At 71.9% G+C, this 55,505-nt stretch carries 55 protein-coding genes and 1 tRNA gene (1 of these 56 running past the window's edge); 32 read left to right on the forward strand and 24 right to left on the reverse strand.

What is annotated here, in order from left to right:
* Both ACFYZF_RS25440 and ACFYZF_RS25445 read left to right on the forward strand, forming a co-directional pair.
* On the forward strand, positions 1-544 hold a 544-nt coding region (locus ACFYZF_RS25440; RefSeq protein ID WP_387024825.1), incomplete at its 5' end, for a hypothetical protein.
* A gap of 152 nt (positions 545-696) precedes the next feature.
* Positions 697-873 (forward strand): hypothetical protein, encoded by a 177-nt coding sequence (locus tag ACFYZF_RS25445; protein ID WP_387024827.1) that lies wholly within the window; start codon positions 697-699, stop codon positions 871-873.
* A 254-nt stretch (positions 874-1,127) separates the two neighbouring features.
* Here ACFYZF_RS25445 and ACFYZF_RS25450 read toward each other — a convergent pair whose 3' ends face one another.
* Positions 1,128-1,967, reverse strand: coding sequence for an AAA family ATPase (locus ACFYZF_RS25450; protein WP_387024829.1), 840 nt, complete (start codon positions 1,965-1,967; stop codon positions 1,128-1,130).
* A 253-nt stretch (positions 1,968-2,220) separates the two neighbouring features.
* On the opposite strand from ACFYZF_RS25450, the gene ACFYZF_RS25455 reads away from it, so the two are divergent.
* The 10 genes from ACFYZF_RS25455 (at position 2,221) to ACFYZF_RS25500 (ending at position 10,353) form a co-directional block, all read left to right on the forward strand.
* On the forward strand, positions 2,221-2,550 hold the full coding sequence (locus ACFYZF_RS25455; protein ID WP_387024831.1) for a hypothetical protein: 330 nt from the start codon (positions 2,221-2,223) through the stop codon (positions 2,548-2,550).
* Between the two features lie 189 nt (positions 2,551-2,739).
* The gene (locus ACFYZF_RS25460; RefSeq protein ID WP_350708505.1) at positions 2,740-2,862 is read left to right on the forward strand and encodes a hypothetical protein; all 123 of its coding nucleotides are present in this window, start codon (positions 2,740-2,742) and stop codon (positions 2,860-2,862) included.
* A 99-nt stretch (positions 2,863-2,961) separates the two neighbouring features.
* Positions 2,962-3,237, forward strand: coding sequence for a hypothetical protein (locus tag ACFYZF_RS25465; RefSeq protein ID WP_387024833.1), 276 nt, complete (start codon positions 2,962-2,964; stop codon positions 3,235-3,237).
* Complete coding sequence (locus ACFYZF_RS25470) at positions 3,237-3,473, forward strand: hypothetical protein (protein WP_387024835.1); 237 nt, start codon at positions 3,237-3,239, stop codon at positions 3,471-3,473. The genes ACFYZF_RS25465 and ACFYZF_RS25470 overlap by 1 nt, the downstream gene beginning before the upstream one ends.
* A 378-nt stretch (positions 3,474-3,851) precedes the next feature.
* Entirely contained in the window at positions 3,852-4,940 is a 1,089-nt protein-coding gene (locus ACFYZF_RS25475) for an FtsK/SpoIIIE domain-containing protein (RefSeq protein WP_387024952.1), read from the forward strand.
* Positions 4,940-5,857, forward strand: a complete 918-nt coding sequence (locus tag ACFYZF_RS25480; RefSeq protein ID WP_387024954.1) for a hypothetical protein — start codon at positions 4,940-4,942, stop codon at positions 5,855-5,857. The genes ACFYZF_RS25475 and ACFYZF_RS25480 overlap by 1 nt, the downstream gene beginning before the upstream one ends.
* A 259-nt stretch (positions 5,858-6,116) precedes the next feature.
* Positions 6,117-7,427, forward strand: coding sequence for a replication initiator (locus ACFYZF_RS25485; RefSeq protein WP_387024956.1), 1,311 nt, complete (start codon positions 6,117-6,119; stop codon positions 7,425-7,427).
* Positions 7,424-7,750: a helix-turn-helix domain-containing protein gene (locus tag ACFYZF_RS25490; protein ID WP_387024837.1), complete on the forward strand. Its 327-nt coding sequence runs from the start codon at positions 7,424-7,426 to the stop codon at positions 7,748-7,750. The genes ACFYZF_RS25485 and ACFYZF_RS25490 overlap by 4 nt, the downstream gene beginning before the upstream one ends.
* Before the next feature lie 27 nt (positions 7,751-7,777).
* Positions 7,778-9,286 carry a LacI family DNA-binding transcriptional regulator gene (locus tag ACFYZF_RS25495; RefSeq protein WP_387024839.1) on the forward strand — a complete coding sequence of 503 codons (1,509 nt, stop codon included), beginning with the start codon at positions 7,778-7,780 and terminating at the stop codon, positions 9,284-9,286.
* 704 nt (positions 9,287-9,990) lie between these two features.
* Positions 9,991-10,353, forward strand: a complete 363-nt coding sequence (locus ACFYZF_RS25500) for a peptidase inhibitor family I36 protein (RefSeq protein WP_387024958.1) — start codon at positions 9,991-9,993, stop codon at positions 10,351-10,353.
* Positions 10,354-10,876: 523 nt separating this feature from the next.
* On the opposite strand, the gene ACFYZF_RS25505 is transcribed toward ACFYZF_RS25500, so the two are convergent.
* A tRNA-Val gene (locus ACFYZF_RS25505) sits at positions 10,877-10,948 on the reverse strand.
* Positions 10,949-10,998: 50 nt separating this feature from the next.
* On the reverse strand, positions 10,999-11,544 hold the full coding sequence (locus tag ACFYZF_RS25510) for a TIGR02611 family protein (protein WP_387024960.1): 546 nt from the start codon (positions 11,542-11,544) through the stop codon (positions 10,999-11,001).
* Positions 11,545-11,839: 295 nt separating this feature from the next.
* On the opposite strand from ACFYZF_RS25510, the gene ACFYZF_RS25515 reads away from it, so the two are divergent.
* Positions 11,840-12,271 (forward strand): SsgA family sporulation/cell division regulator, encoded by a 432-nt coding sequence (locus ACFYZF_RS25515; protein WP_007457244.1) that lies wholly within the window; start codon positions 11,840-11,842, stop codon positions 12,269-12,271.
* Positions 12,272-12,364: 93 nt separating this feature from the next.
* On the opposite strand, the gene ACFYZF_RS25520 is transcribed toward ACFYZF_RS25515, so the two are convergent.
* Positions 12,365-13,141 carry an SDR family oxidoreductase gene (locus ACFYZF_RS25520; protein ID WP_387024841.1) on the reverse strand — a complete coding sequence of 259 codons (777 nt, stop codon included), beginning with the start codon at positions 13,139-13,141 and terminating at the stop codon, positions 12,365-12,367.
* A 171-nt stretch (positions 13,142-13,312) separates the two neighbouring features.
* Between ACFYZF_RS25520 and ACFYZF_RS25525 the strand changes: the two genes are divergently transcribed.
* Both ACFYZF_RS25525 and ACFYZF_RS25530 read left to right on the forward strand, forming a co-directional pair.
* On the forward strand, positions 13,313-14,428 hold the full coding sequence (locus ACFYZF_RS25525; RefSeq protein WP_387024843.1) for a helix-turn-helix domain-containing protein: 1,116 nt from the start codon (positions 13,313-13,315) through the stop codon (positions 14,426-14,428).
* A gap of 7 nt (positions 14,429-14,435) precedes the next feature.
* On the forward strand, positions 14,436-14,891 hold the full coding sequence (locus ACFYZF_RS25530) for an RrF2 family transcriptional regulator (protein WP_387024845.1): 456 nt from the start codon (positions 14,436-14,438) through the stop codon (positions 14,889-14,891).
* 85 nt (positions 14,892-14,976) lie between these two features.
* Here the strand turns inward: ACFYZF_RS25530 and ACFYZF_RS25535 are convergent, their stop codons facing one another.
* Both ACFYZF_RS25535 and ACFYZF_RS25540 read right to left on the reverse strand, forming a co-directional pair.
* Positions 14,977-15,531, reverse strand: a complete 555-nt coding sequence (locus tag ACFYZF_RS25535; protein WP_387024962.1) for a flavin reductase family protein — start codon at positions 15,529-15,531, stop codon at positions 14,977-14,979.
* A 205-nt stretch (positions 15,532-15,736) separates the two neighbouring features.
* Entirely contained in the window at positions 15,737-15,874 is a 138-nt protein-coding gene (locus tag ACFYZF_RS25540; protein WP_387024847.1) for a putative leader peptide, read from the reverse strand.
* A gap of 189 nt (positions 15,875-16,063) precedes the next feature.
* Between ACFYZF_RS25540 and ACFYZF_RS25545 the strand changes: the two genes are divergently transcribed.
* Positions 16,064-16,243 carry a DUF4236 domain-containing protein gene (locus ACFYZF_RS25545; protein ID WP_007075522.1) on the forward strand — a complete coding sequence of 60 codons (180 nt, stop codon included), beginning with the start codon at positions 16,064-16,066 and terminating at the stop codon, positions 16,241-16,243.
* A 124-nt stretch (positions 16,244-16,367) separates the two neighbouring features.
* On the opposite strand, the gene ACFYZF_RS25550 is transcribed toward ACFYZF_RS25545, so the two are convergent.
* Together ACFYZF_RS25550 and ACFYZF_RS25555 are read right to left on the reverse strand one after the other, a co-directional pair.
* On the reverse strand, positions 16,368-17,288 hold the full coding sequence (locus ACFYZF_RS25550) for a hypothetical protein (RefSeq protein ID WP_387024849.1): 921 nt from the start codon (positions 17,286-17,288) through the stop codon (positions 16,368-16,370).
* A 49-nt stretch (positions 17,289-17,337) separates the two neighbouring features.
* Positions 17,338-17,859 carry a VOC family protein gene (locus tag ACFYZF_RS25555; protein WP_387024850.1) on the reverse strand — a complete coding sequence of 174 codons (522 nt, stop codon included), beginning with the start codon at positions 17,857-17,859 and terminating at the stop codon, positions 17,338-17,340.
* A gap of 47 nt (positions 17,860-17,906) precedes the next feature.
* Between ACFYZF_RS25555 and ACFYZF_RS25560 the strand changes: the two genes are divergently transcribed.
* Both ACFYZF_RS25560 and ACFYZF_RS25565 read left to right on the forward strand, forming a co-directional pair.
* Positions 17,907-18,368 (forward strand): MarR family winged helix-turn-helix transcriptional regulator, encoded by a 462-nt coding sequence (locus tag ACFYZF_RS25560; RefSeq protein ID WP_387024852.1) that lies wholly within the window; start codon positions 17,907-17,909, stop codon positions 18,366-18,368.
* 60 nt (positions 18,369-18,428) lie between these two features.
* A complete protein-coding gene (locus tag ACFYZF_RS25565; RefSeq protein WP_387024854.1) occupies positions 18,429-20,096 on the forward strand; it encodes a tetratricopeptide repeat protein in 1,668 nt (555 codons plus the stop codon).
* 21 nt (positions 20,097-20,117) lie between these two features.
* On the opposite strand, the gene ACFYZF_RS25570 is transcribed toward ACFYZF_RS25565, so the two are convergent.
* Positions 20,118-20,744 carry an SGNH/GDSL hydrolase family protein gene (locus ACFYZF_RS25570; RefSeq protein WP_387024856.1) on the reverse strand — a complete coding sequence of 209 codons (627 nt, stop codon included), beginning with the start codon at positions 20,742-20,744 and terminating at the stop codon, positions 20,118-20,120.
* 223 nt (positions 20,745-20,967) lie between these two features.
* Between ACFYZF_RS25570 and ACFYZF_RS25575 the strand changes: the two genes are divergently transcribed.
* A complete protein-coding gene (locus ACFYZF_RS25575; protein ID WP_387024964.1) occupies positions 20,968-23,184 on the forward strand; it encodes a HelD family protein in 2,217 nt (738 codons plus the stop codon).
* Positions 23,185-23,198: 14 nt separating this feature from the next.
* On the opposite strand, the gene ACFYZF_RS25580 is transcribed toward ACFYZF_RS25575, so the two are convergent.
* Positions 23,199-23,606: a hypothetical protein gene (locus tag ACFYZF_RS25580; protein WP_387024857.1), complete on the reverse strand. Its 408-nt coding sequence runs from the start codon at positions 23,604-23,606 to the stop codon at positions 23,199-23,201.
* 235 nt (positions 23,607-23,841) lie between these two features.
* Between ACFYZF_RS25580 and ACFYZF_RS25585 the strand changes: the two genes are divergently transcribed.
* The gene (locus ACFYZF_RS25585) at positions 23,842-24,237 is read left to right on the forward strand and encodes a hypothetical protein (RefSeq protein ID WP_387024858.1); all 396 of its coding nucleotides are present in this window, start codon (positions 23,842-23,844) and stop codon (positions 24,235-24,237) included.
* Between the two features lie 61 nt (positions 24,238-24,298).
* Here ACFYZF_RS25585 and ACFYZF_RS25590 read toward each other — a convergent pair whose 3' ends face one another.
* The 3 genes from ACFYZF_RS25590 to ACFYZF_RS25600 all read right to left on the reverse strand — a co-directional run bounded on the left by ACFYZF_RS25590 (position 24,299) and on the right by ACFYZF_RS25600 (position 26,644).
* Entirely contained in the window at positions 24,299-25,333 is a 1,035-nt protein-coding gene (locus tag ACFYZF_RS25590; RefSeq protein WP_387024860.1) for a sporulation protein, read from the reverse strand.
* A gap of 208 nt (positions 25,334-25,541) precedes the next feature.
* Positions 25,542-25,790: a DUF397 domain-containing protein gene (locus ACFYZF_RS25595; RefSeq protein ID WP_387024862.1), complete on the reverse strand. Its 249-nt coding sequence runs from the start codon at positions 25,788-25,790 to the stop codon at positions 25,542-25,544.
* Positions 25,787-26,644, reverse strand: coding sequence for a helix-turn-helix domain-containing protein (locus ACFYZF_RS25600; protein ID WP_387024864.1), 858 nt, complete (start codon positions 26,642-26,644; stop codon positions 25,787-25,789). The genes ACFYZF_RS25595 and ACFYZF_RS25600 overlap by 4 nt, the downstream gene beginning before the upstream one ends.
* Positions 26,645-27,082: 438 nt before the next feature.
* On the opposite strand from ACFYZF_RS25600, the gene ACFYZF_RS25605 reads away from it, so the two are divergent.
* The 3 genes from ACFYZF_RS25605 to ACFYZF_RS25615 all read left to right on the forward strand — a co-directional run bounded on the left by ACFYZF_RS25605 (position 27,083) and on the right by ACFYZF_RS25615 (position 30,061).
* Complete coding sequence (locus ACFYZF_RS25605; RefSeq protein ID WP_387024866.1) at positions 27,083-27,340, forward strand: DivIVA domain-containing protein; 258 nt, start codon at positions 27,083-27,085, stop codon at positions 27,338-27,340.
* Between the two features lie 98 nt (positions 27,341-27,438).
* Entirely contained in the window at positions 27,439-27,705 is a 267-nt protein-coding gene (locus ACFYZF_RS25610) for a hypothetical protein (RefSeq protein WP_387024966.1), read from the forward strand.
* 217 nt (positions 27,706-27,922) lie between these two features.
* Positions 27,923-30,061 (forward strand): alpha-galactosidase, encoded by a 2,139-nt coding sequence (locus ACFYZF_RS25615; RefSeq protein WP_387024868.1) that lies wholly within the window; start codon positions 27,923-27,925, stop codon positions 30,059-30,061.
* Between the two features lie 21 nt (positions 30,062-30,082).
* On the opposite strand, the gene ACFYZF_RS25620 is transcribed toward ACFYZF_RS25615, so the two are convergent.
* Entirely contained in the window at positions 30,083-30,841 is a 759-nt protein-coding gene (locus ACFYZF_RS25620) for an SDR family NAD(P)-dependent oxidoreductase (protein WP_387024870.1), read from the reverse strand.
* Positions 30,842-31,142: 301 nt separating this feature from the next.
* Here ACFYZF_RS25620 and ACFYZF_RS25625 point away from each other — a divergent pair, with 301 nt between their 5' ends.
* A complete protein-coding gene (locus ACFYZF_RS25625; RefSeq protein ID WP_387024872.1) occupies positions 31,143-32,213 on the forward strand; it encodes a MerR family transcriptional regulator in 1,071 nt (356 codons plus the stop codon).
* A 511-nt stretch (positions 32,214-32,724) separates the two neighbouring features.
* Here ACFYZF_RS25625 and ACFYZF_RS25630 read toward each other — a convergent pair.
* On the reverse strand, positions 32,725-34,098 hold the full coding sequence (locus ACFYZF_RS25630) for a cellulase family glycosylhydrolase (protein WP_387024874.1): 1,374 nt from the start codon (positions 34,096-34,098) through the stop codon (positions 32,725-32,727).
* Positions 34,099-34,621: 523 nt separating this feature from the next.
* On the opposite strand from ACFYZF_RS25630, the gene ACFYZF_RS25635 reads away from it, so the two are divergent.
* The gene (locus ACFYZF_RS25635; protein WP_387024876.1) at positions 34,622-35,584 is read left to right on the forward strand and encodes a TIGR03557 family F420-dependent LLM class oxidoreductase; all 963 of its coding nucleotides are present in this window, start codon (positions 34,622-34,624) and stop codon (positions 35,582-35,584) included.
* 44 nt (positions 35,585-35,628) lie between these two features.
* The gene (locus tag ACFYZF_RS25640) at positions 35,629-36,432 is read left to right on the forward strand and encodes an alpha/beta fold hydrolase (protein WP_387024878.1); all 804 of its coding nucleotides are present in this window, start codon (positions 35,629-35,631) and stop codon (positions 36,430-36,432) included.
* Positions 36,433-36,695: 263 nt separating this feature from the next.
* Here the strand turns inward: ACFYZF_RS25640 and ACFYZF_RS25645 are convergent, their stop codons facing one another.
* The 7 genes from ACFYZF_RS25645 to ACFYZF_RS25675 all read right to left on the reverse strand — a co-directional run bounded on the left by ACFYZF_RS25645 (position 36,696) and on the right by ACFYZF_RS25675 (position 42,831).
* Complete coding sequence (locus ACFYZF_RS25645) at positions 36,696-37,424, reverse strand: hypothetical protein (RefSeq protein WP_387024880.1); 729 nt, start codon at positions 37,422-37,424, stop codon at positions 36,696-36,698.
* 76 nt (positions 37,425-37,500) lie between these two features.
* The gene (locus ACFYZF_RS25650) at positions 37,501-38,292 is read right to left on the reverse strand and encodes an endonuclease/exonuclease/phosphatase family protein (RefSeq protein ID WP_387024882.1); all 792 of its coding nucleotides are present in this window, start codon (positions 38,290-38,292) and stop codon (positions 37,501-37,503) included.
* Between the two features lie 20 nt (positions 38,293-38,312).
* Complete coding sequence (locus ACFYZF_RS25655; protein ID WP_387024884.1) at positions 38,313-39,803, reverse strand: phosphatase PAP2 family protein; 1,491 nt, start codon at positions 39,801-39,803, stop codon at positions 38,313-38,315.
* Positions 39,804-39,882: 79 nt separating this feature from the next.
* Positions 39,883-40,884 carry a YihY/virulence factor BrkB family protein gene (locus ACFYZF_RS25660; RefSeq protein WP_387024886.1) on the reverse strand — a complete coding sequence of 334 codons (1,002 nt, stop codon included), beginning with the start codon at positions 40,882-40,884 and terminating at the stop codon, positions 39,883-39,885.
* Positions 40,877-41,881: a diacylglycerol/lipid kinase family protein gene (locus ACFYZF_RS25665; protein ID WP_387024888.1), complete on the reverse strand. Its 1,005-nt coding sequence runs from the start codon at positions 41,879-41,881 to the stop codon at positions 40,877-40,879. Before ACFYZF_RS25665 ends, ACFYZF_RS25660 begins: the two co-directional genes overlap by 8 nt.
* 135 nt (positions 41,882-42,016) lie before the next feature.
* A complete protein-coding gene (locus ACFYZF_RS25670) occupies positions 42,017-42,595 on the reverse strand; it encodes a Clp protease N-terminal domain-containing protein (RefSeq protein ID WP_387024890.1) in 579 nt (192 codons plus the stop codon).
* A complete protein-coding gene (locus ACFYZF_RS25675; protein WP_387024892.1) occupies positions 42,595-42,831 on the reverse strand; it encodes a helix-turn-helix domain-containing protein in 237 nt (78 codons plus the stop codon). The genes ACFYZF_RS25670 and ACFYZF_RS25675 overlap by 1 nt, the downstream gene beginning before the upstream one ends.
* Positions 42,832-43,075: 244 nt before the next feature.
* Between ACFYZF_RS25675 and ACFYZF_RS25680 the strand changes: the two genes are divergently transcribed.
* The 4 genes from ACFYZF_RS25680 (at position 43,076) to ACFYZF_RS25695 (ending at position 49,569) form a co-directional block, all read left to right on the forward strand.
* Positions 43,076-45,076, forward strand: coding sequence for an endo-1,4-beta-xylanase (locus ACFYZF_RS25680; RefSeq protein ID WP_387024894.1), 2,001 nt, complete (start codon positions 43,076-43,078; stop codon positions 45,074-45,076).
* A 147-nt stretch (positions 45,077-45,223) separates the two neighbouring features.
* Complete coding sequence (locus tag ACFYZF_RS25685; protein WP_387024896.1) at positions 45,224-46,087, forward strand: universal stress protein; 864 nt, start codon at positions 45,224-45,226, stop codon at positions 46,085-46,087.
* A 146-nt stretch (positions 46,088-46,233) separates the two neighbouring features.
* On the forward strand, positions 46,234-48,654 hold the full coding sequence (locus tag ACFYZF_RS25690; protein ID WP_387024898.1) for a phosphoketolase: 2,421 nt from the start codon (positions 46,234-46,236) through the stop codon (positions 48,652-48,654).
* Positions 48,655-48,693: 39 nt separating this feature from the next.
* Positions 48,694-49,569 (forward strand): universal stress protein, encoded by an 876-nt coding sequence (locus ACFYZF_RS25695; protein ID WP_387024900.1) that lies wholly within the window; start codon positions 48,694-48,696, stop codon positions 49,567-49,569.
* On the opposite strand, the gene ACFYZF_RS25700 is transcribed toward ACFYZF_RS25695, so the two are convergent.
* Positions 49,548-51,869 (reverse strand): heavy metal translocating P-type ATPase, encoded by a 2,322-nt coding sequence (locus ACFYZF_RS25700; protein ID WP_387024902.1) that lies wholly within the window; start codon positions 51,867-51,869, stop codon positions 49,548-49,550. The two genes, ACFYZF_RS25695 and ACFYZF_RS25700, sit on opposite strands and share 22 nt — an antisense overlap.
* 212 nt (positions 51,870-52,081) lie before the next feature.
* Between ACFYZF_RS25700 and ACFYZF_RS25705 the strand changes: the two genes are divergently transcribed.
* A complete protein-coding gene (locus ACFYZF_RS25705; protein WP_387024904.1) occupies positions 52,082-53,086 on the forward strand; it encodes an Acg family FMN-binding oxidoreductase in 1,005 nt (334 codons plus the stop codon).
* Between the two features lie 78 nt (positions 53,087-53,164).
* Positions 53,165-54,865 carry a GAF domain-containing protein gene (locus tag ACFYZF_RS25710; protein WP_387024968.1) on the forward strand — a complete coding sequence of 567 codons (1,701 nt, stop codon included), beginning with the start codon at positions 53,165-53,167 and terminating at the stop codon, positions 54,863-54,865.
* Between the two features lie 49 nt (positions 54,866-54,914).
* On the opposite strand, the gene ACFYZF_RS25715 is transcribed toward ACFYZF_RS25710, so the two are convergent.
* A protein-coding gene (locus ACFYZF_RS25715) for a sulfatase-like hydrolase/transferase (RefSeq protein ID WP_387024906.1) crosses the window boundary here: on the reverse strand, positions 54,915-55,505 show its end. It continues 825 nt past the right edge of the window; 591 of the gene's 1,416 nt are visible here — the last part of the coding sequence; its start codon lies off the right edge, out of view; it ends in the stop codon at positions 54,915-54,917.

The raw sequence follows: 55,505 nt of genomic DNA on the forward strand, positions 1-55,505 counted from the left end.
TCCGCTGCTGCCCTCGACGCGCCACCGCGATCGTCCAGGCCATCCTCGTCCTACATCACATCCACACCAGCCGAAACCCACGATGAAAAGGGCTCATGCTTCAAAGCATTTGAAGATGAAGGTTAGCGACGACACTCTCCGTGAAGTCGCCAGCGTTATCGAAATAGGTGAACCCCCAGACTTCTCGATAACACCGGCCCGGTTGCTGGCCCTTTCGGAGAAATCCCAATTTCTCGCCGACAGGTTTGAGGACGATCACAGAAAAGTTCTTCCCAAATTTCTCGAACTACATAATCAGCGAATGTCAGTAAAGCCCGATTCCGATTCCGATACGGTCGATCGAATAGACGATGCCCTGGCAATTAACCGACGTGATCGCGGAAGGCTTCGGGTGCTGATTCAGCACTATCAGGACCTGGCCGATCAGCTTTCCCAGCTTGCGTCAGAAGGGTCAGGTGCGAATGGGATAATTCCCAAATTAGGTCTTGCCCGATCGATCAACCAATTGAATAATGACTATAATTCGAGGTTTCCAAAGCTCTGAATTCGATTGCCCGTCGACGTCCGACGCAACACTGCTGCTGAATCAGACGTTGGCGGGCAATCATGCATAAATCGATCGATTAGATTTGCCGCTTCACTAATCAATACAGCCTCGGTGTCGATTCGCATGTCTGCGGCCGGCAGGCGAAGCGTTTGCTCGGCAGCCGCAAGACGTCGGCCTTCATCTCCAGTGCCTCGCGACTGGATACGCCTGCCAAGTACTGCTGGCCGGGCGTACAGCTCAACTACAGTCCACTTCGCCTCGGTGCCGCCAACTACAGCTTCAATCGCCTCGATCTGACCAAGATGTACGACTGGCACTCGGCCTGAGTCCCATAACCGTTCAAGCCCAACCCGGTCAACGAAGTACGTTGCGCCGTATCGGGTGTTCTCCCACAGAACCGCCCCGCGTGCCTGCCGTAGATGGTCTGCCTGATCTGGGCTGATCATCCGATATCCGCTTGTCCTTCCCGGGCCACACTTTAACCGGTGGAAGTGCGCGAAGCGTGGGTACCGACTGACTAGCTCAGCAGTAACTGTGTCTTTTCCGGTTGCGGGAGCGCCGTAGAGGATTAGGCCTTGTCTCACAGTGCAGCCACCTTGCCGAGCAGCTCTTTCGCTTGCTCCTGAAGTGGCCTTGCGCCAGCGGAGTTGTCGACTCGGGCATGCGGCACCTTCGGCGCGAACGCGAGGTCAAGTAGACCGACGTACTCGTTCCACTTTGCAAGCTTGGATTCATCTCGGGCAGCGCCACGACGACGGATGTAGGTGTGCATGGTGAGGGCGTCGCAGTAGACCCAGACGACTTGAAGACTTCCATTGTGGGCTGCCACGGTAGCGGCAAGTCGATCACACCACGCCTGATCGTTTAGTTCCCTTAGGAAGGGCGCGGTCACGACTACCGACGCACCGCACTGCAAGTTCTCGTCCAAGGTCGCCATCAGGGCCTCATATTCGGCGGGCCTGATGATCGTCAGATACGTCTCTGACTCTCGATCATGCGGGGAGTGTCCCAAGTGCTCAAGCGCGGCCTCAACCACGGGGCGGGTCGTTGTGTCTTTATCGAGGATCGCCCAGCCTGTTTGGCGAGCGATGATGCGCCCCAGCTCTGTCTTCCCCGAGCCTGGATAGCCTCCAACCAGGATCACGCGGGGGCCTCGCCGGTCCGTCTCCGCTGCGGGGTTGTGCACGATCCTGCTTGAGCGCGCCCGGTTGATCACAAGCCCCTCCTCGGCAAGCATCGCCATCGCTCGATTGATCGTGGCGACGCTGGTGTTCCAGGACTCGGCAAGGCTCCTGGTGCCGGGGAGCTGTCGCCCATGCACCAGCCTTCCGGACTCGATGTCGTTCCGGATGGCCCGTGCGATCACGAGCGCGGCCGTCCCGCGCTGTAGCTCCTCCGGTGGATCCGACTGGGTGTTCATCGAGGGCTCCTTTTCGATGGGGACTTGACGGTCACGAAGGCTGTGCGAGCCAACCCCCGCAGTGTCGTTTTCGCAGGTCAGCGGCCAACTTCCGTGGAACTGAGTGTATCTGTTGACTCACTCTGAATCAACCTGTTAGCCTCTGATCCGAGCTGATCCGCTCTGTTACATCGGGCGGCGACGACGGACCGGGTCTAAGTGCCCAGTAGTCGCAGGAACGACACAAGCGCGAAGAGACAGAGGAGAGCAAGAGATGCGGAACATCCCGGTGAACCTGGCTGGCTTCAAGCTGCGGGTGGTGGAGGAGCCGTCGATCAAGACGGATCAGGACGGCAAGGTGAAGACGGCGTACGGGACCGATGACCCGCTGTACGTGGTGGCGGTGTTCGCGAAGCCCCTGGCGACTGAGGACGGCTACCGGGGCAGGGGTGAGGAGCTGAAGGTCACGCTGGCGGCCAACCCGGGTCCGGTCGAGGAGGGTGAGTTGGTGGAGCTGATCGCGCCGACGGTGTCGCACTGGGAGAACGAGGGCCGGTCGGGGCTGTCGTGGAAGGCGCAGGGCGTCAAGCCGGTCACGCGCTGAGGTAGGAGTCTTCGACCCCGCCCCTTTCTGGTGGGTGACCCGTTCGAGTCGGGTCGGGGCGCTTTCGCCGGGAATGCGGTCTGTATTGGCCCCATCCCCGGGCGGCTTGTTCTTTGAGAATTCCACAGTGGATAGAACCTTGCCTAAAACAGGTTGCATTTCGTTTTCGTGATTCGAAAGGAGGTTGTCATGTCGGACTTCGAACTGATTCTTATCGGGCTGTTGTTGCTGTCGGTTTCTCTGAACGTCGGGTTGATTCGTCGTGAGGGGCGTCGGTGGCGTCGGGTGTGGCGTCTGTCCGGTCGGGAGTAGCCGCCGGTCGGTGGTTTCTATTCGCCCCCTTGGAGCGCCTTTCCGGGGGCGGGTGGTGCCTACCGACTGTGTGGGTCAAGAGACCGGAAGGGGCGGCGTGTGAGTTTGGTGCCGGAGATCGTGAAGGTGTGGACCGGGCGTGGCCGGTATGAGGCGTTGGTGGGCAACGTGCAGGGCCTGGCGATGCTGCTGGACGGGGCGAAGAGCCTGATCAGAGCGTGTGAGCCGCCGCCGGGGACCTTGTACCAGTACTCGGCCCGGATCGAGGAGTTGGAGGAGGCGCACAAGCAGGCGGTGGAAGCGCTGCGGGCGTTCCACACGCGGGTGAAGACGTACGAAGCTGACCTGGTCGCCAAGCCGTGGAAGGTGAGCTGATGTCGTACCAGATTAGCGACACGTACGACGGGATCGATCGGGCGATGCGTTTGATGCGCGGGTCGATGAAGGGAATGCCGGAACGGCACCGGTACATGCGGCACTACGACGACCTTCGTAGGTCGGTGGCGGTGCTGCTGGTCCTGCTCGAAGAGGCTACCCCGTGGATGGAGGAGACGCGGGAAGCGAAGCAGGCCACGAGCCGCGCGAAGCAGATGTTCGACGCGGTGCGCTGACAGACAGGTTCAACGGAAGGCCCGGATTGGTGATCCGATCCGGGCCTTCCGTTTGCCCAAAACACGACATCACTAATTGCTAATCAATGGTGAAGGTGGGTGTAGGAAATGGGTAAGCGTACTCAGGGGTGGGAATGGCGGGTTGCGGGTTGGGCCGCGCGTCACCCGGGGTTCGTGGCTGCTCCGGCCGCTGTCGCTGCCGGTGTGGCGCAGCTCGGGCCGGTGACCACGGGCGGTGTGGTGGCGGGTGCGATCGCGGCCGGTGTGGGCTGGTACCGGGGTCACCCCGACTCGTGGTCGACGGTGGCGGCGCCGCAGTTGCGGGCGGCTCGTCGTCGGTGGCTGTCCCGGTCCTACCTCGGGCCGTGGTGGAGCCGGGTGACCGAGGCGTGCAACCTGGTCACGGTGCACCGGGTCACGGGCGTGATCAACGTCCCCCGGATCATCCGCATCCGGTCGCACTCGCCCTCGACGGAAACGGTGTACGTGCGTCTCCTCCTCGGGCAGACGCCGAAGCTGTGGGAGGAAGCCGCCGACGCCCTGGCCGTCGCGCTCAAGGCAGAGCGGGTCGGGGTGGAGCGGGTCCGGCCGCAGGTCATCGCGCTGATCGTGCAGCGGTCCGAGCCGTTCACGACTGTGATCGTCCCGCCGGGTCTGCCGGGCGACGCCGACGCGGTCAGCCTCGGCCGGGTGTACCTGGGCGAGACCGAACACGGCACCGACTGGCACGCGCCGCTGATCGGGCAACACTGGCTCGTCGGCGGGGCCACCGGGTCGGGGAAAAACTCGGTTACCTGGATGGCGTTGCGGGCGTGCGCTCCGCTGATCCGTGACGGCCTGGTGCGGGTGCACGTGATCAACCCCAAGGGCACCGAGTTGAACGCCCTGCGGCCGGTGTCGTACCGGTACGCCGAGACCGACGCCGACATCGTCGAGGTGATGGGCGCCTTCTGGGAGACCATGCAGGGCCGGAAGAAGGTCTTGGCCGAACAGGGCCGGCGAACCTTCGAGATGTCCCGCGAAACTCCCCTGGATCTGCTGATCGTCGACGAGTTGGGGGCGGTGACCGGCTACGGCGATCGGTCGTTGACCCGGGGCGTCCAGGCGGTGTTGCCGCTGATCCTGTCGCAGTCCCGGGCGTTGGGCGGCAGCGTGATCGGCGCCCTCCAAGAGCCCACCAAGGACGTGATCCCTCAGCGGGACCTGTTCAGCCTGCGGGTATGCCTGCGCGCTACGTCGGCCGGACACGTGGACATGGTCCTCGGTGAGGACATGCGCCGCCGGGGCGCTCTCGCTGACGAGATCCCGAACGTGCCGGGCTCGGCGGGGATCGGGTTCGTCGTGAAGCAGCGGTCGCGGACCCCGATGCGGGTGCGGGCGGCGTACTGCGACGACTCCGACATTGCCGAGTTGGTGCGGGTCGCGGGCTGGCCGCACACCGAACTCACCACCACGGTTGCGGGGTGATTGCCGTGCGCCGCAACGGAAACAGCGACAGCACGCCACGGGCGCCGCGTCCGGTCCGCAAGCTGAGCAAGCGCCTCGACGTGGCCCGGCAGCTTCACGACCTGGAGCAAGACACCGCCCTCGACATTGTCGACATCGAACGACTGCGGGTGAGCGTGACCCGGTGCCTGTGGCTGTTCCTGGCAATCGGGTCGGTGTTCACCACCACCGGCGTACAGGACTTCCTAGCCGGGCACCTCACCCCCGCCGATCCGGTGTGGTGGGGCTGCTGGGGCGTAGAACCCTGCCTCGTCGGCATCCTGATCACGATGCTCCGCTGGGAAGCCGCGATGATCGCCCGGGGCATCGACATCGACTCCAAGGCCGTCGACTGGCTGAAACGGTTCCTCCTCGGCTCCACCCTCGTCATGAACGTGATCCCTGCCCTGTTCCCCCGCGAAGGCGGCATCAGCGCGGGCATGCTCGCCGCCCACTTCATGGTCCCGATCCTCGTGTTCTTCCTGGCCGAGGTCATGCCAATCGTGCAAGCACGCTGCACCCAGGCACGCCGCGCTATCGCCCTTCCTACGAAGACTCCGGCGCCCGCTCCGGAACCTGCACCCGCCCCGATCCCGGCCCCGGCCCCGGCCCCGGCTCCGGCTCCGGCTCCGGTGACCATGCCGGCCGGCTTCGCGGAACCTCCCGCCCCGGCTCCGGCTCCGGTGGTGGAGGAAGCACCGGAAAGCAACACCGCTGCGGTGAGGCCTCCGGCCCTGGACGGGTTGGGTATCCCGATCGCGATGCAAGCCCAGATCCGGCGCCTCGTCGACGACCTGGACCGGCCGGTGACCGCTGCTGACATCCAGCAGGCCACCCGGCTGCCACTGTCGATCGCGGCGCGGGTTGCCGACCGGTTCACCCCGGCCATCGCCCGATGAAGCGCCCCATCAACCCAGACGCCGCCGTCCGCGCACTCCGTCCCGGAAACGTCATGTGCGCGGCCGGCTGCGGCTGGCCCCTCGACCCCGCCGCCCGCGTCGGCCGCGACGGCGACCCACAGGCATTCGACCGCCACCCCGGATGTGAAGACCCCGGCACCCGTGCCGGTGCCCGCACCCGCCACCTACGGAGCGTCCGATGACATCGAAACCTCACCACCGGCCGGCATACGACGCCGAAGCGGCGCTGACTCAGTGGATGCGCTCCCCGGCCTACCGGGAATGGCGGGCCGGCGTCGAGAGCGTCCAGGGCTGCCTACAGCCCGTCCGCCTGGTCGGCAAGTTCGAGGTCCGACACATGGGCACCGGAGACCTGATCGCGTCTCGGCAGGGCCGGGTATGGGCGTCCTGCGGCACCCGCCGCGCCGCCGTCTGTCCGACCTGCGCCGAACGGTACGCCGCCGACGCCTGGCACCTGATCCACGCGGGCATGTCCGGCGGCAAAGGCGTCCCCGACACCGTGGCCCGGTCTACCCGCCTGTTCGTCACTCTCACCGCGCCATCTTTTGGGCGGGTGCACTCCCGGCCGGGTAAGCGGCCGTGCTCCTGCGGGCGCTGGCACCCCGAAGGGCATCCGCTGCTCGGCACGCCCCTCGACCCCGACACCTACGACTACCCCGGCGCCGTGCTGTGGCAGGCACACAGCGGCAAACTCTGGCACCGGTTCACCATCGCCCTACGCCGGGCCGTCGCCGCCGCCGGTGGCCTCACCGTCCGCGAATCCGGCGCACACCTACGGATCTCCTACGCCAAGGTCGCCGAGTACCAGCGGCGCGGCCTGGTCCACTTCCACGCCGTCGTCCGCGCCGACGGACCGTCCGGTCCGGACTCGTCGCCCCCGGTGTGGCTCACCCCCGACGTGTTGGCCGACGCGGTACGTACCGCGGCTTCCTCCGTCCAGGTCGACACCGAACGTCCCGACGGAACCCCGCTGCCCCTCGGCTGGGGCACGCAGGTCGATGTCAAGGACATCACCGCCACCGACATCGACATCCCCGACGGCGACGACGACGGCACCCAGGTCGTCAAAGACACCAGGCTTGCCGGCTACATCGCCAAGTACGCCACCAAAGGCACCGGCGCCACCGAGACCGGAGACCGGCGCATCCGCTCACAGACACACATCGACCGACTACAAGTATCCGCCCACCACCGAGCCATGATCCAAACCGCATGGAACCTCGGCGGCCTCGACCAGTACGCCGAACTCAAGCTCCGCCACTGGGCGCACATGCTCGGCTTCCGAGGACACTTCCTCACCAAGTCACGCATCTACTCCACCACCTTCAAGAACCTCCGGGCTGAACGCCGCGCGCACCAGATTCAGACCGCGCTCACCGACGCCGGCCTACCCGAAGACACCGACGTGATCGTGGTCAACGACTGGCAGATCCTCGGCATCGGCTACGACAGCCGCGAACAACTCGAACTCGCCACCGCAATAAGCGACCGCATCCGAGCCGCACGACAGACGAAAGCAACCCCGGCGAGAGAAGGACAACAGACGTGAATGCTTCTAGATCGGTGCCGTTAACCCTGTACCGGCCGTCGGAGGTGGCCGAACGGCTGCGCTGCTCGCAGTGGTGGGTTAAGGAACAGGCCCGACGACGGCGCGTCCCGTACTGCTGGATCGGCGGCAGCTACCGCTTTACCGAAGAACACATCGTGGCGATTGCCCGCCGCTTTGAGGTCGAAGCGCTCGACACCTCTGCTTCAGCCCGTCGAGCCGACCGGGTCGTCACGCCCCCGGCCACACAGGAAGGCGGGCCGGTCATCCGTCTCAGTGCCCGTGCTCCGCGCCGTGCCCGCCAGGCCCTTTCAACCGCCGCATAGAAACAGACAGGAAGGAAACAGCCGAGGATGGGATACGCCGAAAAGCGCGGCGACTACTGGCGCGCCCGTTATAAGGCCGCGTCCGGTAAGTACCCCGCTGTCACCGACGACACTGGGGCCACGGTGCGCTTCCGCACCCGGCGCGAAGCCGAACAGGCCGCCAACGATGCCGAGGCGCAGTCTCGGGCTGGAAATCGACGCGACCCGGCGGCGGGTCGGATCACGTTCGGGGAGTACGTTAACCGCTGGTACGGGGCGCAAGATCTTGCCGCGTCGACCATGCAGAATTACCGCCGACACATTGAAGAACATCTGTTGCCAAAGTTCGAGCAGACGGCCATGGCAGAAATCTTGCCTGTAGATATCGCCGCATGGGAAAAGAAGGAACGGGCGACTGGCTACGCCGAATCGAGCATCAGGACCTGGCGGGCGACGCTGCATCTGATTCTGGCCGACGCGGTAGAGGAAGGATTACGAGACTCCAATCCGGCGTCTCGGCGGCGCGGGCGAGGAAAGAGAGCTGGGCGATCCCGTAGCCGTGGTCCAGAGAAGACGATAACCACAGCATTAGGGATACTGCTTATCGCGGAACGGGCTGCACTGTTGTCCGGTCGGGACGACGAATTTGTTGCTATCGTCACTAAGGGATTCACCGGCATGCGCTGGGGTGAGCTGGTAGGGCTGGAGACTGGACATGTTCGCCCGGCCTCGATTCGGGTCGAGTGGCAGCTTTACGAACTCGACTCGGGTGAACTTCACCGTTGTCCACCAAAGGACGATTCTCACCGCCAAATTGATACTCCAGAATGGCTGGGGCGGCTGGTGTCGGAGCATCTTGCCCGGACCCGGCCGAAGCCATGTAGCTGCCATGGCCTGACGTACGTGTTCAGTGGTCACCGGCCTCCTAAGGGGGCGGCACGTCGGCCTGGGGCGACCCTGGTAGACGTTGCTCGCCGGGCGGGCGCCTCCCCCGCAACCGCGTCGGCTGCGCTCAATCATCCGGAGGTCGTCAACGAGGTCACCCGCTCTCGGATCATGACTGCCATTGCAGATCTCGGCTACGTGCGCGGTGGCGCGTCAGGAGAACTTGCCGCGCATTGGCGTCGGACCAACTTCGCCACCTGGCTGTTTCAACCGGCAGTGACTGGCTGGTACCCGAAGAAGGGCCACCTGATAGCGCGGCCGGTGCCGGTGCTCGGTGAGCCGTGGCCGGGTATCCCGGTGCGAGGTCGCAACGCGGCCGGACGCGCGGACGCATGTTGGCTGCCTGTCGCCCCGGGACTAACCCCGCACGGTCTGCGACATACCCACAGGACACTCATGGAGGAGCTGGGTACACCTGGGAAGCTCGCGGACGAACGGATGGGGCACACGGACGGGTCGGTACAGGCCCGGTACACCCACGTCACACCCGTGATGCGGACAAGACTGATCGACGGTCTGACGGACCTATGGGAGGCGGCCTTACAGGCTCGACAGATGATGGCGGCCGGCTCTCCCGTGGCTGTGCTTGACCGGCTGCTGACCGGTCGCTGAAGCAGCCGCAAAAGATCATCTCCCCGACTTCTCCCAACCGGGGCAAGGAAAAGCATCAGAGGCCAGATCCGATTTCTCGGGTCTGGCCTCTGAACTGCGCATATTCAAGGTGCGCGATGCTGGTATCGAACCAGCGACCTCTTCGGTGTGAACGCCGACAGGGCGCACCATCGCCTGTCAGCCGCTGCCGTCTGGCGCCGCTGAGCGTGACCGTCATGCCGGCCAGCGTCGGGCATCGTCAGCGACTGGTGGCCCTTTCGCTGCTTCCGCGCTGCCTCTGCCTTGCAAAGATCACGACTGCTGTCGGTTGGCGTCGGTGACTGCTGCTGACCTGCTCGCCCTGTCGCCTGCCGCCAGTCTCGGACTGGGTCCGTCGGCCGGCTTGGCTGCACGGATGGCTGTACAGCCATTGGTCTCGCGCCCTTGCGCCCGTCCCGTTTGGCTTCACGATCCGCCCACCGCGACATGGACGCGCGATCCTAGGTTTTTTTGCGATTAGTTCCACACAGAGGCCTCCTTGACAGGAGGGCGATGCCCGCTTGGCAAGCCAAGCTTGCCAAGCGCCGCGACGTGTAATATATTCGCTAACGTCAATCTTTTGACCATCTGTGATGCTGTATCGCTCGCATATGGTCAGCGAGAGGAGCTTCATGAGTTACATCAGAAGGATCGCCATATCCGCCGTCGCGTCATTGGCGCTGATCATGGCAGGGTTTCCTGGCACGGCCCGCGCCAACCCTGACGCAGGATCTGGCACTAATGTAGCTTGGGACTGCCCCGTTGGTGATCTATGTGTCTGGTCTGGAGACAACGGAACTGGGTCTCGATGCAATTGGTCTGACGCTGATAACGACTGGACTTCTGGAGCGACCTCGTGCTCTTGGGCTGACACTACGACCGTAAAGTCAATGTGGAACCGTGGCACTAGTTCCAGCTACTCCGTAGTCGCCCTTTATCGAAATGCTAATTATGGTAGCCGCTGGGGCTGCCTGGGGCAGAATGGTGGAAACTGGACCGGAGTTGGAATTTACCTTCGATCCCACAGGTGGCAATCCTCCTGTTCCTAGCTTCGGTTCGCCGTCTTTCTCTTGCGAGAGGGTAATGCTCTTGGGGCGTAGTGTCGGATAGTCATGCGGCATGCTCCTCACCGTTTACTGCCATCCCGTCTGCCGCCGACCCACACACCGTGGAGCGGGCCAGGGCCAGGGTGACAAGGTGGAGCGCCCTACCGGACGAACGACTTTGTCACCCTGGCCCTGGTCTGCTCGGCTTGCCTGGGTCGGTGGCTGGCGGGATGGCATCCCACCCCCACCACCCCACGACCGAAACGTTCGGCAACTCCATCCACGTCACACCCGTGATGCGGACAAGACTGATCGACGGCCTGACGGACCTATGGGAGGCGGCCTTACAGGCTCGACAGATGATGGCGGCCGGCTCTCCCGTGGCTGTGCTTGACCGGCTGCTGACCGGTCGCTGAAGCAGCCGCAAAAGATCATCTCCCCGACTTCTCCCAACCGGGGCAAGGAAAAGCATCAGAGGCCAGATCCGATTTCTCGGGTCTGGCCTCTGAACTGCGCATATTCAAGGTGGGCGATGCTGGTATCGAACCAGCGACCTCTTCGGTGTGAACGAAGCGCTCTCCCACTGAGCTAATCGCCCTCAGCGGCGTTGACTCTACCCGATCGAGGGACCGGACCGCGAATCCGGGGTCAGTGCGTCGCGAGGTAGTGCAGCAGCCGGGCCAGCAGGTCGATGCCGAGGCTGTACTTGAGCGAGAGCCAGACCACCACGGCGACGAAGACGAGACCCACGGACCCGAGCACGAACCGCACCGCCAGGGACCGGCTGGTGACCCACCGGGTCCAGCCCTGCACGTGCCGGCGGGTGAAGTTGAGCAGCCGGCGGGCCCAGTGGAACTCCACGGCCCAGATGCCCAGCCCGGCGATCACCAGCAGCCAGCCCGGGCCGGGCAGCGGGATCAGGGCGATACCGATGGTGACGACGAGGGCGCCGGCGATGGAGATGAGTATCTTGAGGGCGACCCGGCCGGTGGGGTTGGAACGGATCAGGTCGAGGGTGGTGCCCACCCGTTGCCGGAAACGCCCGCGGCGCCGCTCGGCGACCGCCGTCCCGCCCCCGGCCCCCGGGCCGTCGGGGCCACCCCGGCCGCGCTGATCCTTCGGCACTGCGTACCCCCGCCTTTCGGCTGCTCGGACCCCTCCCTTCGGGGGGCCGGACCAAGCCGGCGCATCCACTGAGGATCGGTTCGTAGCCATTTCGCCCTCCAGTGTCGCTCCGGCCCGTCACTCCATCGGACCACTGGACGTTACCGGAGTAAGTCGACGTCTGAACCACCCCGATGCCGGGCGGGATCACGCACTGGGCAGAACCGGATATCGTACAAGAATTTTCACATTCTAGCGGCGTTTCCGACCCCCTTCCCACCACTGGGTGAAGTCAGCGTATGGCGGAGCGTAGCCAGGAGTAGCACCTGAGTATGGGAAAAGCGGGACACGCGCGTTCCGCAGCGGTGCCGGGGGGAGAACGTCCATGAGTGTCATCCGACCGACGACCGTAGAGGTCGAGACGTCGCTAAGGCTCGTCGCGCCTGACGCCACCGCATTGCCGGTGCGTGCCAGCCTGCGTTACGACCCTGCTGATCCGTATGCGGTCCATGTCCTGTTCCATGCCGAATCCGCCGGCGGCGAGGCGGTGAGCTGGTCGTTCGCCCGCGAACTGCTGGTCACCGGCCTGGACGAGCCGGCCGGCATCGGCGACGTGCGGGTCTGGCCGTGGGCCACCCCGCGCGGCGACTTCGTCGCGCTGGCGCTGTCGTCACCGGACGGCAACGCCCTGTTCGAGGTGCCGCGCAGCGTTCTGGTGCGCTTCCTGCGGCGGACCTACGTCGTCGTTCCGCGCGGCCGGGAGGCCGAGCACCTGGACGTCGACACGGCGGTGAACCGGCTCCTCGCCGGTCGCTGACACGACGCCGGCCGGGGCCGCGCGGATCTGCCGAGTCCGCGCGGCCCCGGCCGCTGCTGTGGGTACGCGCCGCGCCTTGCGTCGGGTACGCGCTCAGCCGTGCGTCGTGATCCCGCCGTCGACGGGGATGACCGCACCGGTCAGGTACGCCCCCGCCCGCGACGACAGGTAGATCGCGGTGCCGGCCATGTCCTCGGGGCGCCCGATCCGGCCGAGCGGGACCTGCTGCTCGATCGCCGCCCGGGCCGCCGGGTTCTCCAGCGCGAAGGCCATCATCTTGCTCTCGAAGGGCCCCGGCGCGATCGCGTTCACGGTGATCCGTTCGCCCGCGAGCTGGTGGGCGAGGCCACGGGTGAGCATGTGCACGGCCGCCTTGGTGGCCGAGTACGCGTACACCTCCATGGACGGCACCCGGATGCCGTCGATCGAGCCGATGTTGATCACCCGGGCCGGGTCGTCGTCGGTGGCCGCCGCGCGCAGCGCCGGCAGCAGGGCCGTGGTGAGCCGGAAGACGGCCTTGACGTTGACCGCCCAGAGCTTGTCGAATGCGGTCTCCGGGTACGACTCCAGCGGTGCTCCCCAGGTCGCCCCGGCGTTGTTGACCAGCACGTCGAGCCGGTCCACCCGCTCCCGGACAGCCGCGGCCAGGCCCTCCGCCCCCGCGTCGTGGCCCAGGTCGGCGGGGATCGCCGCGCAGCGCCCCTCGGCGGACAGTTCCTCGGCCACCGCCTCGCAGACGTCCGACTTGCGGGAAGAGATGATCACGTCCGCGCCGGCCCGTACGAAGCCCCGGGCGATCATCAGCCCGATGCCCCGTGAGCCGCCCGTGACCAGGACCTTCTTGCCTTCGACCGAGAACAGATCCGTCATGCCCATCCCATCGCCGTTCGGGGGCCGCCGGTGGTCCGCCGGACCCGACGCTACCGATCGGTAACCTAGCCGGGTCGCCGTGCCCCGACAAGCCGCCGGGCCGGGGCGGGACGGGGCGACCCGGGCCGCGTCGGGATGCGGCCTGCTCGGACGCGGGTTACCGTCGCAGCGATGGTCCCCTCCGGTCAGCCCTCCCCGGCACCCCCCACCGACCAGGCGTCGACCCGCCCCGACCTGGCGACAGCCCGCCCCGCCCCCGCGCCCCGCGCCGAGCCCGCCGCCCGGTCCACCGGCATCGCCGCCCTCACCCTCGGCGACCTTGCCCCGGACCCCGAGTGGCGACGCCCCGTCCTGCTCGACGCGGACCTCGTGGTCCTGATCACCGGCGGCCACGGCACCGCCGAGCTGGACTTCCGGCCGCTGCCCTGCCGCCCCGGAACCCTCCTGCGGGTACGCCCCGGTCAGGCGCTGCGCTACGCCGGGGGGCGGCTCGACGCCGTGGTGCTGCGCTGGACGCCCGCGGCCCTGCTCCAGGACCCGCGCCTCGGCGGCGACGGCGACGACGTGCCGGCACACCGGCAGCTCGCCGGCGAGGACGGGGACGCGGTGCTCAACGAGGTCACCCAGCTCGTGGTGGACCTGCGACGGCAACCGGACGTGCCCGCCGCCCGCGCCCTGCTCCGTCACCAGCTCGCCGTGCTGCTGCTACGGCTCACGCTGCTGGACGCCGACCCGGCGAACCCGGCGCAGGCCGAGCGGCGCGCCGAGAGCACCACATTCCGGCGGCTCCGTCAGGAGATCGAGCGCGGTTACCAGCACACCCGCCGGGTGGAGGACTACGCGGCCGGGATCGGCTGTTCGGTGCGTACCCTCACCCGGGCCTGCCTGGCGGTGACCGGGCGCAGCGCGAAGCAGGTGATCGACGAACGGGTGGCCCTGGAGGCCAGCCGGCTGCTCGCCGCCACCGACGAGCCGATCGCCCGGATCGGTCGCCGGCTGGGCTTCCCGGAGCCGACCAACTTCGGCCGCTTCTTCACCCGCGAGGCGGGGGTGAGCCCTGGGGTGTTCCGGGCGGCCCGGGGCCGGCCGACGCCCACCGGGCCGGCGCAGCGGGATCACGAGGGCCGCGAGCCGGCACCGCCCCACCGAGACCGCGAGCAGGCGTCGTACCACAACGGGCGGGAGCGTCCGGCGGGCCACGGCGGCGGGCGGGACGGGTCGACGGCGAGCCGGATCGTCCGGCCCCGGCCGCCCACCGACCCAACCGCCAGGGCGGGGCGGGCATGATGAGGGGGTGCAGATCTCCGCGCGCGGTGACTACGCGGTACGGGCGGCTCTGAGCCTCGCCACCGCGTACCCTTCCCTGCTGTCCACCCAGGCCATCGCGGCGGAACAGGACATGCCGCGCAAGTTCCTGGAGGCGGTCCTGGCCGACCTACGCCGGGCCGGGCTGGTCCGGGCCCAGCGGGGCGCCGAGGGCGGCTACACGCTGGCCCGGCCGCCGAAGGAGGTCACCATCGGGGCGATCCTGCGCGCCGTCGACGGCCCACTGGCCGGCGTGCGCGGAATGCGTCCCGAGGAGACCAGCTACGAGGGGGCGGCGGAGAACCTGCCCCGGCTCTGGGTCGCCGTCCGGGCGGCGGTCCGGCAGGTGGTCGACGAGGTGAGCCTGTCCGAGTTGGCCAGCGGCCGGCTGCCGGGCCACGTGCGGCGGCTGATCGCCCCGCCCGACGCCTGGGAACCCCGCTGACCGCCGCCCGCGGACGGCTGCGGCGCGGGCGGGGCCGGCGGCGGGTCGACCCCGGCGCCTGACCCCTCGGTACGGGCCGGCGCGCTCAGCCGGGGATCTCCCACGGGTCGACCGTGGTGGTGAAGCCGGCCTTGTGGTGCACCAGCGGGTTGCCGTCCTCCCCCGACCCGAGAGCCAGCGGCTCGGCGATGACGATCGTGTGGTCGCCTGCGGTCACCCGGTGCACCACCCGGCAGAGCAGCACCGCGAGGGCCCCGTCGACCAGTGGCACCCCGAACGGGCCGGCCGTCCAGCCCTGGTGCGCGGCGAATCGGTCGATGCCGCTGGTGGCGAAGGTGCGGGCCACCTGCTGCTGCCCTGCCGCGAGCAGATGCACGGCCACGTGCTCCGCGCGTTCGATGACCGGCCAGCTCGACGACGCCCGGGCGAGGCAGAACGACACCAGCGGCGGCTCCAGCGACACCGAGGTGAACGAGGTGGCGGTGAACCCGGCCGGCGGCAGCGACGGGCGTCCCCGGCCGGTGGAGGGCCCCGGCGCGGTGACCACGGTGACCGTGGCCGCCTGCCGGCGCAGCAGGGCGCGGAGCAGGTTGGTGTCGACCGGGCACAGCTCGACGGTGCCGGCCCCGGGCCGGTCCACGGTGGGTGGGGCGGGCGCGAGGGGGGTGGGCTGAAGCGGACGCGGGGATGGGGGCACAGCTGTCTCCTGATCTGTCCACGGAGGAGGTGGGTCCACGATCGGTGGAGCGCGCCCCGGCAGGCGGGACGCGGTGGCACGCCCTCCGCCGTGAGCGGACGGGCGGACGGGACGCGGTGACGGGGGCCGGGCCGGCCGCCCGGTCAGCTCAACAGAGCGCGCTCGCGTGCCGGACCAGGTCGACGTGCACGCGGGCGGTGAGGAGAGGCTCGTCCCGCTGCGACATGTGCTCATCGTGCCGTCGTCCCGCGTGGCCGGTCAACGCCCTTCCACAGGTTGAGATCATCGTCTCCCGACCCGATGCACATCGCTTCCACCAGCACTGACCACCCCGTAACACCCATCCGTTGGATAGAGATTGTCGCGCCGAGCAGTGACACAGTCCAGTGAGGACCCGGAGAGGTTTCGCGAATCGTCGTTTCGGGCATGTTCGATCTCGACACGGCAGACGATTGGTGACGAAGGGAGCCCCGCGATGGGCCTCATGTTCCGTAAGCGCAAGAAGTACGGCCCGATCATCCTGAACTTCACCGAGAACGGCTTCTCCTCGTGGAGCATCAAGATCGGCCGATGGTCCTGGAACTCGCGGGCCAAGGCGCACCGCGTCGACCTGCCCGGTCCGCTGTCGTGGAAGCAGGACAAGTCCCGGGCCTGACCTCCCGGATTCGAGCGGGGCGCCGACGTTGACGTCGGCGCCCCGCTCGGCGTCCCGGCAGCGTCCCCCACCACGTGCCGCCTCAGGACGGTCCGCCGCGGTTACGGCACGGCGTCCGTCGTGCTCAGGCAGCCGGGCCGCCACCCGGGGCTGCGCTGATCACCACGTCCCCGCCGAGCCGGCCGTGCTCCGGGTCGCGGGTCACCGCCCCCGAGTCGAGCAGGCCGGTCACCGCCCGGGTCGCGTCGGCAGCCCGGTAGGGCGTGGCGGTGAGGGCGTGGCGGCGCAGCTCGGTGACCGTACCCGGGCCGTGGCGGTCGAGCTCGGCGAGCAGTTCCCGGGCCAGCGGTCCCGGGTCCGGCTCCGCGACGACGTCGAAGGGCCGCCCCTGCGGGTCGGCCGGGTCGAGCAGGCGCATCCCGGAGGCGACCGCCCAGAGCGCGTCCTTGAACGCCTGGAGGCTGCGGTCCGACGAGGTCGCGAACGCCGCGTGCCACCCGGCGGGGCCGCCGGCCGGCGGCCCCGCCGGGGCGGTCGCCGCGACCAGGTGGGCCTCGGTGACCAGCGGGAAGCCGGCCGCGTCCAGCGCCGGCCGCAGGGGCGATCCGGGGCCGGTGATCAGCAGCAGGTCGGCCGGGCGGCCGGCCCGCGCGGCGGCCAGCAGGGCCGGCGTCGGGTCCGCGCCGTGCGCCACGGTCAGCAGCGGCGCGCCCACCGCCCCGGCCGCCTTGAGCGCCACCGGCAGCCGCCCCGGGTCGCCGGGCATGACGTGCACGGTCACCTCGGCGGGCAGGGTCGCCTCGATCGCGCCCAACCGGGCCGGCAGCGCCTGGTCGCCGTCGGCCAGCACCAGGATGGTCAGCCGGAACCCGCGCAGCCGGTCGGCGAGGCCCGCCACCGCCCGCAGCGCGGCGTCCGCGCCCCCCGCGTCGGTCCCGGCGTACGCCAGGGCGAGGGTGGCCCGCCGGGCGCGGTGCAGCGCTGCGGGCAACCAGGCTTCGAGCTGTCGGGCGAGCAGCTCGTGCAGGACGGTGTCGGTCGGCATGCTGTCGTTCTACCCCACCGGCCCGGGACGCGGCTCCCCACCCCGGCGGTCAAGCCGGGACGGAGACACCCACCCCGCCGCGGGTCTGACCGCCGTAGCGCTGCCGCTCGCGGTCCAGGTCGAGGCGGCCGAGCCGCTTGCGGGCGGCCAGGGCGTCGTCGTCGAGCCGGTCGGCCGGGACCAGCCAGACGATCTCGAACTCAAGCCCGTCCGGGTCCTGCCCGTAGAGGCTCTTGGTGGTGCCGTGGTCGGTGCTGCCGACCAGTGCGCCGGCGGCGGTCAGCCGCTCGGCGGTGACGGCGAGCTCGTCGAGGGTGTCGACCTCCCAGGCCAGGTGGTAGAGGCCGACGGTGGCTGGGCCTGCGGTGGGGCGGCCGGCAGCCCGGCCGAGCTCGAACAGGCCGAGGTCGTGGTCGTTGGTGGAGCCGGCGGCCTGGAGGAAGGCCACTCCCCGGAACCCGTCGGGGGCCATCGGGATGACCCGGAAGCCCAGCACGTCACGGTAGAAGGCGACGCTGCGGGCCAGGTCGGAGACGTAGAGGACGGCGTGGTTGAGCCGGTGGATTCCCATGCCGTCCAGGCTAGCGCGATTTGGTTGAGCGTTCAACAAGTTCGGTTATGCTGGTGTCCATGACCCGCTGGCTGGACCCTGACGAGCAACGCACCTGGCGGGCGTACGTCGCCGCCACCCGGGCGCTGATGGACGCTCTCGACCGCGAGCTGCAACGCGACGCGGGCATGCCGCACGCGTACTACGAGATCCTGGTCCGGCTCTCGGAGGCGCCCGACCGGCGGCTGCGGATGGGCGATCTGGCCGACGCGACCGGCTCCTCGCGCAGCCGGCTCTCACACGCCGCCGCGAGGCTGGAGGCGTCCGGCTGGATCCGGCGGGAGGACTGCCCGACCGACCGGCGCGGGCAGGTCGCGGCGCTCACCGACGCCGGGTATTCCGCACTCGCCGCCGCCGCGCCCGGCCACGTCGAGGGGGTGCGCCGGCACCTCTTCGACGCGCTCAGCCCCGCCCAGGTGGACCAGCTCCGCCGGATCAGCGAGACGCTCGCCGACCACCTGGCCGGATGATGACCGAATCGCGATAGTCGGGGGGTTGTACATATTGTCGCGGGACGGCCACGATGGGGCGTGTCCTCCGCCTTCGGTGATTTGACCGTCCAGGCGCACCACCTGGTGTCCGCCGGCGACCTGGCCGGCGCGCAACAGCTGCTCTCCGACGCGCTGAGCGACGCCGATCCGCGCCCCGACCACGCCTCCCCCGAGCTGGCCGACGCCGCCGGCCTCCAGGCCCGTGTGCTAGTCGCGCTGGGCGAGCCCCACTCGGCGCGGGGCTGGGCCGCTTTCGCGTACGCGGCCACGAGCCGGCTGTACAGCCCCTCAGACCCGCGTACGGTCTCGGCGGCGGCGACCCTCGCCGCGGTGCTGCACCGGGTCGGCAGCTACGCCCGCGCCGCCCGGCTCTACTCCGACGTCATCATCGAGCTGACCGCCTCCGACGGGCCGGAGTCGCTGCGGGTGCTGGCCGCCCACGCCGACCTGGCCACCGTCGAGTACGCCCACGGCCAGTGCGAGGTAGCCCGGGAGCGGTTGCAGGACGCCTGGGAGCTGCACCGGGAGGTCTACGGGGACGGCCACCCCAGCGGCATCAAGATGCTGGCCCGGCTCGGGGCGATGCAGCGCGACTGCGGGAAGTTCGCCGAGGCGCACGACCACCTGGCCCTGGCCCGGGAGCTGTGCCGGCAGCACCTCGCCGTGGACGACCCGCTCGCCGTACAGGTGGCGGGCCTGGCCCGGGCCGCCGCCAACCCCGACCACGTCTGCGCGCGGACGTCCCCGGCCGACGGGGAGGAGCCAGCGGAGACACCCGTGGTCCCGGCAGCCCGCGTCCCGCCGGCCGCCGAGGGGCCACCGACGTACCAGACGGCGTGGCCGCCGGAGGACGATCCGTACCCGCCGGCCGTGCCCGCCCCCCGGACGCCCCCGGACGGGGTGGCCCACCACGCCCCCGCCGGGGACGATCCGTGGGTCAGGCAACACGCCGCGCCCGGCGCCCCGGCCCGCGACGCCGACGACGATCGACGGGCCCGGGACGGCGACGAGCGGGGCGTCCGGCCGTACCCGGAGGACGACGACCGGTGGCCGGACGAGCCGGGGTGGCCGGCCGCGAACTCGCTGCCCCCGACGGTCGTCGGCCTGGCCGGTGCCGCCGACGAGCCGGCCGGGGTACGGGCCGTGCATCCGCCCGTGACCCGGGAGGACCGGTCCCGGCTGCTCCCGGTGCTGGTCCCCCGCCCGCCCGCGCCCCCGCCGCGCCGGCTCACCCCGCTCGTGGTGCTCGGCGGGGTGACCGTGGTGGTGCTCGGCACGGCGGCGGTGATCGCCGGGGTCGCCCGGGTCGACCGCCCGGCACCCGGCCCGGTGCCCTCGGTCACCGCCCCGTCGGGCTCCGGTGCCCCGGGCGGCGGCCCGTCCGGCGGCGCACCGTCCGGCGGAGCGTCGGCCAGTCCCCGGGCCGCCGCCTCACCCGGCACCCCGCCGGGCGGGTTCACCGTCCGGGACAACCGGGACAACATCGCGCTGCGCTGGACGTACCCGGCCGGCGCGACCGGGCCGGTGGTGCTCGCCAAGGGCCAGTCCGGGCAGGAGCCCCGCGCGTTCGAGACCCTCCCGCCGGGCAGCACGAGCTTGCTGGTCTACGGCCTGGACCGGGCCGACGACTACTGCTTCACCGTCGCGGTGGTGTGGTCCGTGGATACGGTCGGCCGGAGCAGCCAGGTGTGCACCGACCGCCGCTGACCGGGATGCGGCCGGTGGGCCTCAGGCGGCCAGGGCGGTCAGGAAGGCGTCCGCGATGACCGCGTGGCCGGGCAGCCCCGGGTGCACCCGGTCGTCGGCCCAGCGGCCCGACGGGCTGTGCCGCAGCACCCGGTCGAAGGCCGCCTGGGTGGCCACGTGCACCGCGTCGAAGTCCTTCGCGAGGGCGGCCACCACGGCGGCGTACCGGTCGGTCTCGGCACGCTGCGGCTCGTCGACGTCGGCCTCGATGAGGAACGGGTCGGCGAGGAGCAGCCGGCACCCCGTGGCGTCCACGGCCCGGCGCAGCAGCGTGCGCAGGGTGCGCTCGTACTCGTCGATCGGTACCGCCTCGGCCTCCCGGCCGGGGACGAACGCGCGCCAGATGTCGTTGATCCCGATCATCACGGAGAGCCAGTCGGGGCGCTCGCCGATCGCGTCGGCGTCCCAGCGGGCCGCCAGGTCCCGGACGGTGTTGCCGCTGATCCCCCGGTTGACCCAGGTCAGCTCGCGCTCCGGGTGCCGGGCGTCGACGAACGCGCGGACCAGACTCGGGTACCCGACGCCGTAGGGGGCGGCGGCATCACTCCGGCCGCAGTCGGTGATGCTGTCCCCGATGAAGACGACGCGCTGACCGGCACCCAGCAACATCCCGCACGACTCCGTCCCCGGCGGCGGTGGTTCCCGACCGATCGCTGGTGGGAGAGGTCGTCGCACGGTATCTTTTGCAGTTCAGGCACAAAAAAGGAACGGCGATAATTGCCGTTCCGAATGCAATTATAGTCACTAGGGAGACGGCTTGTCAAGGCACTCCGCAGGTCCCGACGAGCTGCGGCACGACGACGAGATCGGCCCCGAGCAGGAGTACGTCTCCATGCTCTACGGCCGGCTGGACGGCATGCGGGAACAGGCCGCCCGGCGGCTGGCCGAGGAACTGCACACCACCGGCGGCACCCTCCAGGCCCGGTCGCAGCGGGACAGCTCAGTGCGGATGTACGCCGAACAGGTCGAGCAGTTCTCCGCCGTGGAGAACGGGCTCTGCTTCGGCCGACTGGACGCCGACGACGGCGCGCGCCACTACATCGGCCGAATCGGCATCTTCGACACCAGCGGCGACTACGACCCGCTGCTGATGGACTGGCGGGCGCCCGCCGCCCGGGCCTTCTACCTGGCCACCGCCGCCAACCCGCAGGGTGTACGGCGGCGACGTCACCTGCGGACCCGGCAGCGCAAGGTGACGGCCCTCAACGACGAGGTGCTCGACCTGGCCGCCGCCTCCCCCACCGCGCACGAGGAGCTGACCGGGGAGGCGTCGCTGCTCGCCGCGCTCACCGCCGGCCGGACCGGCCGGATGCGCGACATCGTCGAGACCATCCAGGCCGAGCAGGACCGGATCATCCGCGCCGACCTGCCCGGCACGCTGGTGGTCCAGGGCGGCCCGGGCACCGGCAAGACCGCCGTCGCCCTGCACCGCGCGGCGTACCTGCTCTACACCCACCGCAACGTGCTCTCCAGCCGGGGCGTGCTGCTGGTCGGCCCGAACGAGACGTTCCTGCGCTACATCTCGCAGGTGCTCCCGGCGCTGGCCGAGACGGGCGTGCTGCTGCGTACCCCCGGGGACCTTTTTCCCGGGGTCAGCGCCCGCCGGACGGAGCCGGCGGAGGCCGCGGCGGTCAAGGGCCGTGCCGAGATGGTGCAGGTGCTCACCGGGGCGGTGCGGGACCGGCAGTGGGTTCCCGACGAACCGCTGGAGATCGAGGTCGAGCGGGAGGTGCTGCGGCTGGACCCGGAGACCGTCCGGGCGGCCCGGGACCGCGCCCGCCGCACCGGTCGGCCGCACAACCTGGCCCGCGCGGTCTTCGACGTCGAGATCGCGCACGCCCTGGCCGACCAGGTGGCCGACCGGATCGGCGCGGACCCGCTGGGCGGGGAGAACCTACTCGACGAGGCCGACGTCGCGGAGATCCGCCGCGAGCTGCGCGAGGAGCCCGGGGTGCGGGCCGCGCTGGACCGGCTCTGGCCGGTGCTCACCCCGCAGCGGCTGCTCACCGACCTGTACGCCGACCCCGACCGGATCGCCGCCGCCGCGCCGGAGCTGACCGACGCCGAGCGGGCCCTGCTGCACCGCCGGCCGGGCGGCTGGACGCCGGCCGACGTGCCGCTGCTCGACGAGGCCGCCGAACTGCTCGGCGAGGACGACCGCACCGCTGCGGCCCGTCGGCAGCGCATCCGGGCTTTCCAACGCGAGTACGCCGAGGGCGTGCTGGAGATCGCCCGGGGCTCCCGCTCCATCGACGTGGAGGACGAGGCCGAGGGCGGCGAGATCCTCGGCGTCACCGACCTGCTGGACGCAGACCAGTTGCTGGAGCGCCAGGAGGAGTCCGACGGGCTGACCGCCGCCCAGCGCGCCGCCGCCGACCGGGGCTGGGCGTTCGGGCACGTGATCGTCGACGAGGCGCAGGAGTTGTCGCCGATGGCCTGGCGGCTACTGATGCGCCGCTGCCCGAGCCGGTCGATGACGATCGTCGGGGACGTGGCGCAGACCGGGGCGCTCGCCGGCACCCCGTCGTGGGCCGACGCGCTGGAGCCGTACGTGGCGCAGCGTTGGCGGCTGGAGGAGCTGACCGTCAGCTACCGCACGCCCGCCGAGATCATGACGGTGGCCGCCGAGGTGCTGACGAAGATCGACCCGAACCTGCTCCCGCCGCGCTCCGTACGGGAGAGCGGGGTGCCGCCGTGGGACCGCCGGGTCGCCGAGGACGCGCTGCCCCGCGAGCTGGCCGGGGCGGCGGTCGCCGAGGCGGCCGGGCTGGGCGACGGGCGGCTCGGGGTGATCGTCCCCGCCGGCCGGGTCGACGAGCTGGGCACCGCCCTGGTCGCGGCGCTGCCGGAGGCGGCCGTCGGCGAGCACCCGGAGCTGGAGAGCCGGGTGGTCGTGCTGACCGTCGGGCAGGCCAAGGGGCTGGAGTTCGACACCGTCCTGGTGGTCGACCCGGAACGGATCGTGGCCGAGTCCCCGCGCGGGCACAGCGACCTCTACGTCGCCCTCACCCGCGCCACCCAACGCCTGGGCATCCTCCGCCCCGCCTGAGGGGGCGGGGCGGGTTATTCGTCGGTGAAGTCGCCGACCTGGCTGGCGCTGCTCGACTGGTCACTCGTCGAGCCACCCGCCGGGGTGCTCAGGCCGCCCGTGGTGGCGTCGCCGGTGGTGGTCGGTGCGACCTTCCCCGGGTGCCGTTCCGGCTGCCGGGCCACCCGCCGGACGCTCGCCGGGCCGGCGGTACCGCCGGTCGTGGTCAGCGCGCCCTGGCCCCGGGTCGGGCCGCCGTCGCGCAGCACCTCCGGGTCGATCGGGACGTCCGCCGGGTCGCCCGGATCCTCCTCCTGGAGAACCCGCGTCTCGTCGGTCTGCGGCACGGTGACCTCGTCGAGGGCCCCCGGGCCGTACACCCCGCCGGCGATCCGTTGCTCGGCCTTGCGGGCGGACTCCCGCACCATGTCGTCCTCACGCACGTCCATCACCTCGCAGATCAGTCGGATCGCGCTGCGTGCCCGGGTGCCGGCCGACCAAACCCCACGCCAGACCCGCGCTGACGCCGCCATTAGAGGGCCGGCGGGTGTTACCTCGGCGGACCCCGGGGTAGTCGGGGGGTGCCCCCGCCGAGAAACGCCAACCGTGCCGTGGCCGAAACGCGGTAGCGGGGCGAGGGAGCGCAGGTAGGACTCATCGCATCCTGAGGAGGACAAGATGAGCACGCAGGCTGCATCCACCAGGTCGACGAACCGGCCCCAGGAAGCGCCGAACCGCGCGATGAACGACATGCCGAACCGCGCGATGAACGAAGCGCCCACCAGGCAGATGCCGATGATGCACGACGGGCATCGCGAGCCGATGCAGGCGCCGGGCACGGAGACCAAGCAGGCCTTCATGACGACGGAGTTCTGGGTCTACGTCGCCTCGGTGATCGGCGTGCTGGCCGCGTCGTACCTGGTCGGCAAGAACTCGGTCGGCGTGGACATCTTCCGCGCCCCGCAGGCCTGGTTCTTCATCACGCTGCTGACCATCGGTTACCTCGGTAGCCGGGGTCTGGCCAAGGCCGGCAGCAGCTTCCGCAGCGGCACGGAGCGCAAGAGCCGTCACTGACGGCACCGAGTAGCACGGTGGCCCTCCGGGAATCTCCCGGAGGGCCACCGTCGTTCCTACGTCACTCCTCGTCGCCGCCGAAGCCCCAGTCCTCGGCGAAGTCGCCCTCGACCGCGTCCTCGATCATCTCGCCGGCGACCATCCCGCCGACCGCGCCGAGCGCCGCGCCCGCGACGATGCCGCCCATCCCGCCGCCCCGGCCGTGGCCGCCGTGCCCGTGGCCGCCGTGCCCGTGCTGCATCGGGTACCCGTGCGAGGCCCCGTAGCCGGGGGGCGCACCGAAGCCCTGCGGTGCGCCGAAGCCCTGCGCGCGCAGGCCGCCGTAGCGGGACGTGGTCTCCTGGAGCCAGCCGTCGACGACCTGCGCCCAGTCGACCCGGTCGGCGTCCGTGTGCGCGACGCTGTACCGGCCGAAGACGTCGTGGCCGGCACTGAGGAAGCCGCCCCGCTTGTCGCACTCCAGCACCACGTCGATGCCGTGGGGGCTGGTCACGAAGGTCAGCTCAACCTCGTTGATGACCTGCGCGTACTGCGGCGCGGCGAAGAACTCGATCTCCTGGTAGAACGGCAGCGTCTGCTGCGTGCCACGGATGTGGCCGCGCTCCAGGTCGGCACCCTTGAACCGGAAGCCGAGCCGGGCGAAGGCGTCCAGGATGCGCTCCTGCACCGGCAGCGGGTGGACGTTGACCTGGTCGAGGTCGCTCTTGTCGACCGCCCGGGCCACCGCCACCTCCGTGCGCAGCCCCATCGTCATGCCGTGCAGGCGCTGGCCGTACACGTCGGTGATCGGGGTCTCCCACGGCATCGGCAGCTGGAAGGGGATCGAGAGCTGCTGCTTCGGGGCCAGCTCGAACGCCCCGGCGACCGGCAGCCGGTGGAACTCCATCACACCGGCGTACTCGCTGTCACCGCTCTCCATCTCGACCCGGGTGACCAGGCCGACGACGATCTGCTCGATGGCCGCCGACGCGTCGCCGCCGACCAGGTTGACCTTGCCATCGAGGGCGAGCCCCGGCCGGGTGTTCGGGTTGGCAAGGACGGTGTCCACACTGGGACCGCCGACACCGAACGCGCTCAACATCTTCTTGAAGACCATCGCCACTCCCGTAGACGGGCGCGCGCTCCACCCTGGAGCGTCGCAGCTCACGCAGGTGACCGTAACCACCCGCGCTGTGAAGTGCCTGTGAAGGCCCAAGGCGTGTCCCCGGCGGCAGGGTTCCTTCCGGGGCGCTTTGGAGCTGCCCCGTCCATGCGCCCGGCCAGACCCGAAAGGGCCTGGCCGCACGCATGAGGCTGGTGCCGAGTCAGTGTGTCCGGCGGTCGGCAGCAACATGAAGGACGGCGACGTCGAACTCGCCGTCCTTCACGCCGCCGACGAAGGCCGCCCACTCGTCGGCGGTGTAGACGATCGTCCCCGCGTCCCGCGCCTTGCTGTGCCGGACGGCCACGCGGCCGGATCCGTCGAGCACCGGCCCCGCCTCCACGCAGCTCCCACCGTTGTCATTGCTTTTGGTGCTGATGTGCCACGCCACCGGCGGCAAGGTCTCATTCATGACATGTCCTCCGCGATCGTAGCGATCAGCTCTGCCGACTCAGCTTCGCCGAGTGCGGCTTTCACAAGCCGATCGTACGCGTCTACGAACCGTTTCGATTTCGGCGCTTCCACATAGAGCCGCCCACCCAGGTTCTCCAGATAGGCGACCTCCGGGTAGGGAGAGGGAAGTGTGAAGAGGGTAAAGGTGCCGTCCATACCGGCGTGCAGGGAGAGTTCGGCAGGGAGCACCCGCACGTCGATGTTCCTGCGACGGATCAATTGAGTGAGCTGGTGAAGCTGGTCGGCCATCGTTGCCCGACCGCCGACGGGGCGGCGCAGGACAGCCTCGTCGAGGACCGCCGCGACGCGGGTGGGCCCGTCGAGCACTCGCTGCCGCTCAATTCGGAGTTCCACCCACCGCTCTATCGTCGGCTCGGGGACCCCCGGTTCTGCGGCGTTGCGAATGACGGCCTCTGCGTATGTCCGCGTCTGAAGCAGACCGGGCAGCAGGAGAGCGTTGTAGGAGCAGATGCTCTCGGCTCGGTCTTCCAGCCAGGGGTACTGGATGAAGGACGAGTCGACCACGTCGCCGTAGTCCTCGTCCCAGCGGTCGGTGCGCCAGACCTCCTCGGCCAGGGTGAGCAGCCGGGCTCGCTCTGCGGCGTTGTGGAAGCCGTACAGGTCGAGCAGGGCCGTGACGTCGCCCTTGCGAATGGGCCAGTCCGCCCGCTCGTAGCGGCCCAGCGCCGACATGTCGCGTTGTAGGTGCTCCGACACGAGCTTCAACGTCATGCCCCGCGCCTCACGCAGCGCCCTCAACTGCTGGCCGAGCCATTGTGCGCGCAGCGTCCGAACGAACGGCTTGTGCGGCATGATCCACCTCTCGAAAAAAGTTGGCGAGCCCGCGAAGGAACCATTGCTCCAGTTCGAGCCCACTGGAAACGTGGCCTTCGGGTGAGGGTGATCGCCGACCCCCGGGGACGCCCGGTGCAAGCACGGCAACCGCGGCTGTGCCAACAGCCGAGAAGGTGACGAGAGACGGCTTCGCGTGTGGCAGACGCATACCGGTTCTCGTCGGGTCTCAACATGGAGCCGCGTTCCGCGCGCATTCCGGCTCCGACCGACTTGATGAATACCTATCACGGCCAGCTGGGTCTTCGCGACCCTGACCTGTCCGGAAATCAGCACCAACCACCGGCAGCCCGGTGAGCCGTACTCGCCGATTGAGGCTGCGGTCGCCGGGCGGGGCGGCCCTTCCCGGAACTTTCCCTCCGCCAGGGCCGCCCCATCCACCAACCATGGAGGCGACCGATGACCCGAGGGACCGTCTACGGCGGCGCACCACCGCTGCGGCTGCACCCGAGACACGTCCGCGACCGCCAGTTCGCCGCCGTCGGCTTCGGCCGCCGGGGGCTCGACCCCCGGGAGGTACGGCGCTTCCTGCACCGGGTCGCGCTGGAACTGGCCGCGCTGAACCAGGACGTGACCCGACTCAGCGAGGAGAACGCCCGGCTCAAGCGGGCGCTGCGCGACTGGCAGGGCACCCAGGCCCGACGGTGCCAGTCGTGACCCAGGGACCGGCGCTCCCTCCGGCCGGTGTCTTCGCGGCGCTGCCCCGGGCCGCCGTCGAGGCGTTCACCGGGGCGGACGATCCCGTGCCCCGTCACGTGATCCATCTGCCGGTGGCGGTCGCCGACCTGGCCGAGGCGCTCCGCTTCGCGTACACGTTGACCCGGTCGCTGTCGTCGCTGCCGCAGGTCGAGGCAGGCGGCACCACCGTCTCCGCCGAGGACGCCCAGCACGTACGACACTGGGTGTTCTGCGACCGGATCTTGCCGGGCCGCCGGCGCTGCGCCCGCCGGGCCGACCACGACGGGCCGTGCGACCCGACGGGCCCTGGATCTGAGAGAACACCGCGAGGTTGCTCGACTTGATCGTCGCTGTCCTCGACACCACGACCCCGAGTTGGTCAGGGTTGACAGCGCCGAACGGGCGGGTAACTTGAGCCGCCTAGGACTTTCATGGCAGTCGATCTTTACGGACAACGACCTCTCTCGGCCGGCTCCGGGCTGGTCGCGATCCCCACCTGGGGAACTTCTTCCTGTCGCGGAAGCAGTTCGCCCGGAGCCTCATGCTGGGAGCGTCCAAGGGATGACGATCGTCCACCTGCGCCGGGCGCGGACCAGCCTGGTGCTCGACGCGCGCGGGCCGTGGCTACCCCGGGTCGCGCACTGGGGCGCCGAACTCGGCCCGCTCGCCGCCGACGACCTGTCCGCGCTGGTCGACGCGGGCGTCGCGCCGGTGGTACCGAGCAGCTTCGACGCGCCGACCCTGCTGTCCCTGCTTCCCGAGGCCAGCGCCGGCTGGAGCGGCCGGCCGGGGCTGGCCGGGCACCGCGACGGCGGCGACTGGTCCACCGCGTTCCGGCTCGACACCCTCGACGTGACCGACGACGACCCGACCGGCTCCGCCCGGGTCACCGTGGCGGCGACGGACCCGGCCGCCGCACTGACGCTGACCGTCACCGTCGAGCTGGACCCGACCGGGCTGGTGCTGCTGCGGCACACGCTGCGCAACGACGGCGACTCCCCGTACGAGCTGCGGGAACTGACCCCGGTGCTGCCGGTGCCGGCGGTCGCGGTCGAACTGTTCGACCTAACCGGCCGGTGGTGCCGGGAACGCAGCCCGCAGCGGCACCCGTGGCCGATGGGCGCGTGGGTCCGGGAGGGCCGACACGGCCGGACCGGGCACGACGCGACGCTGCTGCTGGCCGCCGGGACGGCCGGGTTCGGGTTCCGACACGGCGAGGTGTGGGCGGTGCACACCGCGTGGAGCGGCGACCACGTCACCGTCGCCGAGCGGCGGCCCACCGGTGAGTCGACGCTCGGCGGCGGGGAGTTGCTCGCCCCGGGCGAGGTGCTGCTCGCCCCAGGCGCGTCGTACACCACTCCCCTGCTCTACGCGGCCTGGTCCGGTGCCGGGCTGGACGGGCTCAGCGACGTGCTGCACGCCCACCTGCGGGCCCGGCCGGGACATCCCCGCTCCCCGCGTCCGGTGACCCTCAACGTGTGGGAGGCGGTCTACTTCGACCACGACCTGGACCGGTTGCGGGCCCTCGCCGACCACGCGGCGCGGATCGGGGTGGAACGGTTCGTGCTCGACGACGGGTGGTTCCGGGGCCGCCGGCACGACTGGGCCGGGCTCGGTGACTGGCACGTCGACGAGACCGTCTGGCCGCACGGGCTGCAACCGCTGATCGACCACGTGCGGGGCCACGGCATGCAGTTCGGCCTCTGGGTCGAGCCGGAGATGGTCAACCCGGACTCCGACCTGTTTCGCGCCCACCCGGACTGGGTGCTGTCCGCGCCCGGCCGGCTGCCGCCCGAGTGGCGACACCAGCAGGTCCTCGACCTGGCCCGCCCCGACGCGTACGACCACCTGCTCGGGCTGCTCGACGCGCTGCTCACCGGGCACGACGGCATCGCGTACCTGAAGTGGGACCACAATCGGGACCTCACCGAGGCCGGCCACGCCGGGCGGCCGGGAGTGCACGCGCAGACCCTCGCCGTCTACCGGCTGCTCGACGAGCTGCGCCGCCGCCACCCGGGGGTGGAGATCGAAAGCTGCTCGTCCGGCGGCGCGCGGGTGGACCTGGAGATCCTGCGCCGCACCGACCGGGTCTGGGCCAGCGACTGCAACGACGCCCTGGAGCGGCTGGCCATCCAGCGCTGGACCGGGCTGCTGCTCCCGCCGGAGCTGGTCGGCAGCCACGTGGGGCCGGAACGCTCGCACACCACGGGCCGGGTGCACGAGCTGGGGTTCCGGGCCGCCACCGCGCTCTTCGGCCACTTCGGCATCGAGTGGGACATCAGCGCGGTCGGCTACGTGGAGCGGACCGAACTGGCCGCCTGGGTGGCGTTGTACAAGCGGCTGCGCCCGCTGCTGCACTCCGGGCGGGTGGTCCGGGTCGACCACCCGGACCCGGCCGTCTGGGCCCACGGCGTCGTCGCCGCCGATGGTTCCCGGGCGGTGTACGCCGTAACGCGGCTGGCCACCTCGGTCGCCCAGATTCCGGGCCCGGTGCGGCTGCCGGGGCTCGATCGGGCCCGCCGGTACGCGGTGCGGCCGGCTGCCGGCGTGCCGGAGCCGGCCGTGTTGCAGCTCGCCGAGCCCGGTTGGCTGCCCGGCGGGGTCACCCTGCCCGGCGTGGTGCTGGGGTCGGTCGGCCTCCAGCTTCCCGCCCTGCACCCCGAGCAGACCCTGCTGCTGGAGGTCGACGCGATCGGCTGAGGCCCGCCGCCGCCCGCCGATTCAGGAGGTCCAGCCTCCGTCGGAGGCGACGACGGCCCCGTTGACGTTGATCGCCTCGTCGGAGCCCAGCCAGCAGACCAGCGTGGAGACCTCGGCGGGCGTGGCCATCCGGGTGACCCGTCCGAACGACCGCTCCAGACGCTGGTACGCCCACGGAACCTTCGGTGCGGCGCTGCGGCCGATGTTGGTCTGGACGCCGCCGGGGCAGACCGCGTTGGCCCGAACGCCGTCCTCGGCGTACAGGTTGGCGATCGAGCGGGTCAGGCCGACCAGCCCGTGCTTCGAGGAGACGTACGCGCTGCCTGCGACCGCTCCGGTGAGACCGCCGATGGAGGCGACGTTGACGATCGAACCCCGGCCCCGCGTCGTCATCAGCGGCAGCATGGCCCGGCACAGCCGCATGGGACCAGTGAGGTTCACCGCCAGGACACGGTCCCAGGTGGCGTCGTCCAGTTCCGTGACGGGGAGGAAGTGGTCCATGACCCCCGCCACGTTGGCCAGCAGGTCGACGCGTTGCTCCGGCAGCGCGGCGACGATCCGGTCGACGTCGGCCTGCACCGTGATGTCGGCGACGATCATCGTCCCGGGGTGGCCGTCCTCCTCCATGAGCTTGGTGGTCGTGGCGAGACCCTCGGCGTCGACGTCGCAGCCGATGACCGTGGCTCCCTCCGCCGCAAGCTGCTGGGCGACCGCCTGCCCGATACCCGATCCGGCTCCGGTCACGACCGCGACCCGTCCGGCGAAACGCTGCTCGCTCATGATCATTCTTCCTTCCCCGGCCCCCGCGGCGGGCTCATCCGTCCATGTCCCGTACGGGAAACCTCTCCTTCCATGCTGTCAGGAGAGGCTGCGACCCGCAGGGCCGAAAGCCCCGGGCGGGTGGAGGCGAAGGGCGCGATCTTCGCGGCGGGTGGGGTCGAATGACGCGCTTCGGCACAGCACCGCCGACCGCTCCAGCCGCCGGACCGGCCGGCCCGGCCCCGCGCTTGACCTTGCCCCTCGGGGAGGCCCCAGCCTGGCTCGTGCCGGTCGCCGCGACCGGCACGAGGAGGATGTCGATGTGGCGCTGCTGACCATCGGGGCGTTCGCCAGGGCGGTACGCCTGACGCCGAAGGCGTTGCGGCTCTACGACGAGGTGGGGCTGCTGCACCCGGCCGCGGTCGATCCCGAGTCGGGGTACCGGCTCTACGCCCCGGACCAGGTGGAACAGGCCCGGCTGATCGCCGCGCTCCGCCGCATTGGCATGCCGCTGGCCGAGATCCGCACCGTCTGCGGGCTCCGGCCCGCGGCGGCGGCCGAGGCGGTCGACGCGTACTGGCGGCGGGTCAGCGCCGACACGGCGGCCCGGGGTCGCCTCGTCACCCTCCTCGTCGACGTCCTGTCCGAAGGGAGCACCACCATGTCCGATCCGCCCCCCGCCCTCGGCATCCGCCACGCTGCCCGCTGCGACACCGGGGCCTTGCGGGACAGCAACGAGGACGCCGCGTACGCCGGCGAGCGGTTGCTGGCCGTCGCCGACGGGATGCGCGGCCCGGGCGGCGCCGCCGCGAGCGCCGCCGCCATCGCCGCCCTCCGACCGCTGGAACTGGCCGACGTGCCGGCCGCCCAACTGCTCACGCTGCTGGCCGGCGCGGTCGCCGACGCCGACCGTGCCGTGCGCGAGGCTGCCGAGGCGGAGCACCGGCCGGTCACCACCCTGACCGCGCTGCTGCGCTCCGGTTCCCAACTGGCGCTGGTGCACATCGGCGACACCCGGGCGTACCTGCTACGCGGGGGCGAACTGTCCCCGCTGACCCGGGACCACACCTACGTGCAGTCGCTGGTCGACCAGGGCAGGCTGGACCCGGCCGGGGCCGCCGCGCACCCGCAGCGGGCTCTGCTGGCACGGGCCCTCGGCGCCGGTGGGGCCCACGTCGAGGCGGACCTGGCGCTGCGCACCGCTGTCGAAGGGGACCGCTACCTGCTGTGCTCCGACGGGCTCTCCTCGGTCGTCGACCGGGCGGCGCTGCACTCCGCGCTCGCGGCGGGCGACGAACCCGACCGGGTCGTGGCGCGGCTGGTCGAGCTGGCCCACGCCGCCGGGGGGCCCGACAACATCGCCTGCGTCGTCGCCGACGTCGTGGCGGCCTGAGGGCCGGTATCGAAGTCCACCGTGCGAGCTTCGACGGCAGGGCAGGCCGTGGCGCGGTATCGCGCCGCGGCCTGCCCTGCCGTCCAGGTGGTGGGCCAGGATGCCTGGCATGTCACCAACTCGCCCCTTTGCTCTGCTGCCGTCACCGCAACACCAGCACCGCGCAGCCGCTTCACCACACAGCCTGAGCCTCGCGCAGCCGCTTCACGCCCCGGGACAGCACGTATCTAGACGGCCGGAAGCGTCACGCTCCGCGAGCGTTGCACAGGGGGCAGCAGAGCAAAGGCGGTCATGCAGGTGCCACCCGCAGATCGGCGCCGACGCCAGCGCCTGAGTCGACGTCGGCGCCAGCGCCCCAACCGACGTCAGCGCCTGCGGACGGCACCAGCACCGGGACCGGCGCCGCGAATCGGCGTGCCGGCGTGCCGGAAACGGGAGCGGCCGGGTCCACGTACCCGAAAGGAGGGTGGCCGGGTCCGCGCGGACCCGGCCACCGGGGGTGGTACGAGGGTCAGCTCGCCGTGCAGGTGACGGCGGGGACGGTGTTGGTGCCGCCCGAGCTGCCGATGAAGCCGAAACTGGTGCTGGCCCCGGCATCGAGCCTGCCGTTGTACGCCACGTTGCGGGCGGTCACGGCCGACCCACTGCTGGTCACCGTGGCGTTCCAGGACTGGGTGACGGCCTGGCCGTTGGCGTAGGTCCACCTCGTCGTCCAGCCGTTGATGGCGGCGGAACCGGCGGTCACCTTGACCTCGCCCTGGAAGCCGCCCTGCCACTGGTTGACGATCGTGTACGTCGCCGTGCAGCCGCCGGTGGGCGGCGGAGTCGTGGGCGGGGGCGTGGTGGGCGGGGGCGTCGTCGGCGGCGGCGTGGTGGGCGGCGGAGTCGTCGGGGTGGGCCCGCCGTACACCGACGCCTCCTTCGAGGTCGCCCTGATGCCGTTGGCGCCGTTGAAGATCCGCTGCCCCCAGGTGGTCAGGGCGGCCGGGTTGAAGTTGGTGGCCATGTCGAGGTATTCGACGCCGCCGCCGTTGCCGCTCCACGACCAGCCCAGGTAGCCGATCCCGTTGGCCTGGCTGTACGACAGGATGGTGTCCTCGTCGGGGTTGCCGTCGGAGTGGTCGAAGCCGAACTCGCCGACCACGATCGGCAGCTTGGCGGTGCGGAACCGGCCGAGGTAGTCGGTGATCTCCGCGGCGGTGTCGAAGACGCCGTACATGTGGATGGAGAAGACGGTGTTCTTCTGCGGGTCGGCCGCGAAGACCGACGCTGCGTTGTCGCGCATGGTGAACGACCAGTCCTGGCCCCAGTTCGGAGCGTCGACCATGATGGTGTGCGTCAGGCCGGCGGCGCGCAGCCGCTTGATCGCGTTGGCCGAGTCGGTGGCCCAGGTGCCGTAGCCCTGGTTGCCGTACGGCTCGTTGCCGATGTTGACGATGACGTACTTCTCCTGGCCGGCGAGGGCGCTGGAGATGCTCAGCCAGTAGTCGACGGCCCGGTCCAGGGTGATCGCGCCGCTCTGCTCGCCATAGCCGGTGGTGTCGTGCACCTCCAGCACGCAGATCAGCTTGTTGGCCTTGCACAGCGAGATGACATTGGCGACGTCGGCGGTGTCGTTCTTGGCCCAGCGGTCGCCGCTGGCCAGCACCACCCGCACGGTGTTCGCGCCGAGCGCCTTGACGTTGGCGAAGGAGCTGGTCTGCTGCGCGTACCAGGTGTGGGCGTGGTTGACGCCCCGCATGACGAACTCGGTGCCGTTGGCGTCGTACAGCTTGCCGTTGGCTACGGAGAAGCCGGCGGCGGCGTGCGCCGGCTGCCCGAAGGCGAACACGGCGGCGAGAACCGTCAGCAGGGCGACGCCCGCGACGGAGAGACGTTTTCTCATGGCCTTCCTCAGGGAGGGGTCCCCCCGTGCCCAGGCGGGGGTGCGGTGGTGGTGACGTAGAAGGCGACTGGCCCGTCAGCCGCCCGTCCGGCTCCCGGCGGCGCAGGGATCAGCGTAAGCCGATGTCCCGTCCGGAGCAACCGGTTCAGTGAGTGACCGGCGGACGCCGGGCCCCGTGGCGGGCCCGCGCGCCTGCGGCACCCCCACGGGCTCTGCTGGGCGATCGGCTACCCCTCCCGAAGCCCTTTCATCCCCACCGCGACCCGCCGACGATCCCACGGCCCATCAACCCTGAACCGGTTAATGCGTGGCTCTGTCCTCCCGCCCGTTCACGGAAAGAGTGGCCATCCCCGCCGGAATGACCACTCTTTCCCGGAAAATGCGGCGCGGGGTAGGGCGGGAGCGGGAGCGGGCGCTGGCGGGCACGGGGCGGGGGGTAGGCGCGGGGCGAAGCGGATCCGAGGGTTGGCGACGGGCGGTCGGGGTATCCGGGGATGATCGGAAGAGCGAAGGAGATGTCGCGATGGTCAACGTCGGTTACACCCTGATGTGCGAGCAGGCCGGCCCCAAGGAGTTGGTGGACCACGCGGTGCGTGCCGAGGCTGCCGGCTTCGACCAGCTCGTGATCTCCGACCACTACTACCCCTGGCTGGACTCCCAGGGCCACGCCCCGTACGCCTGGTCGGTGCTCGGCGCGGTCGCCCACGCCACCAGCCGGGCCGAGCTGATGTCCTTCGTGACCTGCCCGATCCGCCGCTACCACCCCGCCGTCGTGGCGCAGAAGGCCAGCACGATCGGGGTGCTCTCGGACGGCCGGTTCACTCTCGGCCTGGGCGCCGGGGAGAACCTCAACGAGCACATCGTCGGCGGCTGGCCACATGTGCAGCAGCGGCACGAGATGTTCGAGGAGGCGTTGCAGATCATCCGGCCGCTGCTCAACGGCGAGACGTTGACCTTCTCCGGCAACCACTACGACGTCCCCGACGCGTACGTCTGGGACCGGCCCGGCCGGCCGGTGCCGATGGCCGTCGCCGCGTCCGGCCGGCAGTCGGCGACGCTGGCCGCCGACTACGCGGACGGGATCGTCGCCACCGAGCCGGACCCGCACATCATCCAGATGTACGACGAGGCGGGCGGCGCGGGCCAGCCCCGGTACGGCCAGGTGGCGATCTGCTACGGCCCGGACGAGGCGGAGTGCCGCAAGATCGTGCACGACCAGTTCCGTTGGTTCGGGTTGGGCTGGAAGGTCAACGCCGACCTGCCCGACCCGGACTCGTTCGCCGCCGCGAGCCAGTTCGTCCGCGAGGACGATGTCGCCGAGGGGATCTCCTGCGGCCCGGACACCGACCGGCACGTGGAGGCGTTCAAGAAGTTCGTCGACGCCGGCTTCACCCACGTCGCGCTCGTCCAGGTCGGCGGCGACACCCAGCCGATGTTCCTGGACTGGGCCCGGGAGGAACTACTCCCCCGACTCCGCGAGCTGTGACGGCGACGGTCCGGCCGAGGGGCCCGTCCGCTGCGGTCCCGTCGGTGGGGTTCTCCCCGGCGCAACTGCGGCTCGCCCTGGCCGCCCCCCGGCCCGCCGCCGGGCTGACCAGCGAGTGGCGGCTGGTCGACGGCCTGCGTACGCACACCCGCCGCACTGCCGACACGCGCACCGGGGCCCCACCCGTGGTGCTGGTGCACGGGCTGGCGGTGTCGCACCGCTACCTCACCCCGCTGGCCCTGGCGCTGGCGAGCACCCATCCGGTGTACGTGCCGGACCTGCCCGGCTTCGGACTCAGCGCCCACCCGTCCAGCACGTACGACGTGACCCGGCACGCCGAGCACCTGGCGGCGTGGCTGACCGCGTACGGGCTGCCGCCCGCGTGTGTGCTGGGGCACTCGTTCGGCGCGGAGGTGGCCGCCGCGCTGGCCGCCCGCCACCCCGGGCGGGTCCGGGCGCTGGTGCTGGCCGGGCCGACCAGCGATCCGGCCGCCCGCACCCGGCGGGGACTGTTCGGCCGCTGGCTGGCCGACACCCTGCGCGAGGCGCCATTGCAGACCCCGGTCCTGCTCCGCGACGTCTGGGACGCCCGCCCTCCGCGGGTGTACGCCACCCTCTCGCACTCGGTGCGCAACGCGATCGAGGCGGACGCCGCCCGGGTTGCCGCGCCCACCCTGGTGATCGCTGGCTCCCGCGACCCGGTGGCACCGGCCGCCTGGCGGGACCAGCTCACCCACCTGGTGCCGGACGCCCGCACGGCTGTCGTCCCGGGCGCCGCCCACAATGTCGCCACCACCGCCCCGGCCGAGGTCGCCGCAGCGGTACGCGCCCTGCTCGCTCCGCACTAGGACAAGGACCGCCATGCGCATCGGCAACACGGAGATCCGCCCGCTCGGCGGTGGTCTCGGCTGTCTCCTGATGATCCTCTTCTCGGTCCTGGCCTCGATCGCCCTGACCGTCCTCCTCAACCTCCTCAGCTAACCCCCCACCCCACCCCCGTCTCCCGCGATCTTGCACTTGCGGCCCCCGTGATGAGGCTTTTGCCCCTTTGGCCGGGGCCCGAAGTGCATGATCGACGGGGTTTCGGGGGTGGAGAGGGGTCTGGGGTGGGTTAGCGGCGGAGGCCGAGGGCGGTCAGGAGGTCGCGGGTGGCTTCCCGGATCGGGGTCAGGATCGAGTCGCGGAGCCAGCGGGCTGTCGGGGTGACCGTGGCCCGCCAGGCGGCGCGCAGGGCCAGGCCGAGCGGGACGGCGGTGTGCCGCCACAGCCAGCGCACGGCCAGGCCGAGCGGGACGGCCGTGTAACGCCACAGCCAGCGCACGGCCAGGCCGAGCGGGCGGAGCAGCAGCCGGTAGAGGAAGTTGACGATGCGGCCTGTGAGCCGCCAGGCGTACCCGAGGGCATCGGCCACCAGCCGCAGCAGCCACCACAGCCCGCGCCCGACGGCGGCCAGCGCCGGGCCGAAGGCCCGCATCAGCAGCCGCACCAGGGGCACCAGCACGTTGCGGATCAGCCAGTCGGCCGCCCCCACGAGCAAGCGCGCCACGGGTCGGACCAGCGTCCGGAAGACCCAGACCAGCGGGTGCCAGAGCAGGTGCTTCGTCAGCCACACCAGCGGTATCCAGACCAGCCGGTGCAGGAGCCAGGCAAGCGGGCGCAGCACCCAGGCCCGCAGGGCCCGGCCGAGCGGGCTGAGCAGCCAGCGGGCCAGCCACCGGGCGGAGCCGACCAGCAGTTCCCAGACCAGCCGTACGGGCAGCACCACGACCAGGGCCACCCCCCGGGCGATCACGGCGAGCAGCGGATGCGGTTCCGGTTGCCCGGTCGGGGCGGTGTTCACGGGCCGAGCGTAGAAAGCCCCGGCAAAGGTGATCGCCCCGGGAGGGCACGCCGGGCCGGGGCGCGGGGCGTGCCGGTCAGGCCGGGCTCAGGTCGAGCTCGGCGAGCACCGGATAGTGGTCGGAGGCGTACTCGGTGTCGCCGCCGCGCCGCACCTCGCAGGACCGGACCAGCCGGGCCAGTGCGCGGGTGCCGAAGAGGTAGTCCAGCCGCATGCCGGAGAACTCGGCGCCGCCGCCGTGCCGGGTCGGTGCCGTCAGCCCCTCGTCGGCGGGCCCGCGCGCGGCGTACAGGTCGACCAGCCCGGCGGCGACGAGTCGGGCCACCGCCCGGGTCTCCACCGTCCGGCCGTCCCGGCGCAGGTGACGGCGGCGGTACGCGGGCGGCAGCCGGGCGACCCGGGCGGAGTGGTCGGTGCCCGGGTCGAGGGTGTTCAGGTCCCCGGCCAGCAGCGCCAGCTCCCCGGGTGCCCGGTGGACGGCGGCGGCCAGCCAGCCGGCCTCGATCCGCCGCCGCAGCCCGGTGTACGGGTCGAGGTGGGCGGCGAACACGGTGAACGGGCCGGCGTCGGTGGCCACGGTGACCCGTACGGCGGCGTGGTGGAACGGGCGGCGGACCGGGCCCGCCGCGAGCACCCGCAGCGGCGCGCGGGCCAGCACCGCCACCGGCTGGCCGAGGCAGGAACGGGCCAGGTACGGCCGCATGCCCACCTCGGCGGCGAACCCGGCCAGCACGTCGCCGGAGTCGAAGCCCCGCAGTTCCTGGACGGCCAGCAGGTCCGGCCGCTGCGCGGTGACGGCCCGGGCCACCTGGTCCAGCCGGCCGGGACCTGTCCGGTCCCGGCCGCCCGTCCTGATGTTCCAGGTCATCACCCGCAGCATGACGCGGGTCAGTCCGGCCGGCCGGCCTTGGCCAGCTCGTCGTCCAGCTCGTCGACCTGCTCAGAGGAGATGGCCGGCCGATTGCCCTCGGCCACATCGGCGTTGGGGCGGATCGCCCAGTAGAGCAGGCCGATCCACAGGGCGCTGAGCAGGATCGCGCCCATGAAGTCGGTGGGGTGGTGCATGCCCCGGTACATCCGGGAGGTGGCCACGCCGACCGGCATGATCACGGCCAGGGCCACGAAGATCCACCGCCACCAGCGGTCGGTACGGGGGAACACGATGACCGCGATGGCCAGCCAGATGCAGATGGTGGCGGCGATGTGCCCGGACGGGAACGACGAGGTGGGCATCTGCCCGTCCAGGTTCTCCACCGGCGGGCGGGGCCGGTCGACGACGTGGGCGGAGGCGAGGAAGAGGGTCAGCTCGCCGAACATCGCCAGCGCCACGAAGAGCACCGGCCGCCAGCGCCGCCACACGGCGAGCACCAGCGGGCAGAAGACCAGCGAGACGATCAGGATCGCGTGGGTGTCGCCGAGCTTGCTCCACCACCAGCTCACGTCGGTCAGCGTGTCGGTGTGCCGCTCGGCGAACCAGCGCGGGACCTCGGTGTCCAGGGTGCCGAAGAAGGTGTCCTTGGCGTGGTAGCTGACGAACGTGCCGAAGGCGTACAGGGCGCCGAACACCAGCACCCAGCCGACCAGCAGCTCGGCGACGGTGGAACGGGGGTGCTCCAGCACGTGCTCCTCGGCCGGGGCGGGGGCGATGTCGTGCCCCGCCTCGGGCTCCAGGCCCTCGGTCAGCGGCGGCACCGGCCGGCCGCGCTCGCGCCGCCACAGCCGGAAGGCGTACGCGGTGACGCCCAACCAGGCCGCGCCGAGCAGCCAGCCGCCGATCACGTCCGAGACGTAGTGCACGCCCAGCGCGATCCGGGTCAGCCCGATCAGCGCCACCAGCATCGCGGCGATGGCGATCGCCGGCTTGCGCCAGCGGGGCGCGATGGCCGGCAGGAACACCAGCAGCAGCGCCCCGTACGCGACGAACGAGCCGAGGGCGTGCCCGCTGGGGAAGCTGTTGCCGGGGGCACTGGCGATCGGCACGTCCACCACCGGGCGAAGCCGACCGACCAGGGCCTTCAGCGACGGGTCGAGGATCAGCCCGCCGACCCCGGTGATGATCAGGTAGACGGCCAGCCGGGCCTGACGCCGGATCAGCAGCCCGATCACGGCGACGCTGACCAGCCAGATCAGCACCGGCCGCCCGCCGAGATCGGTGATCGCCTGAAGCACGGTCACCAGGGCGCCGTGCGGCGCGACGAGCCCGTTGAACCACTCCGCGACCTCGTGGTCGGCGTCGTTCAGCGGGCTCCAGCGGAAGCGTACGAGCATCAGCAGCAGGCCGAAGGCGACCCCCGCGCCGGCGACGGCCGCCAGCCCGGCGATGCTCCGCTCAGCGAAATGGCCGAGTGGTCGCCGCACCACCTCTTTGACCGCGGTCATCCCGCACCTCCCTTGTCTGTCCTGGCGAGGCGGTTTACCCGGTTCGGGCGGCGCGTACACCGGGGGTGTCGCCGACGGGTCAGAGCGAGGTCATCTCGCCGGTGTCGTGGATCTCCTCGCGCTCGGCCTCGGGCTGCCACCGGTCCGGCTGGGCCGGCTCCTGCACGCCGATCCGCATCGCTTCGAGCTGGGCGGCGAAGGCCAGCCCGCCGAACAGCGCCATCCCGGTGAGGTTGGCCCAGAGCAGCAGCGCCATCATCCCGGTCAGCGCACCGTACGTCTGGCCGAACCCGTCGCTGACCTGCACGTACGCGGCGAGCAGCAGGCTGGCCAGCCACCACAGCGCGGTGGCGATGCCGGCGCCGAAGAACAGCCAGGACAGGCCGGGCTGGTTACGCCGGGGCGCGTGCCGGAACAGCAGGGCCACGGCGAGCACGGTCAGCCCGAGGCTCAGCGGCCAGCGGACCACCCCCCACGCGCCGTGGGCGAACTCGCCCCACTCGTAGTGCCGCCGCACCGAGTCGCCCATCGCCCCGCCGCCGACGAGGATCAGGAAGCCGGTCAGCGCGGGGACGCCCGCGACGACCGCGAGCACGGCGGCGCGCAGGTACTTCCACAGCGCCGGACGGTCCCGCTCGACGCCGTAGATCCGGTTCGCGCCCCGCTCGATCTGTGCCATGGTGGTGGTGAGCGCGACGAGGCCGGTGAGCAGGCCGAGGGTCAGCGCCAGCTCGCCGGCGTCCTCGGTGCGCTCGCTGTCGACCAGCAGGTCCTGCACCATCGCGTCGCTCTGCCCGGGGGTGAGGGCGAGGACGGTGTCGGCGACCACCTCGCCGCCCGCGTCGGCGCCGAGGTCGGTGATCAGGCCGGTGAGGGCGATCAGGAACGGCACCACGGCGAGGCAGAGCTGCAACGCGAACGCCCGGGAGTGGCTGAACCCGTCGCCGTAGCGGAACCGGACGAACGCGTCCCGCAGCAGGCACCAGCCGCCCTGCCGGCGCAGGGTGTGCCAGGCGTCGTCGGCCGACAGCTCCTGGTCGGACATCAGCCGGGTCTCCGGCACCATCTTCGTGCTACTCACGGCGCGCGTCCTCGACCAGCTCCTCGCCCCGCTCCCCGGCTGCGGACGCGTCGACGGCGAGGTCGGGCGTCTCCTCGGGCTGCGGCACGCAGAGCCACAGGGCGCGGGGACGGATCTCCGCCACGAGCCGCCGGCCGGGGGCGATGAGATCGCCGTCCAGCTCGCGCGGCTGGGCCCGGTTGCTGGTGATCTCCACCCTGCGGGCGCGGAAGACCTCCATCCGGGGGACGCTGCCCCGGCGGCGGGCCAGCGCCCAGCCCATGGCCAGCCAGTGCCGCAGCGTGCGCGGGGTGAGCACCGCGACGTCGAGCCAGCCGTCGTCCGGTTCGGCGTCGGTGAGCAGGGTCACCCCGCCCTGGAGCCGGCCGACGTTGGCGACCAGCACCGAGCGGGCCCGGCGGCGCAGCGGCGGCCGGTCGTCGATGCGGATGGAGACCCTCATCGGCCGGTCCCGCAGGTGCCGGGCGGCGCCCACGACGTACGCGGGCCAGCCGATGCGGGCCTTGGTGGTCTCCGAGGTGGCGTCGAGCATCTGGGCGTCGAAGCCCATCCCGGCCATCACGGTGAAGTAGTTGTCCTCGACCTCGCCGACGTCGAGCTGCCGACGGCCGCGCTCGACGGCCACCTCCAGCCCGGCGGCGAGGTCGGTGGAGAGGCCGAGGTTGGCGGCGAGCAGGTTGCCGGTGCCCTGGGGCAGGACGGCCAGGGCCACGTCGGTGCCGACCAGGCCGCTGACGCAGGACATCACGGTGCCGTCCCCGCCGCAGGCGAAGACCACGTCGACGCCCGCCTTGACGGCCTCCTCGGTCTGACCTCGGCCCGGGTCGTCGGGGGTGGTCTCGAACCACAGCGGCTGGGGCCAGCCGGCGGCGGTGAGGGCGGCATCGACGGTTTCGCGCAGCTCGTCGAGATCGGTCACCTTCACCGGGTTGACCACCACCGCGGAGCGCAACCCGCCGACGGCGGCGGTCGAACGCGTGTCCTGCTCAGCATCCACGGCGCCAGTGTGCAGCAACTCCGACCGGGCGGCGACCCGGCGACCGGTGAGGTTGCGCGCATCGAAAACAGGTTTGCGGGGAGGGAGGTGCCACTTTCGTCCACCGGAGGCCGGGAAGGGCCCCTCCCTCCCCTGCTAGGCCGCCATCCGCAGGGCGGCCTCCACCCGGCGACGCAGGTCGGCCAGGTCGAGCCCGGCCTCGGTGAGCACCAGGGCGGCCGTCCCGCTGGCCTCGCGGAACAGGCCGAGCAGGATGTGCTCGGTGCCGATGTGCCGGTGCCTCAGCCCGAGCGCCTCCCGCAGCGCCAGCTCCAGCACCTTCTTCGCCCGTGGCGAGAACACTCCGCCGGGCTGCTGCCGGCGGAGCCAGCGGCGGCGCGGGCCCGGGACGGCGGCGCGCAGCGCGTCGGGGCCGAAGGACTCCTCGACGCGGGCGACGACGGCGGAGAGGTCGATGCCGATCTCGCGCAGCGCGGCGACGTCGGCCTCGGCGAGCCCCACCCCGCCGTCGACGGTGTGCCGGGCCACGGCGGCGCGCAGGTCGTCGGCGCGGATGCCGGCGTCGCGCAGCAACCGTGCCGCGAGGCTGTCGGCGTCGGCGAGGACGGCGAGCAGCAGGTGCTCGGTGTCGACCCGGCGCCGGCCGGCGGCCCGCGCCTCGTCGCGGGCCGCCCGGACCACCTCGCGGGCCCGGTTGGTGAACCGTTCGAACATCACGCCTCCCAGGAGCTCGGGGCCGCCGGTCGCCCGGCGTGCTTCTTGTGGACCGCCTGCCGGCTGACCTCGAGGGCGTCGGCGATCTCCTGCCAGGACCAGCCCTGTCGTCGGGCGTTGTCCACCTGGACCACCTCCAGCCGTTCGAGGAGCCGGCGCAGGGCGCGCACGGCGCGCAGACCGACCCGGGGATCGGTGCTGCCGGCCGCCGCCGCTAGTTCCGTCGCCTGACTCATGCCGTCAACTTACATTGACAGCACCCCGCATGTCAACAAAAGTTGACGCCTGGCGCGCGGGCCGGGCCCCGCGTAGCATCGACGCGCATCGACGGCGTCCCGGGTGGACGCCGCCGTCCGTGGAGCAGGACACGCGACCGGCATGTGGGCTCATGCCGGCCCCGCCGCGCGTCCGCTCGCCCGTTCCCGGCCACCGGCCGACGGCGGGCGCGCGCACCCCGAACCCCACGGAAGGAAGACACCCATGCGCGCTGTCGCCACGCGCCGCCGCCTCGCCACCGGCGGCCTGCTGCTGGCCCTGGCCGCCCTCACCACCGCCGTGCCCCTGACCACCGCCCCCGCCCGCGCCGCCGACCCGGTGATCGTGGTCGCCGACACCTTCGAGGACGGCACCGCCACCGGCTGGGGCCCCCGGGGCGGCGAGACGGTCGCCCCGAGCACCGCCGTCGCCCACGCCGGCACGTACAGCCTGCTCACCTCCGGCCGCACCAGCAGCTGGCAGGGGCCGAGCCGGAACCTGCTCGGCACCCTCGACAAGGGCACCCGCTACACGCTCTCGGTCTTCGTCCGGCTCCCCGCCGGGCAGGCCGCCACCCAGGCCAGGCTCAGCGTCCAGCGCAGCACCGGCGGCACCGCCTCGTACGACCAGGTGGTCGGGGCCACGACCGTGACGGCGGACGGCTGGACCGAGCTGCGCGGCGGCTACACCCTCGCGTACGACGTCGAGTCCCTCGCCGCGTACGTCGAGACCGTCAGCGGGACCGCCCCGCTGCACGTGGACGACCTCACCGTGTCGTACGTCCCGGCGCCCCCGGTGCAGACCGACATCCCGGCCCTGAAGGACGTGCTCGCCGACGACTTCCCGATCGGCGCGGCGATCGAGATGGCGCAGGTCGGCGGGGCGCACGCGACCCTGCTGCGCCGGCACTTCGACTCGGTCACCCCGGGCAACTCGCTCAAGTGGGACGCCACCGAGCCGGCCGAGGGCCAGTTCCGGTTCACCGACGCCGACGCGCTGGTCGGCTTCGCCACCGGCAACTCGATGGCGGTGCGCGGGCACACCCTGGTCTGGCACCAGCAGACCCCGGCCTGGGTGTTCACCCGCGCCGACGGCACCCCGATGACCGCCACCGCCGAGGACCGGGCGCTGCTGCTGAGCCGCCTGGAGAACCACATCCGCACCGTCGTGGGCCGGTACGGAGACCGGATCGGCACCTGGGACGTGGCCAACGAGGTGATCGACGAGAGCCAGGCCGACGGGCTGCGGCGCAGCCGGTGGTACGAGATCAGCGGGCTGGACTACCTGCGCACCGCGTTCCGGGTGGCCCGCGAGGTCGCCCCGACCGCGAAGCTGTACGTCAACGACTACAACACCAACGTGCCGGCCAAGCGCGACAAGCTGTACGCGCTGGTCGCCCAGCTCCGGGCCGAGGGGGTGCCGGTCGACGGCGTAGGCCACCAGATGCACGTCAACGTGAACTGGCCGTCGCTGTCCGAGACCGAGGCGATGATCCAGAAGTTCGTGCCGCTCAAGGTCGAGCAGCAGATCACCGAGATGGACGTGAGCATCTACACCGACGACAGCCAGTCGTACCCGAGCCCGCCGGCGAACCTGCTGCGCACCCAGGCGTACCGGTACCGGGACTTCTTCGACCTGTACCGCCGTTACGCCGGCGAGCTGACGTCGGTGACCCTGTGGGGGCTGGCCGACGACGACACCTGGCTGGACGCCTTCCCGGTGACCCGCAAGGACGCGCCGCTGCTTTTCGACACCCAGCTCCAGGCGAAGCCCGCGTACTGGGGCATCGTCGACCCGTCGAGGATAGACGCGACGGCATCGCCGAGTCCGACCGTTTCGCCGACCGTCAGCCCGACGACGAGCCCGACCGGCACCGCCAGCCCGAGCCCGACCGGCGGCACGGGGCAGCTCTGCCGGGTCGGGTACGCGGTCACCAACCAGTGGCAGGGCGGCTTCCAGGGTGCGCTGAGGATCACCAACACCGGCAACCAGACGGTCGACGGCTGGACGCTGCGCTGGGCGTTCCCCGACGGGCAGAAGGTCACCCAGCTGTGGAACGGCGGATACCGGCAGAACGGCTCGGCCGTCGAGGTGACCAACCCGGGCTGGGGCGCGCGACTTCCCGCCGGCGCGACGGCCGAGGTGGGCTTCCTCGCGAGCTGGACCGGGCAGAACCGGGTACCGGCGGCGTTCTGGCTCAACGGGGTGCCCTGCACCGTCGGCTGACGGCGACCGGCATCTACCGCACCGTCGCCCCGTCCGGCCCACCGCGCGGGCGGTCGGTCCGATCCCGGCCCGGTGGCAGGCCGCCGCGACTACGCTCGGTGCAGGCAAGGTGGATCCGCCGCGCGTCGCCGGAGGAGGTGAGGCCGGATGGCCGCGATCGCCGACGTGCCCGTGGTGGCCGCGATCGGTTCGTCGGACGACGACGCCCTCCAGGTCGTCCGGCTGGCCGCCCGAGACGCCGCGAACCACGGCCGCCCGCTCAGCCTGCTGCACGCGTTCAACTGGGCGGCGGCCCTGGAGGTGCCCTCTGAGGCCGGCCCGCGCGCCGAGGCCGAGGACCTGATCGAGCGGGCCACCGCGGTGGCCCGCGAGGTGGAGCCGGAGCTGCCCGTGTCCGGGGAGATCGTCGAGGGCTCCCCGCTGGCCGCGCTGATCCGTCGCTCCGATTCGGCGTTCCTGGTCGCCGTCGGGGACGGCGGGATGTCCCGCTGCGATGACTGCATCCCCGCCGACGCCCTGGCGGTACAGCTCGCCGCCCAGGCCGGCTGCCCGGTGCTGGTGGCGCGCCCCGAGCCGCCGCCGCAGGGCCCGGTGCTGGTCGGCGTCGACGGGTCGGTGAGCTCCCGGACGGCGCTGGGGTTCGCCTTCGACTACGCCGCCCGCCGGTCGGCCCCGCTGCTCGCCGTCCGGGTCACCGAGCCGGCGCGAACGGTCGGGGGCGGCGACCCGGCCGGGTCCGCTGAGGACGCTGGCGCCGAGCTGGCCGACGCGGTGGCCCGGTACGGACGGCGGCACCCCTCGGTGCGGGCCGAGTGCCACAGCGTCGTCGGCGACCCCGGTGACGTCCTGGTCGACCGGTCCCGCTCGGCGCAGCTCGCGATCGTCGCCGGCAGGGGGGACGAGCCGCTGCGCGGCATGCTCGGCGCGGTCAGCCAGTCACTGCTCTACCACTCCCCCGCCCCGGTCATCGTCGTCCGTGGACTCGTCTCCACCGCGCCGGACGGGGCATGACGCCCACGCGTCCCGGGGCCGGACGCCCTCGCGTCCCGGGACCAACGGCCCTGCTCGCTCCCCGGGTGGGCGACGAGGCTGGACACGCCGGGAAGGCCGGGACACCGGGATGCGAAAGTCCCCGATCCGCGAGAGGGTAACGCAGCATGGACACCGCTGTAGACCTGCACAGTCCCCTGACCGAAGACGAGCTGCGCCAACTGGACGCGTACTGGCGGGCGGCCAACTACCTGACCGTCGGGCAGATCTACCTGCTGGACAACCCGCTGCTGCGGGAGCCGCTGCGACCCGAGCACGTCAAGCCGCGGCTGCTCGGCCACTGGGGCACCAGCCCCGGCTTGAACCTGCTCTACGCCCACCTCAACCGGATCATCGTCGACCGGAAGCTACCGACGATCTTCATCACCGGCCCCGGGCACGGCGGCCCCGCCCTGGTGGCGAACACCTGGCTGGAGGGCACCTACAGCGAGCTGTACCACTCGGTAAGCCGCGACGAGACGGGCATGCAGCGGCTGTTCCGCCAGTTCTCCTTCCCCGGCGGCATCCCGAGCCATGTCGCCCCGGAGGTGCCGGGTTCGATCCACGAGGGCGGTGAGCTGGGGTACGCGCTGAGCCACGCGTACGGCGCCGCGTTCGACAACCCGGACCTGCTGGTCGCCTGCGTGATCGGCGACGGCGAGGCGGAGACCGGCCCGCTCGCGGGGAGCTGGCTGTCCAACGTCTTCCTCAACCCGGCCCGGGACGGGGCGGTGCTGCCCATCCTGCACCTGAACGGTTACAAGATCGCCAACCCGGCGGTGCTGGACCGGATCCCCACCGACGACCTGCTGAACATGATGCGCGGCTTCGGCTACCAGCCGTACGTCGTCGCCGGTGACGACCCGGCGACCGTGCACCAGCTCCTCGCCGCCACCCTGGACCGGGCGGTCGACGAGATCGCCGACATCCAGCGCCGGGCCCGTTCCGGCGGCGCGGTCGAGCGCCCCCGCTGGCCGATGATCATCCTGCGTACGCCGAAGGGCTGGACCGGCCCGGACACGGTCGACGGCAAGCAGGTGCAGGGGACGTTCCGCGCCCACCAGGTGCCGATCTCCGAGGTGCGTGACAACCCGGAGCACCTGGCCGAGTTGGAGCGCTGGCTGCGCAGCTACCGGCCGGAGGAGCTGTTCGACGCCACCGGCGCACCGGTCGCCGAGCTGGCCGCGCTCCCCCCGAAGTGCGACCTGCGGATGAGCGCCAACCCGGTCACCAACGGCGGGACCGTGCTGCGCGACCTGACCCTGCCGGACTTCAGGGAGTACGCGGTCGACGTCGAGCGGCCCGGCGAGCCGACGGCCGGGGCCACCGGCGTGCTCGGCAAGTGGGTCCGCGACGTGATCGCCGCCAACCCGCAGACGTTCCGCCTGTTCGGCCCCGACGAGGTGGCCTCCAACCGGCTCGGCGCGGCCTTCGAGGTCACCGACCGGGCGTTCGTCGCCGAGACCACGGCCGGCGACGACCACCTCTCCCCCGACGGCCGGGTGATGGAGGTGCTCTCCGAGCACCTGTGCCAGGGCTGGCTGGAGGGGTACCTGCTGACCGGCCGGCACGGCATCTTCACCAGCTACGAGGCGTTCATCCACATCGTCGACTCGATGGTCAACCAGCACGCCAAGTGGCTGAAGGTGACCCGGGCCATCCCGTGGCGGCAGCCGGTGGCCTCGCTGAACTACCTGCTCTCCAGCCACGTCTGGCGGCAGGACCACAACGGCTTCTCCCACCAGGACCCAGGCTTCATCGACCACGTGATGAACAAGAAGGCCGAGGTGGTCCGGGTCTACCTGCCGCCGGACGGCAACACCCTGCTGTCCACGATGGACCACTGCCTGCGCAGCCGGCACTACATCAACGTGGTCGTGGCCGGCAAGCAGCCCGCGCCGAACTGGCTGACCATGAACGAGGCGATCCAGCACTGCCGGCGCGGCCTGGGCATCTGGGACTGGGCCAGCACCGACGACGGCGACGAGCCGGACGTGGTGCTCGGCTGCGCCGGGGACGTGCCGACGCTGGAGACCCTGGCCGCCGCCGAGCTGCTCCGCCAGCACCTGCCCGGGCTCAAGGTGCGGGTGGTCAACGTCGTCGACCTGATGCGCCTCCAGCCGCCGTCGGAACACCCGCACGGCCTGCCGGACAGCGAGTTCGACACCATCTTCACCCGCGACAAGCCGATCATCTTCGCGTACCACGGCTACCCGTGGTTGATCCACCGGCTCACCTACCGCCGGGCCAACCACGACAACCTGCACGTGCGCGGGTACAAGGAGGAGGGCACCACCACCACGCCGTTCGACATGGTGATGCTCAACGACCTGGACCGGTTCCACCTGGTGATCGACGTGATCGACCGGACGCCGGGCCTGGCCTCCCGGGCCGCGCGCCTGCGCCAGGAGATGGTGGACGTCCGGCAGGCCTGCCGCGACCACACCCGCCGCTTCGGCGAGGACGACCCGCGGGTGGCCGAGTGGCGCTGGATCCGGGAGACGGCCCCTGAGGCACCGAAAGGCGGGTCCGGTGAGCGCGAGGAGTGAGCTTGCGAGCCCCGCAGTCGCGAACGAAAGGCGAACCCGATGAGTGACGAGATCCTGGTCGGCTACGACGGTTCCGCCGATGCCACCGTCGCCCTGAACTGGGCGTTGGACGAGGCGGAGCGCACGGGACGGCCGGTCCGCCTGGCGTACGTCTTCGAGTGGGTGACCGTGGCCGGCTGGATCGGCCCCGGGGTGGCCCCCGGCATCTGGCCCGACGAGACCGCCCGGCGGCAGGTGGAGGAGCTGGTCGGCACGGCCGCCTCCGACGCCGCCGCCGCGCGACCCGGGCTGACGGTGCACGGCGAGGTGTTCGACGGGCCGCCGGCGCTGGTGCTGGAGGAACGCTCCGCCGAGGCCGGCCTGCTGGTGCTCGGCAGCCGGGGTCACGGCGGATTCGGCGGGCTGCTCGTCGGCTCCACCGCCGTGTCGGTGACCGCACACGCCCACTGCCCGGTGGTGGTGGTCCGTGACGCCGCCGCCGCAGGCCGCGCCGGGCGGGTGGTGGTCGGGGTCGACGGGTCGCCGACGTCGCTGCTGGCCCTCGGGTTCGCCGTCGAGCGGGCGGCCCAGCGGGACGTACCGCTGCACGTGGTGCGGGCCTGGGAGCCGGCGGCGGGCGGCGGCCCCGCCCCCGACGGCGCGGTGGCGGCGGAGCGGGCGGCGCTGGAGGAGCCGCTGGCCGGGTGGCGGGAGACGTTCCCCGAGGTCGAGGTGACCGTCGACGTGGTGACCGGCCGCCCGGCCCGCGCGCTGGTCGAGGCGAGCCGGGACGCCCAGCTCGTGGTGGTCGGCACCCGGGGCCGAGGCGGGCTGCGCGGCATGCTGCTCGGCTCGGTCGGCCAACAGCTCATCCAGCATGCCCACTGCCCGGTCGCGGTGGTCCGCGAGCACCGTCAGTCGCGCAGCGAGAAGTAGTCCTCTTCCTCCTGGGCCAGGTGCAGGCGCAGGACGGCGTCGAGGCCGTACAGGGTGGCGAGCAGGTCGGTGACCTGGTCGGGACGCGGCGGCCCGGCGCCGGCCTGCGCCAGGTGCCCGCCGATCCCGTCGACCAGCCGGCGGATCTCCACGTGCCCGCGGCTCATCGTCGAGGTCGCCTCGTCGCCGCCGAGCGGCCCGGCCAACGCCGGATAGAGGTGCTGCTCCTCGGCCGCCTCGTGCGGCAGCACCTGCCCGACGAGCCGCCGATGGACCTCCCGCAGGGCGGGCACGCAGTCGGGCGAGTCCGGGTGGGTCGCGACCAGGTCGGCGGTGTCCCGCAGGTCGGCCAGCACGTCCCGGATGCCGCCGTGCTCGCCCGCGTACCGGTCCAGCAGCTCGCCGGTGGCCGCCGGGACGTCCCGGCGGCGCAGCCCCCCGCCGAGGGCGCGCAGCGCGTTGAGGATCACCACCACGTCGATGCCCTCCTGGAGGAACGCACCGGCCACCGGTGGCAGCTTCCCGGCCGCCGCCACCAGCATCGCCGCCACGGCCAGCCCCATCCCGACGACGGCGCTCTGGGTGGCGATCCGGCGGGCGTGCCGGGCGATCTCCACGGCGTCGGCGAGCCGGTCGAGCCGGTCGACGGTGAGCACCGCGTCGGCGACGCCGGCGGACGCGGTCGCCCCGGTGGCCCCCATCGCCACCCCGACGTGCGCCTCGGCCAGCGCCGGGGCGTCGTTCACCCCGTCGCCGACCATCACGGTGACGGCCCGCTCCGCCTCCTGACGGACCCGGTCGGCCTTCTCCTGCGGGGAGCACCGGGCCAGCAGGTCGTCCACGCCGACAGCCCGGGCGACCTGCTCGGCGGTCGCCTGGCGGTCGCCGGTGACCATGACCAGCCGGGTCAGGCCGGCCTCGCGCAGCCGTCGGACGGTCCGCCGGGCGTCGGGGCGTACCGGGTCCTCCAGCAGGATCGCCCCCAGCGGCCCCCGCTCGTCGCTGACCCAGACCACGGACCGCCCGGCCAGCTCGGCGCGTTCGGCGGCCCCGGCCGCCCACTGCGGCAGTTCCCCGTCGAGCTGGCCGACCCGGACCAGCCGCCCGTCGATCCGACCGCTGACGCCGCGCCCCGGCTCCTCGGTCACCCCGGTCGGCTCGGCCAGCGGCAGGCCCCGGTCCCGGGCCTGCCGCACCAGGGCGGCGGCCAGCACGTGCGGGGAGAGCTGCTCCACCGAGGCCGCCAGCCGCAGCACCTCGTCCCGGTCGCCGCCGGGCGCGACCACCGTCTCGGCGGCGCGGGGCCGGCCGGCGGTGAGCGTGCCGGTCTTGTCGACCAGCAGGGTCCGGGCCCGGCCCAGCAGCTCCAGCGAGCCGCCGTCGCGGACCAGCACCCCGCGCCGGGCCGCCCGGGACAGCCCGGAGACGATCGCGATCGGGGTGGCCAGCAGCAGCGGGCAGGGGGTGGCCACCACCAGCACCGCCACGGCCCGCACGAACTCACCGGACAGCAGCCAGCCCAGGCCGGCCACGACCAGGGTGAACGGCACGAACGCCGCCGCGTACCGGTCGGCCATCCGGACCATCGGGGCCTTGTGCGCGGTGGCCTCCTCGGCGAGCCGGACGATCCCCGCGTACGTGCTGGCCGCCGCGCTCTTCGTGGCCCGCAGCCCGAAGCCGGCCCCGGCGTTGACCACGCCGCTGGCCACCGGCTCCCCCGCCGCCCGCGCGACCAACTGGGACTCGCCGGTCACCACCGACTCGTCGAGGGTGGCCGCCTCCTCGACGGTCCCGTCGACGGGCACCACGTCCCCGGGGCCGACCACCAGCCGGTCGCCCACCGCCACCCGGTCCAGCGGGACCGTCTCGATGCCGCCGCCGGGCCGACGCCGCCGCGCCGAGCGCGGGGCCCGCTCCAGCAGGGCGCGCAGGTCGCGGGTCGCCCGGCGCTGGGCGTACGCCTCCAGTGCGCGGCCGGTGGCCAGCATCAGCGCGATCACCGCGCCGGCCAGGTACTCGCGCACGACGAGCGCGCCGGCCAGCGCGAGGACGGCGATCACGTCCACCCCGAACTGCCGGTGCCACAGCCGGCGCAGCGTCGACCAGGCGGCCGGGGCCAGCGCGGCCACCGTCGCCGCCGCCCACAGCCAGTCCGCCGCGGCGCGTCGGCCGGCGAGCCACAGCCCCGCCCCGACCAGCACGCCCACGGTCAGCGCGGTCAGCGGCCCCCACTCGCGCCCCCGCGCCCAGCGCCGCCGCACCGGCTGCTCCGGCACGCACTCCCGCGCCTCGGTGCCCACCTGCGGATCCTCTCAACCACGGATACCGGCGAGGATGCCAACCGACGAATCATCCGTCCGACCTGCCATGATCGGCGGAGGCGAAGCGCCCGGGCGGTACGGGACCCACGGACCCGTGCGACCGGGCAGCCCGTGCCGCAGGATGGAGCGGCAACCCCGCCCGGAGCACCGCCGGGCTGGGGCACGATGGGCAGAGACGAAAGGTCGTGACGATGAGCCACGAGACGCCGGACCGTGCGTTGACCACCGCCCTCGCGGAGGCCGCCGCGATGGCCGGTCACGCCCCCTCGGTGCACAACACGCAGCCGTGGCGCTGGCGGGTCCTGCCCGACGCCCTGGAGCTGCACGTCGTGCGGGAACGCCAGCTGTCCGCCGCCGACCCGGAGGGCCGGCTGGTCACGCTGAGCTGCGGCGCGGCCCTGCACCATGCCCGGGTGGCACTGGCTGCCGAGGGCTGGGCCTTCGTGGTCGAGCGGATCTCCGACCCGGGCGATCCTGAGCTGCTGGCCCGGCTCACCGGCCTCAAGCGCGCCGAGGCGGACCCGGACGCCATGCACACGGTGCAGTGCATGCAGGTCCGGCACACCGACCGGCGGCCGGTCAGCGACGAGCCCGTGCCGACCCCGGCTGTCGACGACATCACGAAGGCGGCCGCCGCCGAGGGCGCCCGGTTGCAGATCCTCAACGCCGACCAGGTGATGGATCTGGCCGCCGCGGCATCGCGCGCCGGGTCGGTCGAGGCGGAGGACCCGCAGCTGCGCGAGGAGCTGGCCTACTGGACGAGCCGCCCGGGCACCGGCACCGGCCTGCCGCCCGAGGTGCTGCCCGAGCAGGCACCGCAGACCACCGTGCCGGGTCGGGACTTCGGCCGCCCCGGCATCCTGCCGGTCGGCCAGGGCCACGACCGGACGGCGGTGTACGGGCTGCTCTTCGGCGACGAGGACGAGCGGGACAGCTGGCTGCGCGCCGGTGAGGCGCTCTCCGCGGCGTGGCTGACCGCCACCCGGCTGGGCGTGTCGATGGTGCCGCTGTCCGGCGTGGTGGAGGTGGAGGGGACCCGGCAGTCCCTGCGCCAGGTGCTCACCGGGATGGGGTACCCGTACCTGGTGCTGCGGATGGGGCTCGCGGACCCGGCGCACGCCGGCCCGCCGCACACCCCGCGGCTGCCCACCGAGCAGGTCGTGGACACCTCGGCGGTGCGCTCCGCGGGCGGGTGACGGCCAGGCCACCGGGGCCAGGGGCCGCAAGGCCACGGGCGATAGCATCGGCCGGTGGCCAGCAGCACACCGAACCCGATGCACGAACACGTCACCCCCTCGCTGGGGCTGAGCCCGCTGTCGCGGGTCCGGCTCGACGAGCTGCTCCAGGAGATGCTGGACCGGGTGGGCGAGGTGGTCACCAGCCGGGAACGGCTGCGCGCCCTGCTCGACGCGGTGGTCGGCATCGGCACCGACCTGGACCTGCGCAGCACCCTGCGACGGATCGTGCAGTCCGCCTGCGAGCTGGCCGGCGCCCGGTACGGCGCGCTCGGGGTGATCGGCTCCGACCGGCTGCTGCACGACTTCATCGTGCACGGCATCGACGCCGAGCTGCACGCGAACATCGGCGAGCTGCCGCACGGCCGGGGCGTGCTCGGGCTGCTCATCGACCACCCGCACCCGGTGCGGATGCCGGACATCACCAAGCACCCGCTGTCGTACGGCTTCCCACCGAACCACCCGCCGATGCACAGTTTCCTCGGCGTGCCGGTGCGCATCCGCGACCAGGTGTTCGGCAACCTCTACCTGGCCGAGAAGCAGGGCGCCGCCGAGTTCACCGAGGACGACGAGGAGATCGTGGTGGCCCTGGCCGCCGCGGCCGGCGTGGCGATCGAGAACGCCCGGCTGTACGCGCTGGCCCACCGCCGGGAACGCTGGCTGGCCGCCGCCGCCGAGATCACCTCGGTGCTGCTCGGCGAGGTGCGGCGCACCGACGCGCTGACGCTGGTGGCCCGCCGTGCCCGGGAGGTCGCCGAGGCGGAGCTGGCCGTGGTGCTGCTCTACGACGAGGACGCCGGCGAGTTCACCGTGGAGGTGGTCGACGGTGCCGACGAGCAGGCCCGGGAGCTGGTCGGCGCGGTGCTGCCGGCCGCCGAGACCGCCTTCGCCGGGTCGGTCACCGGCCGGGGGCACGAGCTGATGGAGAACCTGGCCGAGGCGGCGCCCTGGCCGGCGCCGGTGACCACCGGGCCGGCGGTGGTGTCCCCGCTGGCCGCCGCCGACGCCCTGCACGGCGTCCTGGTGATCGCGTACGGGCCGGACCGGGGCGGGGCCACCGACGACGACGTGGCGCTGCTGGGCAGCTTCGCCGGGCAGGCCGCGCTGGCCATGGAGCGGGCCCGGGGGCAGGAGGAGCGGGAGCTGCTGGTGGTCCTGGAGGACCGCGAGCGCATCGCCCGCGACCTGCACGACGTGGTGATCCAGCGGCTGTTCGCCACCGGCCTGCAGTTGCAGAGCGGGGCGATGAACGCCCGCCCCGAGGTGGCCAAGCGGATCAACGCGGCCGTCGACGACCTGGACGCCACCATCCGGGACATCCGGCGGACCATCTTCGAGCTGCGTACCCCGATGAGCGCGGCGCTGCGCACCGAGATCCGTGAGGCGGTCGACGTGGCCGCCGGGTCGCTGGGCTTCCGGCCGACGCTGGAGCTGACCGGGCCGATAGACAGCGCCGTTCCGGAGCCGATCCGCCCCGACCTGACCGCCGTGCTGCGCGAGGCGCTGTCCAACGCGGTCCGCCACGCCGGGGCCAGCCGGGTCGCGGTGGCGGTGACGGTCGACGGCGGCTGGGTCACCGTCACCGTCACCGACGACGGCCGGGGCTGCGACCCGGCCGCCGCCCGGGGCGGCCTGGTCAATCTCCGTGAGCGCGCCGAGCGGCACGCCGGCGACTTCGAGGTACGCCCGGCGAGCCCGAGCGGGACGGAGCTGCGCTGGTCCGTCCCGCTCCGCGACTGAGCCCGGGCCCGGCCCCCGCTCCCGCCGACGAGTGGTCAGGCCGGTCGGTTCAGGGGTAGCGCAGCAGGGTGGCGTCGATCGCCTCCCAGCGGCTGCGCAGCGCCCCGACCAGGTCCGGCTGCTGGCGGGCCCGGTTGGCCTGCTCGCGCGGGTCGGCGACGAGGTCGTACAGGGTGTCCGACCCGCCGGTGCCGCGGAAGTACTTCCAGCGCCCCAGGCGCAACGCACGGTTCCCCTTGGTGCGCCAGAACAGGGCCCGCTCCGGGGCCGGCTCCCCCCGCAGCAGGTAGCCGGCGAGGCTCGCGCCGTCGAAGGGGTGCCCCGGATCCGGCCGCGCCCCGGCGATCTCGACCAGGGTCGCCGTCCAGTCCTGGGTCACCACCGGCTCGTGGCTGACCTGGCCCGGCCGGACGCGGGCGGGCCAGCGCAGGATGGTGGGCACCCGGATACCGCCCTCCTCGAGGCCGCCCTTGCCGCCGGTCAGCGGCCACTGGTGGGAGAACCGTTCGCCCCCATTGTCGCTGGCGAAGACGACGACCGTGTCCCGCTCCTGGCCGGTCTGCCGCAGCGCGGTCAGCACCTGCCCGACGGCGCGGTCGAGGTTCTCCACCATCTTGCGGTACGTGTCGAGGGAGCCGCC

The sequence above is a fragment of the Micromonospora sp. NPDC001898 genome, assembly GCF_042891255.1.
GTDB lineage: Bacteria > Actinomycetota > Actinomycetes > Mycobacteriales > Micromonosporaceae > Micromonospora.

What these genes read in the sequence shown, in the direction of transcription:
- ACFYZF_RS25450 (WP_387024829.1), bottom strand. Translation starts at nt 1,967, where the DNA reads ATGAACACCCAGTCGGATCCACCGGAGGAGCTACAGCGCGGGACGGCC.
- ACFYZF_RS25455 (WP_387024831.1), top strand. Translation starts at nt 2,221, where the DNA reads ATGCGGAACATCCCGGTGAACCTGGCTGGCTTCAAGCTGCGGGTGGTG.
- ACFYZF_RS25460 (WP_350708505.1), top strand. Translation starts at nt 2,740, where the DNA reads ATGTCGGACTTCGAACTGATTCTTATCGGGCTGTTGTTGCTGTCGGTT.
- ACFYZF_RS25470 (WP_387024835.1), top strand. Translation starts at nt 3,237, where the DNA reads ATGTCGTACCAGATTAGCGACACGTACGACGGGATCGATCGGGCGATG.
- ACFYZF_RS25485 (WP_387024956.1), top strand. Translation starts at nt 6,117, where the DNA reads ATGCGCTCCCCGGCCTACCGGGAATGGCGGGCCGGCGTCGAGAGCGTC.
- ACFYZF_RS25495 (WP_387024839.1), top strand. Translation starts at nt 7,778, where the DNA reads ATGGGATACGCCGAAAAGCGCGGCGACTACTGGCGCGCCCGTTATAAG.
- ACFYZF_RS25500 (WP_387024958.1), top strand. Translation starts at nt 9,991, where the DNA reads ATGGCAGGGTTTCCTGGCACGGCCCGCGCCAACCCTGACGCAGGATCT.
- ACFYZF_RS25515 (WP_007457244.1), top strand. Translation starts at nt 11,840, where the DNA reads ATGAGTGTCATCCGACCGACGACCGTAGAGGTCGAGACGTCGCTAAGG.
- ACFYZF_RS25520 (WP_387024841.1), bottom strand. Translation starts at nt 13,141, where the DNA reads ATGACGGATCTGTTCTCGGTCGAAGGCAAGAAGGTCCTGGTCACGGGC.
- ACFYZF_RS25525 (WP_387024843.1), top strand. Translation starts at nt 13,313, where the DNA reads ATGGTCCCCTCCGGTCAGCCCTCCCCGGCACCCCCCACCGACCAGGCG.
- ACFYZF_RS25540 (WP_387024847.1), bottom strand. Translation starts at nt 15,874, where the DNA reads ATGATCTCAACCTGTGGAAGGGCGTTGACCGGCCACGCGGGACGACGG.
- ACFYZF_RS25545 (WP_007075522.1), top strand. Translation starts at nt 16,064, where the DNA reads ATGGGCCTCATGTTCCGTAAGCGCAAGAAGTACGGCCCGATCATCCTG.
- ACFYZF_RS25550 (WP_387024849.1), bottom strand. Translation starts at nt 17,288, where the DNA reads ATGCCGACCGACACCGTCCTGCACGAGCTGCTCGCCCGACAGCTCGAA.
- ACFYZF_RS25555 (WP_387024850.1), bottom strand. Translation starts at nt 17,859, where the DNA reads ATGGGAATCCACCGGCTCAACCACGCCGTCCTCTACGTCTCCGACCTG.
- ACFYZF_RS25560 (WP_387024852.1), top strand. Translation starts at nt 17,907, where the DNA reads ATGCTGGTGTCCATGACCCGCTGGCTGGACCCTGACGAGCAACGCACC.
- ACFYZF_RS25570 (WP_387024856.1), bottom strand. Translation starts at nt 20,744, where the DNA reads ATGTTGCTGGGTGCCGGTCAGCGCGTCGTCTTCATCGGGGACAGCATC.
- ACFYZF_RS25575 (WP_387024964.1), top strand. Translation starts at nt 20,968, where the DNA reads ATGCTCTACGGCCGGCTGGACGGCATGCGGGAACAGGCCGCCCGGCGG.
- ACFYZF_RS25585 (WP_387024858.1), top strand. Translation starts at nt 23,842, where the DNA reads ATGAGCACGCAGGCTGCATCCACCAGGTCGACGAACCGGCCCCAGGAA.
- ACFYZF_RS25590 (WP_387024860.1), bottom strand. Translation starts at nt 25,333, where the DNA reads ATGGTCTTCAAGAAGATGTTGAGCGCGTTCGGTGTCGGCGGTCCCAGT.
- ACFYZF_RS25595 (WP_387024862.1), bottom strand. Translation starts at nt 25,790, where the DNA reads ATGAATGAGACCTTGCCGCCGGTGGCGTGGCACATCAGCACCAAAAGC.
- ACFYZF_RS25600 (WP_387024864.1), bottom strand. Translation starts at nt 26,644, where the DNA reads ATGCCGCACAAGCCGTTCGTTCGGACGCTGCGCGCACAATGGCTCGGC.
- ACFYZF_RS25605 (WP_387024866.1), top strand. Translation starts at nt 27,083, where the DNA reads ATGACCCGAGGGACCGTCTACGGCGGCGCACCACCGCTGCGGCTGCAC.
- ACFYZF_RS25615 (WP_387024868.1), top strand. Translation starts at nt 27,923, where the DNA reads ATGACGATCGTCCACCTGCGCCGGGCGCGGACCAGCCTGGTGCTCGAC.
- ACFYZF_RS25620 (WP_387024870.1), bottom strand. Translation starts at nt 30,841, where the DNA reads ATGAGCGAGCAGCGTTTCGCCGGACGGGTCGCGGTCGTGACCGGAGCC.
- ACFYZF_RS25630 (WP_387024874.1), bottom strand. Translation starts at nt 34,098, where the DNA reads ATGAGAAAACGTCTCTCCGTCGCGGGCGTCGCCCTGCTGACGGTTCTC.
- ACFYZF_RS25635 (WP_387024876.1), top strand. Translation starts at nt 34,622, where the DNA reads ATGGTCAACGTCGGTTACACCCTGATGTGCGAGCAGGCCGGCCCCAAG.
- ACFYZF_RS25650 (WP_387024882.1), bottom strand. Translation starts at nt 38,292, where the DNA reads ATGACCTGGAACATCAGGACGGGCGGCCGGGACCGGACAGGTCCCGGC.
- ACFYZF_RS25655 (WP_387024884.1), bottom strand. Translation starts at nt 39,803, where the DNA reads ATGACCGCGGTCAAAGAGGTGGTGCGGCGACCACTCGGCCATTTCGCT.
- ACFYZF_RS25670 (WP_387024890.1), bottom strand. Translation starts at nt 42,595, where the DNA reads ATGTTCGAACGGTTCACCAACCGGGCCCGCGAGGTGGTCCGGGCGGCC.
- ACFYZF_RS25675 (WP_387024892.1), bottom strand. Translation starts at nt 42,831, where the DNA reads ATGAGTCAGGCGACGGAACTAGCGGCGGCGGCCGGCAGCACCGATCCC.
- ACFYZF_RS25680 (WP_387024894.1), top strand. Translation starts at nt 43,076, where the DNA reads ATGCGCGCTGTCGCCACGCGCCGCCGCCTCGCCACCGGCGGCCTGCTG.
- ACFYZF_RS25685 (WP_387024896.1), top strand. Translation starts at nt 45,224, where the DNA reads ATGGCCGCGATCGCCGACGTGCCCGTGGTGGCCGCGATCGGTTCGTCG.
- ACFYZF_RS25690 (WP_387024898.1), top strand. Translation starts at nt 46,234, where the DNA reads ATGGACACCGCTGTAGACCTGCACAGTCCCCTGACCGAAGACGAGCTG.
- ACFYZF_RS25695 (WP_387024900.1), top strand. Translation starts at nt 48,694, where the DNA reads ATGAGTGACGAGATCCTGGTCGGCTACGACGGTTCCGCCGATGCCACC.
- ACFYZF_RS25705 (WP_387024904.1), top strand. Translation starts at nt 52,082, where the DNA reads ATGAGCCACGAGACGCCGGACCGTGCGTTGACCACCGCCCTCGCGGAG.
- ACFYZF_RS25710 (WP_387024968.1), top strand. Translation starts at nt 53,165, where the DNA reads ATGCACGAACACGTCACCCCCTCGCTGGGGCTGAGCCCGCTGTCGCGG.